This window comes from Micromonospora sp. CA-249363 (genome assembly GCF_050950185.1).
Lineage (GTDB): Bacteria > Actinomycetota > Actinomycetes > Mycobacteriales > Micromonosporaceae > Micromonospora.
This window is the reverse complement of the sequence record NZ_CP192020.1, coordinates 5980031-6036746: the sequence shown is the minus strand read 5'-3', so window position 1 is coordinate 6036746 and position 56716 is coordinate 5980031. Positions and strand designations below refer to the sequence as shown.

Sequence of the window (56716 nt, the reverse complement as noted above, 5' to 3'; positions counted from 1 at the left end):
AGAAGACCGGTGACCTACATCATCGCCGAGCCGTGCGTGGATGTGCTCGACAAGGCATGCATCGAGGAATGCCCGGTCGACTGCATTTACGAGGGCAACCGGATGCTCTACATCCACCCCGACGAGTGCGTCGACTGTGGTGCCTGTGAGCCCGTCTGCCCGGTGGAGGCGATCTTCTACGAGGACGACGTCCCGGAGCAGTGGAAGGACTACACCGGCGCGAACTACGAGTTCTTCGAGGACCTGGGCTCGCCCGGGGGCGCCTCGAAGATCGGCAAGGTGGAGAAGGACGCGACCTTCGTCGCCGCGCAGCCGCCGCGCGGCGAGGGCCACTGAACCGGCCCGCGCCGGTCTCGGCACGGCTGCCCGAGTTCACCTGGGACACCCTGGACGCCGCGGCCACCCTGGCCGCGGCGCATCCGGAGGGCCTGATCAACCTCTCCATGGGCACGCCGGTCGACCCGGTCCCGGCGGTGATCCGTCAGGCGCTGGCGGACGCGTCCGACGCGCCGGGCTACCCGCTGACCGCCGGCACCCCGGCGCTGCGCGCCGCCATCGCCGCGTGGGTGGCCCGGGCCTGTGGCGCGGGCGTCGACGGTCTCGGCGTGCTGCCGACCATCGGCTCCAAGGAGCTGGTCGCCTGGCTGCCCACCCTGCTCGGCATCGGCCCCGGCGACGTGGTGGTCGTGCCGTCGATCGCCTACCCGACGTACGAGGACGGTGCCCGGCTGGCCGGTGCCACCGTGGTCCGCGCCGACTCGCTCACCTCGGTCGGGCCGACCTCGCGGGTCCGGTTGGTCTGGATCAACTCGCCCGGTAACCCGACCGGTCGGGTGCTGCCCGTGGCGCACCTGCGCAAGGTCGTCGACTGGGCCCGGGAGCGCGGCGCGGTGGTCGCCAGCGACGAGTGTTACCTGCCGCTGGGTTGGTCGGCCGAGCCGGTATCGGTGCTGTCTCCGGAGGTCAGCGGCGGCGACCACACCGGAGTGCTCGCCGTGCACTCGCTCTCCAAGCGGTCCAACCTCGCCGGGTACCGGGCCGGCTTCGTGGCCGGCGATCCGGTCCTCGTCGCCGAGCTGCTGAAGATCCGCAAGCACGCCGGGATGATCGTGCCCGCGCCGGTGCAGGCCGCGATGGTGGCCGCCCTGCAGGACGAGGTGCACGCCGTCGAGCAGCGGGAACGCTACCGCGCCCGGCGCGCGGTGCTGAGCGCCGCGTTCACCGAGGCCGGTTTCACGATCGAGCACTCGGAGGCGGGCCTCTACCTCTGGCTCACCCGGGACGAGGACTGCTGGCAGACCGTCGACTGGCTGGCCCGGCGCGGCATCCTGGTCGCGGCCGGCGTCTTCTACGGCCCCGCCGCCCAGCGGTACGTGCGGGTGGCACTGACCGAGTCCGACGAGCACGTCGCCGCGGTCGCCGGCCGGCTGCGGGCCTGACCGGGGGCGTCCGGCGATGACCGACGGCACGACCGTCCCGACGCCGAACGCCGGGGCCGTCACGCCGGCGGGCAGCCACCGCCGAGGGGTCGGCAACCAACGCCGAGAGACCGGCGACCACCGCCACGGGGCCGCCGGGCCAGTGGCGGAGGTGGACGGCTCGGGCCGGGAGGCCGGCGGGGCGTACGCCCGGGTGCGGGTGGCGGTCGTCGGCACCGGTCTGATCGGCGGGTCGGTGCTGTTGCGGCTGCGCGACGCGGGCCTCGACGTGGCGGGCTGGGATCCCGATCCGGCCACCCGGGAGCACATGCGCTCGCGCGGTGTGTCCGCCCCGGACGCCGTCGAGGAGGCCGTCGCCGGTCGGGATCTGATCTTCCTGTGCGGCCCGCTGCCCACCCTTGCCCGGACGTTGGCGCAGGTGGCCGAGCTGACCGCGCCGGGTTGTGTGCTGACCGACGTGGGCAGCACCAAGGCCGAGGTGGCGGAGGCCGCCGACCGGCTCGGGCTCACCGACCGCTTCGTACCCGGGCATCCGATGGCGGGCGCGGAGTCCGCCGGCCTGGCGGCGGCCTCTCCGACGCTGCTCGCCGGCGCGGCCTGGGTGCTGTGCCCGGCGCCGGGCGCGGCGACGTTCGCCTTCCGCTGGCTCACCGGGCTCCTGGTGGAGCTGTTCGGCGCCCGGGTGGTGCCGATGTCCCCGGCCGCGCACGACTCGGTGGCCGCGCTCGCCTCGCACGTTCCCCACCTGCTGGCCGGCGCGCTGGCCGGTGCGACGCAGCGGTCGCCGCTGCGCGACGCGGTGTTGGCGCTGGCCGCGGGCAGTTTCTCCGACGGCACCCGGGTCGCCGGGACGCCGGCCGAGCGGACGGCAAACATGCTGCTCGGCAACCGCGCGCGGGTGCTGGACGAGTTGGCCGAGGTGCGCGTACTCCTGGATGAGCTGGCGGATGCGCTGCGGTCCGCCGACGCGACGGGGTTGACCGCCCGGTACGCGCAGGCCGGCGCGGCGCGGTCGGCGCTGCGGGATCGGCGGTTCGCCCCGGCGGACCGGGAGTTCCCGGCCGACGGCGACCATGCCGTCGAGGTGGCCTGGCTGCGCGAGCTGGGTGTCGCCGGCGGCCATCTGACGGGCTGCCGGATCGGTCCGGACGTCGTCTCCTACCCGGCGCTGCTGCCACTGCCTGACTAGGGCCGGTTTCGCAGGAGCTGGCCAGCCGCCCTCATGAAACAGGCCCTAGGCTGACAGGCATGGCGACGGACGGCCCGGTGGTGCAGGTGCGCGGCGAGGCGACCCGGGAGGTGCCGCCCGAGCTGGCCCTGTTCACGGTCACGGTGACGGCCCGCGGCCGGGACCGGGAGGCGACGCTCACCCAGTTGGCCGAGAGGGCAGCCGCCGTCCGGGTGCTGCTGGACGGCGCCGAGCCGGCGGTGGCCCGGCGGGAGACCGGCGACCTGTGGGTCCGGCCGCAGACCAAGCGCTCGGGTGAACGCGTGGTGGGCTGGCTCGGCAGCGTCACCACCACGGTGACGGTCACCGACTTCACCGCCCTCGGTGAGCTGATGCTCCGGCTCGCCGACCAGGACCAGGTCGAGGTGAACGGCCCCTGGTGGGAGCTACGACCGGACAGCCCGGCGCACCGCGAGGCGCGGCATGCCGCGATCGACGACGCGCTGCTGCGCGCCCGGGAGTACGCCGAGGCGCTGGGCGCCCGGGTCACCGCGCTCCTCGAGTTGGCTGACGCCGGTCCCGCCGACCGGCCGATGTTCGCTCGCGCGGGGTCCGCCAGGGGCGGCGCCGGCGGTGGAATTCCCGAGCTGGAGTTGGACCCGCAACCGCAGACCGTGCAGGCGGCGGTGCAGGCGCGGTTCACGATCAGCGATACGGTGCTCGGCTGATGCCCCCGGCCCGGGTGCTGGCCCTCGACGAGCTGGTGACGCGGGCGCGGTCACTGGCGCAGGCCGGCCCGCGGCAACTGCTCGGCATCACCGGGGCGCCGGGCGCGGGGAAGTCCACCCTGGCCGAGCGGATCGTCGCCGAGGTCGGGGCGAGCGCGCGACTGGTGCCCATGGACGGCTTCCACCTGGCCCAGGTGCAGCTGGAGCGGTTGGGCCGGGCCGACCGTAAGGGCGCGATCGACACCTTCGACGCCAACGGGTACGTCTCGCTGCTGCGCCGGTTGCGTCGGCTGGAACCGACCTCGGTGTACGCGCCGGAGTTCCGCCGGGAGGTGGAGGAGCCGGTGGCCGGGGCGATCGAGGTGCCACCCTCGGTCCGCCTCGTGGTGACCGAGGGCAACTACCTGCTGGTGCCGGACCCGCCCTGGGAGGAGGTCCGGACGCTGCTGCACGAGGTGTGGTTCCTCGACCTGGACGCCGAGCTGCGCCAGCGTCGGTTGACCGCGCGGCACGAGGCGTACGGGCGCTCGCCGGAGCAGGCCCGGGCCTGGGCGCTGGGCAGCGACGAGGCCAACGCGGCCCGCATCACCCCGACGGCCGAGCACGCCGACCTGGTGGTCCGCCTGCCGGAGGCGCCGGCGGCCTGACGCGGCTCATTCGAGGGCGCGGACCGGTCGGGCCGGGTTGCCGACGGCGACGACGTTGGCGGGCAGGTCCCGGGTGACCACCGCGCCCGCGCCGACCACGGTGTTCGCGCCGACCGTGACCCCGGCCAGGACGATCGCGCCGCCACCGAGCCAGGCGTTGTCGCCGATGGTGATCGGCTTGGCGGCCTCCCACTTGTCGCGCCGCGGACCGGGTTCCACCGGGTGGGTCGGGGTGAGCAGCTGCACGTTCGGTCCGACCTGGACGTCCGCCCCGAGGGTGATCGGGGCGACGTCGAGGAAGACCGCGTGGTAGTTGACGAAGCTGCGTGGCCCGATCCGGATGTTCCAGCCGTAGTCGCAGTAGAACGGCGGACGGATCCAGGTGTCGTCGGCCAGGTCGCCGAGCAGGTCGCGGAGCGCCGCGAGCCGGGCTGCGGGGTCGGCCGCTGAGCTGGTGTTGAAGCGTTCCATCAGGCGGGCGGCCCGGTCCAGGTCGGCGACGAGTTCAGGATCGTCGGCGAGGTAGGGCTCACCCGCCAGCATCCGGTCCTTCATGGAGGTCACCCGGTCGATGATGCCGGCGTGGGCCGGTGTTCCGTGGCGGGTCCGACTTATTTTGGACTTCTTTCTGCATACTCGGTATGTAATTCTGGGTTGTCAATGCGACTCCTATCAATCAGAACGCTGGACCAGGAGGAAACGTTGCACCAGGGAAGAAGAATGGCCGCTCTCGGCCTCGTGTCAGTGCTGGCGCTCTCCGCGCCGGCTCCCGCCTCGGCGGCACCCGCCGTGCCCGCCCCACCCGGCGGCGCCGACCGACAGTCCGCTCCGGCGGGGCCCGCCACCAAGCGCCCGATCACCGTCACGTTGATCACCGGTGACCGGGTAACCGTCACCGCCGCCGGCGCGTCGGCCCAACCCGGCGCCGGCCGTACCGGCGTGCAGTTCCTCGTCCAGCGCGAGGGCGGGCGTCTCTCGGTGCTGCCGACCGACGCGCTGCCGTTGCTGCGCTCGGGCCGGGTGGACCGGCGACTCTTCGACGTCACCGGCCTGATCGAAGCGGGCTACGACGACGCGCGGCGGAACACGCTGCCGCTGCTGCTGTCGTACGGCTCGGCGGGCGGCGCCCGGCGCGCCCCGGTCGCGCTGCCCGGCACCCGGGTGACGCGCGACCTGCCGGCCATTCACGGCGCCGCCCTCACCAGCGACAAGTCGTCTCTCGGCGCGGTCTGGGCGACGGTCACCACCGGCGGCAGTGCGGCCCGGCTCGGCGCGGCGGGGGGCGTCGAGCGGATCTGGTTGGACGGTCGACGACGGGTGACCCTCGACCACAGCGTGCCGCAGATCGGAGCGCCCGCCGCCTGGTCGGCCGGGTTCACCGGCAAGGGCGTGTCCGTGGCCGTGCTGGACACCGGCGTCGACGCCACCCATCCGGACCTGGCCGGCAAGGTGGCCGAGGCGCGCAACTTCACCGAGGTCGCCGACGCCCGGGACACGGTCGGCCACGGCACGCACGTGGCCTCGACCATCGCCGGTTCCGGCGCGGCGTCCGACGGCCGCTACCGGGGCGTGGCACCGGACGCCACGCTGCTGGACGGCAAGGTCTGCGAGGACCAGGGCTGCACCGATTCGGCGATCCTCGCCGGCATGCAGTGGGCCGCGGTGGACAAGAAGGCCGCCGTGGTCAACATGAGCCTCAGCGGCTGGGACACGCCGGAGGTCGACCCGCTGGAGGAGGCGGTGCAGACCTTGACCGCGGAGACCGGCACGCTGTTCGTCCTCGCCGCCGGCAACGACGGCTCGGACGGTTCGGTCGGCTCCCCGGCCAGCGCCGACGCCGGGCTCGCCGTGGGCGCGGTGGATCGCGACGACGAGTTGGCCGACTTCTCCAGCCGGGGTCCCCGGACCGGTGACGACGCGCTGAAGCCGGACATCACCGCGCCCGGCGTCGACATCGTCGCCGCGAAGTCCGCCAACGGTGTCATCGGCGATCCGGTGGGGGACCGTTACGTCACGCTCTCCGGCACCTCGATGGCCACCCCGCACGTCGCCGGATCGGCCGCGTTGCTCGCCCAGCAGCACCCGGGATGGCGGGCCGACCGGCTCAAGGCCACGCTGATGGCCGCCGCCAAGCCGCACCCGGGGCAGACCGCCTACCAGCAGGGCGCCGGGCGTGTCGACGTCGCACACGCCATCACCCAGCAGATCACCACCGACCCGGTCAGCGTCTCGTTCGGCCGTACGCTCTGGCCGCACCACGACGACACCCCGGTCACCCGTACGGTGACCTGGCGTAACGACGGGCCGGCCCCGATCACCGTGGACCTGAGTGTCGAGGGTGCCGGGCCCGGCGGTCGGGCGCTGCCGGCCGGCTTCTTCCAGTTGGGCGTCGACCACCTCACCGTGCCGGCGGGCGGTACGGCCGCCACGACCGTCACCACGGACACCCGGATCGGCGACGTGGACGGCTACTGGACCGGTCGGATCGTGGCCCGGGCGGGGTCGGCGGTCGCCGTCACGCCGCTGGCCGTGAACCGGGAGGTGGAGAGCTACACGTTGACCGTGGAACACCTGAACCGCGCCGGCGCGCGTACCGCCGACCACTGGACCCTCCTGCTCGGGATGGACACCTTCGGCGCCTGGGACCTCGTCAGTTCCGACGGGGTGGCCACCGTGCGGGTGCCCAAGGGGCACTACGGCCTCAGTGGCCTGGTCTTCGAACCCGGACCGGAGGACGAGCAGCGCGGGATGTCGCTGTTGATGCAGCCCGTGGTGACGATCGAGCGGGACACCCGGATCGTCGTGGACGCCCGCCGGGCCAGGACGGTCCGGACGACCATTCCGGACCGCGACGCCACCCCGCAACTGATCGACGTCAGCGGCAACTTCACGGCCGAGGACGGCAGCGGGTACGGCGTCGGGCTCTGGGCGGAGACCTTCACCGGTCTGACCAGCGGTGCGCTCGGCAGGACGGTCTCCGACGACCAGTTCGTCGCCACCGTCAGCAGCCAGTGGACCAGGCCGGGCACGACCGGGAGCCCGTACCTGTACGCGCTGGCCGAGGCGATCCCCGGTCGGATGCCGACGGGATTCGTCCGCGACTACCGCCGCAGCGACCTGGCCACCGTCGTGCACCGGTTCCTCGGGGCCTACGCGGGCATGGAGGCCGAGCGGACCGTTTACCCCGTGTTGGAGTACAACGTCGGGGGCTCCGCCCTGGTCCTGCCCACGAGCGTGCCCGGCCAGCGGGTCGAGTACTACAACACCCGGGGCGTGCAGTGGGAGTCGGAGATCTACTTCGGCACCCGGGGCGAGGACGGCTGGCTGAACCCGCAGGCCGTGCTCCTCTCCGTCCCCACCGCGTACCGGGCCGGGCGGACGGTCCAGGAGATCTGGAACCAGGCGCCGTTGGCACCGTCCTTCCCGGACCCGCGCTGGCCGCACCAGAGCGTCACCCGGGCCGGTGACAGCATCGTGGTCGACCTGCCGATCTTCAGCGACGCGGCCGGGCACCCGGGCGGCTCGCTGAGCGACAGCGAGTACACCAAGCTCTGGCGCAACGGCAAGCTGGTCGGTGAGAGCGGGTACGCCGGCTACGGGGAGTTCGCCGTGCCACCGGCCGCGGCGGACTACCGGCTCGTCGCGTCGTCGAAGCGGAGCTTCACCGACCTGAGCACCGAGGTGGAATCCAGCTGGACCTTCCGGTCCCGGCACGTCGCCGGTGACACGCCGGCCCGCCTGCCGCTGATGGCGGTGCGCTTCGCGCCGCCGCTGCGCGTCGACGGCAGCGCACCGGCCGGGCGGAGCTTCCTCGTACCGGTGCGGGTGCAGCGGCAGCCCGGGGCTCCGGCCGCCGGGGTCCAGGGGCTCACCGTCGACGTGTCGTACGACGGTGGGAAGACCTGGGACAGGGCGAAGCTGATCCGCACCTCGGCCGATGACTGGTCCGCACTGGTGCGGCATCCGGCCGGCCCCGGCCACGTGTCGCTGCGGGCCACCGCCCGCGACACCGCCGGCAACACGGTGACGCAGCGGATCATCCAGGCGTACCGGTTGCGCTGAGGCGTACACCCGTCGGGTCCGCGGCCGAGCGCCGCGGACCCGGCGGGTACGTCAGTCGTTGGCGTGCAGGGCGGCGTTCAGCTCGATGCCGCGACCGGTGCGCGGACGGGCCTCCAGCGCGCCCGTCACCGAGTTACGCCAGAACAGCAGGCCGTCGACGCCGGACAGCTCCCGGCCCTTGACCACGCGACCGTCCGGCAGGGTGATCTTGGAGGCGGCGGTGATGTAGCAGCCGGCCTCGACCACGCAGTCGTCGCCGAGTGAGATGCCCACGCCGGCGTTCGCGCCGATCAGGCTCCGCTCGCCGATGCTCACCTTGTCGGTGCCGCCGCCGGAGAGGGTGCCCATGATCGAGGCGCCGCCGCCGATGTCGGAGCCGTCGCCGACCAGCACCCCCTGCACGATCCGCCCCTCGACCATCGAGGTGCCCACCGTGCCGGCGTTGAAGTTGACGAAGCCCTCGTGCATCACGGTGGTGCCGGCCGCCAGGTGCGCACCGAGGCGGACCCGGTCCGCGTCGGCGATCCGCACACCCGAGGGCACCACGTAGTCGGTCATCCGCGGGAACTTGTCCACGCCGTACACCGACAGGTGCCGACCCGCCGCCCGCTCGATCACCCGCAGCTCGTCGACCCGCTCCGGCGGGCACGGCCCGGCGGACGTCCAGGCCACGTTCGCCAGCTTGCCGAAGATGCCGTCGAGGTTGAGCTGGTTGGGTCGCACCAGGCGGTGGGAGAGCAGGTGCAATCGGAGGTACGCGTCGGAGGCGTCCTTGATCGGGTCGTCCAGCGAGCCGATGACGGTGACCACCTGCACGGTACGCAGACCGGGCAGCGACCGGTCGCCCAGCGCGCCCGGCGGCAGGTCCAGCACGTCCGACTTGTCCTCGCCGGCGACCAGCGGCAGCTCGCCCAGGCCCAGCTTGCCGGTCGGGTACCAGGTGTCGAGCACCTGCCCGTCGGCGGTGACGGTGGCCAGGCCGATGCCCCACGCGGAATCTGCGGACGTCACTGTTAACCCTCTCGGTCGCGGCCACGCCGGCCTCGGCTCGCTCCTCGCGCTGACAGACCTGAAGGTACCGTGCGAACCATGGAGAACCCGCTGACCCCCGAGGTCCTCGCCGATCCGGTGCAGCTGACCCGCGTACTGGTCGACATAGAGTCCGTGTCCCTCAACGAGAAGGCGATCGCCGACTGCGTCGAGGAGGTGCTGCGGGGCGTACCGCACCTGTCCACGCACCGGCACGGCAACACGGTGATGGCGCGTACCGACCTGGGCCGCTCGCAGCGCGTCGTGCTGGCCGGTCACCTCGACACGGTGCCGCTGAACAACAACTTCCCGTCGACCATGCGCGGCGACCTGATGTACGGCTGCGGAACCTCCGACATGAAGTCCGGCGTCGCGTACGCCCTCCACCTGGCCGTGACGCTGCCCGACCCGCGCTACGACATCACGTACTTCTTCTACGAGGCCGAGGAGATCGAGTCCCGGTACAACGGGCTGAACCTGGTCGCCCAGGCGTTCCCCGAGTGGCTGGAGGCGGACTTCGCGGTGCTGCTGGAGCCGACGTACGGCATCGTCGAGGCGGGCTGTCAGGGCACCATGCGCTCGGTGGTCACCACCACCGGCGTACGCGCCCACTCGGCGCGCTCCTGGCACGGGGTCAACGCCATCCACGGCGCCGGAGAGGTGCTGCGCCGCCTCCAGACGTACGAGGCGCGCCGGGTCACCATCGACGGCTGCGACTACCGCGAGGGCATGAACGCGGTACGGATCAACGGTGGGGTCGCCGGCAACGTCATCCCGGACCTGTGCGAGGTCGAGGTCAACTACCGGTTCGCCCCCGACCGGACTCCGGCCGAGGCGGAGGCGCACCTGCGTGAGGTGTTCGCCGGTTTCGAGGTGCGGGTCACCGACTCGATCGCGGGCGCCCCGCCCGGGCTCAGCGCCGCCCCGGCGAAGGAATTCCTGGCGGCGGTCGGCGCCGCCCCGATCGGCAAGCTGGGTTGGACGGACGTGGCCCGGTTCGCGGCGATGGGGATTCCCGCGTTGAACTTCGGCCCGGGCGATCCCAACCTCGCCCACCACCCGGACGAGCACGTCGAGATCAGCAAGATTCGGGACGGCGCGGCGACCCTGCACCGCTGGCTCGCGCCCGCCTGATTCCGGTCACCCCCGTTGCCGGTGACCAAGAGGTTCGCGTCAGCCTGGCCCGTTGTCGGCGGCGCGAACCTCTTGGTCGGCTGCGGATCCCCCGGCGGCGGGCGCGACGGCGGGATCGAGAGCGCGGATGCGGCGGCGCTCGGCCACCACGTCTCGGATCCGTCGCTGCATCTGTCGACGGATCCGGATCATCTCGCTGTTGCTGATCACGCTGTCTCCTCCCCCGAAGGCGCGCGCCCGGGCATACCCGGTATGCGAATAGTAAGACGTACGGGGAAGCCAAATAGTTGCCCTTGATCGCGAACTATTTCGCGGGCTCCCCGCCCCGGACCCCGAGCATGTGCCGCTCCACTACGGTTGCTGCATGAGCCAGAACAACGGGCGGGAGGCCGGCCGCGGTCCCGGGCAGGAGCGGCACCGGGGCGCCGTCACGCTGCGTCGGGGCGCGATCCCGAACAGCACGGCCGACCAGCGGCTGCTGGACTCGCGCGGACGCGGCGACTGGAAGACCCGGGACGCCTGGCGCGCGCTGCGCATCCTCTCCGAGTTCGTCGAGGGCTTCGACACCCTCGCCGACCTGCCGCCGGCCGTCAGCGTGTTCGGCTCGGCGCGCAGCGGTCCGGACACCGTCGAGTGCCGGCTGGCCGAGGAGCTGGGCGGCGCGTTGGCCCGCGCCGGCTACGCGGTGATCACCGGCGGTGGGCCCGGCGTGATGGAGGCCGCCAACCGGGGCGCCACCGAGGCCGGCGGGCTCTCCGTCGGGCTCGGCATCGAGCTCCCGTTCGAGCAGGGCCTCAACGACTGGGTCGACCTGGCCATCGACTTCCGCTACTTCTTCGCCCGCAAGACCATGTTCGTCAAGTACGCGCAGGCGTTCGTGGTGCTGCCCGGTGGGTTCGGCACCATGGACGAGCTGTTCGAGGCGCTCACCCTGGTCCAGACCGGCAAGGTAACCCGGTTCCCGGTCGTGCTCATGGGGGTGGCCTACTGGCAGGGGCTGCTCGACTGGCTGCGCGACACGATGGCCGCCAGCGGCAAGATCGGCCCGGTGGACCTGGACCTGATCTGCCTTACCGACGACGTCAACGCGGCCGTACGCCACATCGTCGAGGCCGAGGCGGCGCTCTCGGCCGAGCAGGAGGCCGTCCGCGACGAGGCCGTGGCGCGTACCGGGGCCGACCAGCAGGCCGCCGCCGAGCAGGCCGCCGACCGACCCCGGGAGAACTGATGGCGGCCGTCTGCGTCTTCTGCGCCTCCTCCCGTACCCTCGACCAACGCTGGCTCGACCTCGCCACCGAGACCGGCGCGGAGCTGGCCCGGCGCGGGCACACGCTGGTCAGCGGTGGTGGCTGCGTCGGCATGATGGGCGCGGTGGTCGACGGCGCCCGGGCGGCCGGTGGGCGCACGGTGGGCGTCATCCCGCAGGCGCTCGTCGATTTGGAGGTCGCCGACCTGGCCTCGGACGAGCTGCTGGTGACCGCCTCGATGGCCGACCGCAAGACGCTGATGATCGATCGGTCGGACGCGTTCCTCGCCCTGCCCGGAGGCCTGGGCACGCTGGACGAGCTGTTCGAGGTCTGGACCACCGCCACGCTCGCCCTGCACGCCAAGCCGATGGTGCTGATCGACGCCGACGGCTTCTACCGGCCCCTGCTGGACTGGCTGCGCACCATCACCGACCAGCACTTCCTCAAACCGGCCGGCCTCGACCTGCTGACCGTGGTCGCCACGGTCCCCGAGGCACTGAAGGCGCTGGAGTCCCACCTACCCTGACTCGGGATGAAGGTGGCGGCAGGGCCGTCGGCGTGTCGTGCCGCCACCTTCATGTCCGACGCCGCGAGGTGAGGTGGGGTTGCTGTCGTAGGGGGGTGATGGGATTTGGTGATGCAGGCGTACCGGTTGGTGCGGCGGCCCGGAGGGCCGGCGCTGGGGGACGGGGACGCGCCGGGCGACGGTGCGGTCCACGCCGCCCCGGCCGACACGACCGGGTCGGTCGGCCCGCGCTGGCACACCGATCCCGTCCAGGCCGAGATCGTCGGGCACACCGACGGGCCGATGCTTGTCGTCGGCGGCCCCGGCACCGGCAAGACCAGCACGCTCGTCGAGGCGGTCGCCGCCCGGGTCGCCGAGGGGGTCGACCCGGAACGGGTCCTCGTGCTGACCTTCGGCCGCCGCAGCGCCACCGCGCTGCGCCAACGCATCGAGGCCCGGGTCGCGCAGGACGGCTACCGGGTGCTGCGCGAGCCGCTGGTGCGTACCTTCCCGGCGTACGCCTTCGGGCTGCTGCGCCGCGCCGCCGCCGACCGCGGCGAGCCGTCACCCCGTCTGCTGACCGGCCCCGAGCAGGATCTGATCATCCGCGAGCTGCTCGACGTGGTGGGCGAGGCACCCGAGGACGACCCGGTCGGCTGGCCCACCGACCTGCGGCCGGCACTGCGCACCCGGGCCTTCGCCGGTCAGTTGCGCGACCTGCTCATGCGCGCCGCCGAACGCGGCGTCGGCCCGGGTGACCTGGCCCGGCTGGGCGAGAGGCTCGGTCGCGCCGACTGGCCGGCCGCCGCGCGCTTCCTGCGGGAGTACGTCGAGGTGCTCGCGCTGCGCGACGTCAGCAACCGGGGTTCGATCGCGTACGACCCGGCCGAGCTGGTCCGGGCCGCCACCGGTCTGCTGCGCGACGACGAGGAGCTGCTGGCCGCCGAGCGCCACCGCCTCGCCCACGTCTACGTCGACGAGCTGGCCGACACCGATCCCGCCCAACTCGAACTGCTCTCGGTCATCGCCGGCGGTGGCAAGCCGCTCGTCGCGTTCGCCGACCCCGACTCCTCCACGTACGCCTTCCGGGGCGCCGACCCGGCCGGGGTGTCCACCTTCCGGCACCGTTTCCGGACGGCCTCCGGAGCGCCGGCCGCGCAGGTGCTGCTGAGCACGTCGTACCGGGCCGGTCCGGTCCTGCTCGACGCGATGGCCCGGCTGGGCCGCCGGCTCCGCGGTCCGACGGCGCACCGCAGGCTGCGCCCGCTGCCGGACGCCCCGGCCGGTGTGGTCGAGGTGCACACCTTCCGATCGGCGACCAGCGAGGCCGCCTGGCTGGCCCACATGCTGCGCTCGGCGCACCTGCTCGACGGAGTGCCGTGGTCGCGGATGGCGGTGCTGGTGCGGTCCACCGCCCTCCAGCTGCCGACCCTGCGACGCGCGCTGCACGCCGCCGGCGTCCCGACCGTGGTGCACGGCGAGGACCTTCCGCTGCACCTGCAACCCGCGGTGGCGCCGCTACTGCTCCTGCTGCGGTGCGCCCTCGAACCGGACCGGCTCGACGAGGAGGCCGCGGTCGCGCTGCTGCACTCGCCGCTGGGCGGCGCGGACCCGCTCGCCGAACGACGGCTGCGGCAGGGGCTGCGCGCCCTGGCGCTGGCCGGGGGCGACCGCCGCCCGTCCGGCGAGCTGATCGTCGAGGCGTTGCGCGACCCCACTGAGCTGGTCACCATCGACCGACGCTGGGCGGAGCCGGCGCAGGCGTTGGCCGGGCTGCTCGCCACTGCCCGGGACGCCGCCGCCCAACCCGGCGCCACCGCCGAGACCGTCCTCTGGGAGGTCTGGGACGCCAGTGGGTTGGCCGAGCGCTGGGCCGGCGCGATCGCCCAGGGGCGGCCGGTGGCCGGCGAGGGCGACCTGGCCCGGCGTCGGCGGGCCGAGGCGGCCGACCGCGACCTGGACGCCGTGCTGGTGCTCTTCGACGCGGCGGCGCGCTTCACCGACCGACTACCCGGCGCGCGCACCGAGGTCTTCCTCGACCACGTGCTCGCCCAGGACCTGCCCGCGGACACCATCGCGCCGACCGCCGACCGGGGCGCGGCGGTACGACTGCTCACCGCGCACGCCGCGAAGGACCTGGAGTGGGACCTGGTGGCGATCGCCGGCGTACAGGAGGGCATCTGGCCCGACCTGCGCCTGCGCGGCAGCCTGCTCGGGTCGGAACGGTTGGTCGACGTCCTCGCCGGCCGGTCCGTCGGTGGCGCCCGGGCCGCCAACGTGGTGGGCCAGACCTCGGCGCTGCTCGACGAGGAGCGTCGGCTGTTCCACGTCGCCATCAGCCGGGCCCGACACCGCCTGCTGGTCAGCGCGGTGGCGTCGGCGGCGGTCGGTGGCGACGACCACGAGGAGCAGCCCAGCCGGTTCCTGCACGAGCTGGGTCCGATCGCCCCGCCGAGCCCGCCCCCGCCGCCGACCGCCCCGCCGGGTCCACCCGGCCCGCGCACCGGCCCGCCCGACACCGCCCCGGCCGCCGACACCGCCCCGGCCGCCGACACCGCCCCGGCCGCCGGCGCGGTCACCGCCGGTGCGGCTGGCAACGGCGCGGCTGGCAGCAGCGGGGCCGGCGACGTCGTGGCCGGTGACGGTGGGGCCGTTCGGGCGACATCGCCGACGGTCGGCGTCGGTGTCTCGGAAGATGACGAGGAGCCGGACCAGCCCGGCGCGCTGCCGGTCACCCGGCCGCCACGGGCGCTCACCCTGCCGGCGCTGGTCGCCGAGCTGCGTACCGCCATCATCGACCCGGCTGCGCCGGCGGCCCGGCGGCGCGCCGCGGCGGCCGAGCTGGCGCGGCTCGCGGCCGCCGGAGTGCCCGGCGCGCACCCCGACGACTGGTGGGGGCTGCGGGCTCTCTCCGACGACCGGCCGTTGGTCGACGACGGGGATCCGGTGCGGGTCACGCCCTCGGCGATGGAGAGCGCGCTGCGGTGCAGCCTGCGCTGGCTGCTGGAACGGCACGGCGGCAGCGGCCCGACCAGCACCGCCCAGGGCGTGGGCAACCTGGTGCACGCCGCCGCGATGCTGGCCGAGGACGCCAGCGCCGACCGGGGCGCTCTGCTCGACTACGTGGCCGCCCGGTTCGACGCGATCGAGCTGGCGGCCCGGTGGATGGCCGGCCCGGAGCGGGAGCGCGCCGAGGCGATGGTCGACAAGCTGCTGCGCTGGCTGGCCACCAACCCGCGTCGGCTGCTCGCCATCGAACACGAGTTCGCGGTCCGGCTGGACGATCCGCAGCGCCCGGTCGAGTTGACCGGGCGGGTCGACCGGCTGGAGGTCGACGAGGCCGGCCGGCTGGTGGTGATCGACCTCAAGACCGGCAAGTCGACCGCGGTCACCGGCAGCGAACTGGCCGAGCACCCGCAGCTCGGCGCGTACCAGGCTGCGGTGGAGGCGGGAGCGTTCGCCGAGTTCGGCGACGAGTCCGGTGGCGCGGCGCTGGTGCAGCTCGGCACCCCCGCCAAGGACGCCCGGGAGCAGAACCAGCCCGCCGTGGGGGAGGGCCCGGCGGCCGGCTGGGCGACCGCGCTGGTCCGGCGGACCGCCGATACGATGGCAGCCGCCACGTTCGCCGCGGTGGCCAACTCGAAGTGCCGGGTCTGCCCGGTACGGACCAGCTGTCCGGTCTCCGGGCAGGGACGCCAGGTGGTCGAGCCGCCGACCGTCCGTCCCTCGGACGATCCGTGAGGGCGAGGAGTGAGCCGGTGTTGACACAGTGAGCCAGCCCACCCTGTTCGGCACGGGTCCCGCGCCGACGCCCCGGCTCGCGGACTCCGGCCCCCGGTACACGCCGGTCGAGCTGGCCAAGTTGCTGCGACTGCCGGCGCCCACCCGGGAACAGGCCGCGATCATCGCCGCCCCGGTGGAGCCGCTCCTGGTGGTCGCGGGTGCCGGGTCCGGCAAGACCGAGACGATGGCCGCGCGCGTGGTCTGGCTGGTGGCCAACTCGTACGTGCGGCCGGAGCAGATCCTGGGGCTGACCTTCACCCGCAAGGCGGCCGGTGAGCTGGCACACCGGGTCCGTACCCGGCTCGACCAGCTGATCCGCCGGGTCGGCCGGCAGGACCGCGACCCGCTCGACGACCCGCTCGCCGGTGAGCCCACCGTCTCCACCTATCACTCGTACGCCGGGCGCATCGTCACCGAACACGGTCTGCGGGCCGGCTACGAGCCGTCCACGCGGCTGCTCACCGAGGCGTCCCGCTGGCAGTTGGTCGACCTGTTGGTGCGCAACTACGACGGCGACATGTCCGAGGTGGACCGGATGCCGAGCACCATCACCGACGCGGTGCTGGCCCTCGCCGGTGAGTTGGACGAGCACCTGGTCGGCCCGGACGAGTTGGCTGCCTGGACCGGTCGGTTCTTCGCCGAGGTGCAGTCGCGTCCCGGCCGGGTCTACGCCGACGTGCGCAAGGCGCTCACCCTGCAACAGACCCGGTTGCGCCTGCTGCCGCTGGTGCGGGCGTACGCCCGGCGCAAGCTGGACTTCGAGGCGATGGACTTCGCCGACCAGCTCGCCCGGGCGGCCCGGGTGGCCCGGGATCACCCGGCGGTCGGCGAGATCGAGCGGGACCGCTTCCGGGTGGTGCTGCTCGACGAGTACCAGGACACCAGCCACGCCCAGGTGGTGCTGCTCAACGCGCTGTTCGGCGGCGGGCACCCGGTGACCGCCGTGGGTGATCCGTGCCAGTCCATCTACGGCTGGCGCGGAGCCAGCGCCGGCACCCTCGACCGGTTCCCCACCGAGTTCGCGCGGTCCGACGGCGAGCCGGCGCGGGCGTTGGGGCTGACGACCAGTTGGCGCAACCGCCCGGAGATCCTGCGGGTGGCGAACGCGCTGTCCACGCCGCTGCGCGCGGCCGGAGCGCGGGTTCCGGAGCTGCGGTCCGCGCTGACCGTCCGAGAGCCGATTCCGCACCGCAGCCCCGGTGGGGCGGCCGGGGGCACGGTGCACTGCGCGCTGCTGCACACGTACGCCGACGAGGCCGCGTGGATCGCCGACAGCGTGCTCGCCGCCTGGCGGGGCGCGGCCCGGATGCCGGGCGCGGCGCCCGAGCACATCCCGGTGGCGCAGCGTCCGACGACGGCCGTGCTGGTGCGCGTCCGCAGCCAGATTCCGGCGATCGAGTCGGCATTGCGCGAACGGGGCCTTCCGGTGGAGGTGGTCGGGCTGGGTGGCCTGCTCGACACCCCCGAGGTCCGGGACGTGGTGTGCACGCTGCGGGTGCTGGCCGACCCGACCGACGGGGCCGCGCTGCTGCGGTTGCTCACCGGCGCCCGGTGGCGGATCGGGCCGCGGGACCTGGTGGCGCTGCACCGACGGGCGCGGGGCATCGCCAAGGCCCGCCGGCAGGTGGCCGCCGACGAGGACTCGGACATCAGCCCCGACCTGCTGGACGAGGCGACTCTGGTGGAGGCGTTGGCCGATCTCGGGCCGGCGCAGGCGTACTCGGCGGAGGGGTTCGCGCGGCTGCGGGCGTACGGCACCGAGCTGGCGCTGCTGCGCTACCGGTTGGACCAGGCGCTGCCGGATCTGATCGCGGACATCGAGCGGACCATCGGCCTGGACGTGGAGGTCGCGGTCCGCGCCGGCCGTGACGGCGCGGGCGACGCCGGCCTGGCGCGGGGTCACCTGGACGCCCTGGCCGACGTGGCGGCCCGCTTCAGCGGGGAGACGCCCGGCGCGACGCTCTCCGGCTTCCTGTCCTACCTGGCCGCCGCCGAGGACGAGGAGCGCGGCCTCGCCCCGGGCGAGGTCGAGGTCGTGGAGGGCGCGGTGCAGGTGGTCACCGCACACGCCGCCAAGGGCCTGGAGTGGGACGTGGTGGCGGTGGCCGGTCTGTGCCGTGGCTCGTGGCCCGGTCCGGTCCGCAACTCCGACCACTGGCTGGGTGGTCTGGGCGTGCTGCCGTTCCCGTTGCGGGGGGACGCCGACGGGCTGCCCGAGCTGGCGCTCGACGAGGCTGCCGATCAGCGCGCCGTGGCCCGGGCGGTGGCCGACTTCACCGATGCCTGGCGGGCGCACGACGAGCGCGAAGAGCGTCGGCTCACGTACGTCGCGGTCACCCGGCCGCGCCGGCTGCTGCTGTGCTCCGGGTACTGGTGGGGGGAGGGGACGAAGCGGCCGCGGGGTCCGTCGGTCTTCCTGCGCGAGGTGTACGACGCCTGCCTGGACGGCGGCCCCGGGCACCTGGTCGACGCGTGGGCGCCGGAGCCCACCCCGGACGCCACGAACCCGACGGCCGAGGTGGTGCTGCGCGCGGAGTGGCCGGCCGACCCGCTGGGTGGCCGCCGTCCGGCGTTGGCCGAGGCGGCCGGACTGGTCCGCCGGCTGATGACCGACGGTCCGGCCTCGGCGCTACCCGGTCCGGTCGGGCCGACGCTGTCCATCGGGTCGGACGCCGAGCCGGTGGAACTGGTCGAGCCCGAGGCCGATCCGGAGGTGACGCGCTGGCGGCGCGAGGCGGACCTGCTGCTGGCCGAGCGGGCCGAGCTGACCCGACTTTCCGGCGCGGTCGAGGTGGCCCTGCCGGGGCAGCTCAGCGTCACCCAGTTGGTGGCGTTGCGGCGGGACCCGGCGGCGCTGGCCCGTACGCTGCGCCGTCCGGTGCCCACCGAGCCGAATCCGTACGCCCGTCGGGGCACCGCCTTCCACGCGTGGCTGGAGCAGCGTTTCGGCGCCGACCGGTTGCTCGACGTGGACGAGCTGCCCGGTGCGGCGGATGCGGACGCCGCGCCGGACGAGGCCCTGGTCGAGCTCCAGGAGCGCTTCCTGGCCAGCGAGTGGGCCAACCGGGTTCCGGTCGAGGTGGAGGTGCCGTTCGCCACGGTGATCGCGGGTGTGGTGGTCCGGGGGCGGATGGATGCGGTCTTCGCCCGACCGGGCGACCGGTTCGACGTGGTCGACTGGAAGACCGGAGCGCGTCCCACCGGTGCGGCGGCTCAGGTGGCGGCGGTCCAGTTGGCCGTGTACCGGCTGGCCTGGGCCGAGCTGGCCGGTGTCGACGTCGAGCGGGTGGGCGCGGCGTTCCACTATGTGCGGGACGGGGTGACCGTCCGTCCGGCCGACCTGCTGGACGTGACCGGGCTCACTGCCATGATCGCTCACCTGCCGATGGATTCCACCCAGGTTTGACCACCGCAGGGAAATCCGTGGTACGTTGACCGGGTTGCAGTTTTGGTTACCAGAGACTCTGTGTGCGCCTGGCGGGATTGTGGCCCCAGGCGCTCTTTGTTGTGTCCGGAGTTCTCCGGGCGGGGCGACCAGAAGCGACAGGCGATTCGCGCATCCCCGCGCGGAGCGCTCCTCTTCGGGCCCGCAACACGTGTGGGTCCGACGTTCCGTCAAGGAGACGAAACACATGGCTATTGGCACCGTGAAGTGGTTCAACGCTGACAAGGGCTTCGGCTTCATCACCCCGGACGGCGGCGGCGCTGACGTCTTCGCCCACTTCTCGGCGATCCAGACCTCCGGCTACCGGAGCCTGGACGAGAACCAGCGGGTCGAGTTCGAGGTGACCCAGGGCCAGAAGGGCCCGCAGGCGGAGAACATCCGCCCGCTCTGATCTTCGGATCTGTCGGTAGTACCCGTCGCACCCTCCCGGTGTGACGGTGGCGGGACCGGCCCGCCCCGCCGTCGACCTGCCTACGCGGCGGCGGCTCGGCGGCGGGCCGGCCCGTACCCAATCGGTTCGTGCTTGTGAGTCCTGGCGGCCTTTTCCGCCGGTGACAGCGCCGTCCTCGGCGCCCTCCCTCGACACGTGCCGCGTCGAGGAAGGCTTCCGCATGACCACAGTTGTGCCCTCTTTCGCCCAGACCGCTCTGGCGCCGGCGCTGCTCAGCGCCCTGACCGCGCAGGGCATCACCGAGCCGTTCCCGATCCAGTCGGCCACGCTGCCCGACTCGCTCGCCGGTCGGGACGTGCTCGGTCGGGGCCGTACCGGCTCCGGAAAGACGCTCGCCTTCGGGCTTCCCGTGCTTTCGCGTACCGCCGGCCGTAAGGCCCGGCCGGGCCGCCCGCTGGCTCTGGTCCTCGTGCCGACCCGTGAGCTGGCCCAACAGGTGACCGTCGCGCTGGCCCCGTACGCTCGCGCCGTCGGGCTGCGGTGCGCCACCGTCGTCGGCGGACTGTCGTTGCAGCGCCAGGCGGACACGCTGCGCGCCGGCGCCGAGGTGGTCGTGGCGACCCCCGGCCGTCTGCATGACCTGATCAACCGCGGTGACGTCCGGCTCGACCAGGTGGAGATCACCGTCCTGGACGAGGCCGACCAGATGGCCGACATGGGCTTCCTGCCGCAGGTGACCAAGCTGCTGGAGCAGGTCGCACCGCGCGGGCAGCGGATGCTTTTCTCGGCCACCCTGGACGGTGGAGTCGACCGGCTCGTCCGCCGGTTCCTCAGCAACCCGGTGACCCACTCGGTCGACCCGGGCACCGCCACGGTCACCGCGATGACCCACCACGTGCTGCACGTCGATGCGCTGGACAAGCCCGACGCGCTGGCCCGGATCGCGGCCCGGGAGGGTCGCACCATCCTGTTCATGGGCACCAAGCACCGCGCCGACCGGCTCGCCCGCCAGTTGCTCTCCAAGGGTGTACGCGCCGCCGCGCTGCACGGCGGCAAGTCCCAGCCGCAGCGCACCCGCATCCTGGAGCAGTTCCGCAACGGCCAGGTGACCGCCCTGGTCGCCACGGACGTGGCGGCGCGGGGCATCCACGTGGACGGCCTCGACATGGTCGTCAACGTGGACCCGCCGACCGAGGCGAAGGACTACCTGCACCGGGGCGGCCGGACGGCCCGCGCCGGCGAGTCCGGCTCGGTGGTGACGCTGGTCCTGCCCGAGCAGCGCCGCGACGTGTCCCGGCTGATGGCCACCGCCGGCATCCGGCCGCAGTCGGTCCAGGTGCGTCCGGGTGACGAGGCGTTGGCCCGGGTCACCGGTGCCCGTGAGCCCTCCGGTGTGCCGGTCACCATCGCCGCCCCGCAGGCGGCGGCCACCCGGAGTCGGGCCGCAGGTGGCTCGGCCACCGATGGCACGCCCCGCTCCGCGCACCGCGCGTCGGGCCGGTCCCGTCGTCCGCGCCGCCCGCGTACGGTCTGATCCTTTCCGCACGGCACCGACCCGTCCCGCTCCGGCGGGGCGGGTCGGTTCGTTTCCGCCGTGCTGTCTGCCGCCGGGTGACCGTTCGGCTGAATCGGTAATCAGCCTCGGTTGGGTCGGCTGGCCGACTGTGCCCTGCCCCGCGGTGGTCGAAGCTGACCAGCGGGGGAGCCGGGCGGGGGGCCCGGTACGGGGAGGAGCGGCCATGGTGGGCGAAGCCGGCTCGGGGGCGCTGCGCGAACTGATCCTGGTGGTCGCGGTCGGGCTCGCCGGGTTGCTCCTCGCCATGGTCGCGGCCTTCGGCCCCTGGCATGCCACCACGGCGGGCAACGCTCCCGCCGGTCTGGTGGAGCTGCGCAGTCCCGGCGACCCGGGCTCCGGCCCGACGGTCGAGCAGCGGGGCTGAGCAGCGACCGGCCGACCGGCGCCGGCGGAGGGGCAGGCCCGGTTGGGTTCGGTACGAGGTGTGGTCGGGCCGGCGGGGCACCGGCCCGACCACACCGCCTTCCTGTGCGCGCACCGGTCGCGCGGCACGCCACCCGCGTCGATCTTGCAGTTTCGGTGGTCGATTTGCAGTGATAAACCCCTTTTGTCGCCACAGAAAGTGCAAGATCGCGGGAGTGAGGGGCCTGGGCTCAGGGGGGGGCGGGGCTCAGGGGGCGGTTCGGGTTTGGTTACTGGCTAGCAGGTCCGACAGGGTGGTGCTGTCGACGACGGTGGCGATCGCCCCGTGCACCGCCAGCCAGACGTCGGTGAGTCCGGCGGCCACCCCGTGGTAGCCGGCCCGCTCGGCCGGCAGGCCGCGCACGGTGGTCAGCGACCCGCCGACCGCGCGCAGCACGTCCCCGACCGTGATCTCGGTGGCCGGCCTGGTCAGCGCGTACCCACCGTCGGCGCCGCGATGGCTGTGCAGCAGGCCGGCGCGACGCAGGTCGAGCAGGATGCCCTGAAGGAAACTGAGTGGGATCTCCTGCACCTCGGCCAGGCTGCCCGCCTTGACCAGCTCGCCGACACCGTCGCCGCCCGGTACGGCGGCGGCGACGGCGAGCATCGCCCGGAGCGCGTAGTCGCTGCGCGCGGAGACGTACACGTCACTGACCAGCCTGGTCCAGTACGCCCCAACGGCGGCGGATCGCCTTGTCGGCCGCGCCGAACGCCGCGTCCACGACCAGACCGAGCACCAGGATGACGATCATCGTGGAGAGCAGCCACGGCGCGTCGGACAGTTCCCGGGAGTAGGTGAGCTGCGCGCCGAGCGAGGTCTGCGAGATGCCGACCACGATCAGTTCGCCGGCCATCAAACTCCGCCAGGAGAACGCCCAGCCCTGCTTGAGGCCCGCGACGATCGCCGGCAGCGCGGCCGGCGCGATCACGTACCGGTAGAGGTTGAGCCCACGGGCGCCCAGGTTGCGGCCGGCGCGCAGGAGCAGCGGTGGCACGTAGTCCACTCCGGAGATCACGCCGTTGGCGATGGACGGCGCGGCGCCGAGCACCACCACGAAGAAGATCGCCTTCTCGCTCAGCTCGAACAGCAGGATGGCCAGGGGGAACCAGGCGATCGACGGCATGGTCTGCAACGCGGTGATCATCGAGCCGATGGCGGCGCGCAGCACCGTGGAGCGGGCCACCGCGAGACCCAGCAGCAGGCCGACCGCGACCGAGAAGACGTACCCGACGGCCGCTCGGCGCAGCGTCGTGACCAGGCCCTCCCAGAGCTGCGGGCCCTGGGCCTGGGTGAGCAGCTCGCGGCCCACGACCAGCGGGCCCGGCAGGGAGTACGGCGGCTTCCAGCCGGACCAGACCACCAGCTGCCAGGCGAGGATGGCGATGGCCAGCGCGGCGAGCTTGGGCCAGGTGGCCGCCCAGAGCCGGGTGCCGCGGGAGACCTCCTTCTCCCGGCCGGCGATCTCCAGCGCGTCCAGTCCGGTGATCTCCGCATCGCTGCGCGCCGAGCTGGTGAGGGTGTCACTGGCCATGGCGGCCCACCTCCGTACGGAGTCGTTCGGTGACCTCGGCGGCGATCGCGGCGACCTCGGGGGAGTCGATCCGGCGTGGCCTTGGGATGTCCACCTCGGCGGAGTAGATGATCCGGCCGGGGCGGCTGGAGAGCAGGATGATGCGGTCGGCCAGCCGGGCGGCCTCGCGGACGTTGTGCGTGACGAACAGGACCGAGAGCCGGCGCTCGGACCAGATGCGTTCCAGCTCGTCGTGCAGGATGTCGCGGGTCATGGCGTCCAGCGCACCGAACGGCTCGTCCATCAGCAGCACCGGAGTGTCCAGGGCCAGGGTGCGAGCCAGCGCGACCCGCTGGCGCATCCCGCCGGACAGTTCGTGCGGGCGCTTGCGGCCGAACTCGGACAGGTGCACCGTGCGCAGCAGTTCGGCCACCCGGTCGCGGCGCTCGGCCCGGGGGAGGCCGCGCAGCTTGAGCGGCACCTCAACGTTGGCCTCGACGGTCAGCCAGGGGAACAGCGCCGGCTCCTGGAACATCAGGCCCGGGTTGGCGCCTCCGGCGATGCCGATCTCGCCGCCGCTGGGCCGGTCCAGACCGGCGACCAGGTTGAGCAGCGTGCTCTTGCCGCAGCCGGACGCGCCGACGAGACAGACGAACTCGCCCGGCGCGACGTCGAGGGAGACCCCGTCCAGGGCCAGGACGGCGTTCGCCCCGCGCCCGTACACCTTGGTCACGCCGGAGAGCGCGACCGCGGTGGTCGCGCTCTGCGGCGTCGTCGTGGTCGACGTCATGGCTGGGTGACCTCGGGCTTGCCGGCCGCCTTGAGCGACTTGTTGAGGTACGTCAGGTCGTACAGGCCCTTGAGGTCGACGGGCTCGGTGAGCTTGACGTCGACGGCGTGGTCGAGTCCGGCCTTGAGCGAGGTGGCGATCGGGTCGTTGGTGAACTCCAACGTCGGCCACGCCTGCTTGATCAGCTTGAGGTCCAGCGGCTTGCCGGTGATCTTGCCGATCGCGTCGGAGATGGCCTGCTGGGCCTCGTCCGGCTTGCTGTTGACGAACTCGTTCGCGGCGACCTGGCCGTCGACCAGCTTCTGTACGACGTCCGGGTGCGCCTTGAGGAACTTGGTGCTGACCAGCAGGTTGGTGATCACGAACTTCTTGTCCGGCCACAGGTCCCGCTCGTCGACGAGCACCTTGCCGCCGGCGTTGACCAGCCGGGACACGAACGGCTCGGGTACCCAGGCGGCGTCGATCGCGCCGCTGTTGAAGGTCTCCACCGTCTGGGCGTTCTCCTGCGGCACGATCTTCACGTCGCCGCCACCCTCCTTGGTGGTGGTCAGCCCCTGCTGCTTGAGCCAGTAGCGGACGGCCACGTCCTGGGTGTTACCGAGCTGCGGGGTGGCGACCTTCTTGCCCTTGAGGTCCTGCGGGCCGTTGATGCCGGGCTTGACGACCAGGGCCACGCCTCCGGAGGCCGCGCCCGAGACGACCCGGACCGCCTCGCCCTTGGACTTGGAGAACGCGTTGACGGTGGGGTTCGGGCCGATGTAGGTCGCGTCCAGCGCGCCGGAGAAGACGGCCTCGATGGCGGCCGGGCCGGCGTTGAAGGTCTTCGGCTCCAGCTTGACGTCGGCGCCGAGCTTCTCGGCGAAGATGCCCTTCTCGACGCCGACGACTGCCGGCGCGTGGGTGATGTTGGGGAAGTAGCCGAGCCGCAGGGTCACCGGGCCGGAGCTGCCCCCCGCGCCCTCGCTGTCGTCGCCGCACGCGGCGGTGCTGCCCAGGGTCGCCGCGCCGAGGGCGGTGAGGGTGGCCAGGGTGACCAGCCGGCGCATGGGGAGGCGTCTCATCGTCCATCCAATCCGCAGTATTCCTACTTAGTTGGTAGGAAGACTGGGCCAGGGCGTGGGCAGCGTCAAGGGCGATCCACATACCGGGAAGGGGCGTCTCAGTTATTTCGGCATTTCCTACTGTCTTGCTGTGGTAAATGGTCGGCCCTCCAAGCCGGTGGCAGCGGCTGCGCGGAGGTCGCCGGTGGCGGGGGTGCCGACGCGCTAGGGTCGATCCCGTGGCGGCGCGGAGATCCAGAATTCCAGCGACGAAGTATCCGGTCGAGCGGTTCACCCTCGACAACGGCCTGCGGGTGGTCCTCACCCCCGATCGCAGCGCCCCGGTGATCGGGGTGGCGGTGGTCTACGACGTCGGCATCCGCTCCGAGCCCCAGGGGCGTACGGGTTTCGCCCACCTCTTCGAGCATCTGATGTTCCAGGGCTCGGAGAACCTGGAGAAGCTGGCCCACTTCCGGCACGTGCAGGGCGCCGGTGGCACGTTCAACGGCTCCACCCACCTGGACTACACCGACTACTTCGAGACGCTGCCCAGCAATGCCCTGGAACGCGCCCTGTTTCTCGAGGCGGACCGGATGCGCGCGCCCCGACTGACCGAGGAGAACCTGCGCAACCAGGTCGACGTCGTGAAGGAGGAGATCCGGGTCAACGTGCTCAGCCGGCCGTACGGTGGTTTCCCCTGGCTGACCCTGCCGCCGGTCATGTTCGACACCTTCCCGAACGCGCACGACGGCTACGGCTCCTTCGACGACCTGGAGTCGGCCACCGTCGCCGACGCCGCCGACTTCTTCCGCCACTACTACGCCAGCGGCAACGCCGTCCTGGCCGTCAGCGGCGACATCGACGTGGCCGAGGCGACCGAGCTGGTCACCCGGCACTTCGGTGACGTGCCGGCCCGTCCCGCGCCACGGCGACCCGACTTCACCGAGCCCGACCTGACCGCCGAGCGCCGTAGCTCGTACACCGACGCCCTGGCGCCGTTGCCGGCGGTGGCCGGCGCGTGGCGGGTCCCTGACCCGGTCGGCGACTTCGCCGGCTACCTGCCGTACGTGGTGCTGGCCGAGGTGCTCACCGACGGCGAGGCGTCCCGCCTGGTCGAACGCCTCGTGCAGCGCGACCGCACGGTGACCAGCCTGGGTGGCTACCTCGGCTTCATGGGCGACCCGTTCGACGTCCGCGACCCCACGGCGCTGCTGTTGCAGGCGCACCTGCCGCCCGGTGGTGACGTGGACAAGGTGCTGCGCACCATCGACGAGGAGCTGGACCGGTTGGCCACCGACGGGCTGACCGACGGTGAGCTGGCCCGCACCCAGGCGCGGATGGCCACGCACCTGCTCCGCGACACCGACGCCGTCCTCGGCCGGGCGCTGCGAATGGCGGTCCTCGAGCAGCAACGCGGCGAGCCGGGCCTGCTCAACGATCTGCCCCGACTGGTCGGCGACGTCACCGAGGAGCAGGTCCGGGCCGCCGCGGCCACCCTGCGCCCGGAACGTCGCGCGTCGGTCGAGGTCATCCCCGGAGGTGCCCGATGACGACCACCGCCACCGCCACCGCCGGGCCGCGTACGCTGCCCCCGCTCGGTCCCACCCGCAAGCTGAAGGTGCCCAGGGAGGCCGAGCGCACGCTGGCCAACGGGCTCACCGTCATCGCCGTACGTCGGCCCGCGGTGCCCCTGGTCGAGCTGCGGCTCTGGGTGCCGTTCGGCCGCGCCCACCTCGCGCGCGGCGCGATGCTCTCCCAGACGATGCTCTCCGGCACGGAGTCGATGACCAGCGTGCAGCTCGCCGCCGAGCTGCAGAAGGTCGGCGGCGGCCTCTCTGCGGGAGTCGACCCGGACCGGCTGATGATCTCCGGCGCGGGGCTGGTCACCGGCCTGGACCGGATGCTGGAGTTGCTGGCCGAGGTGCTGACCGGCGCGAGCTACCCGAACGACGAGGTGGCCGCCGAACGGGACCGACTCATCGACCGGATCCAGGTCGCGCAGAGCCAGCCGTCGCACCTGGCCCGCGAGGCGCTCCTGAAGAGGATCTACGGGCGGCACCCGTACGCCACGCAGACCCCGGAGCCGGCTCAGCTCCGTGCCGTACGACCGGCGGCGCTGCGCAGCCTGCACGCCGAGCGGGTGCACCCCGCCGGGGCGCAGCTGGTGGTGGTCGGTGACGTGCAGCCGGAGAGGGCCCTGGACGCGGCCGAGCGGGCGCTCGCCGGTTGGACCGGAGCCGGTCGTACGGCCACCCTGCCGGCCACCCCGCCGCTGGAACCGGGGCCGCTGCTGCTGGTCGACCGGCCCGGCTCGGTGCAGTCCTCGTTGCGCGTCGCGCTGCCCGCCGTTCCGCGTACCGACCCCGACCACGCCCCGCTGCAACTGGCCAACCTGATCTTCGGGGGCTACTTCTCGTCCCGCTGGGTGGAGAACATCCGCGAGGACAAGGGCTACACGTACGGTCCGCACTCCGTGATCGAGCACTCGGTGGCCGGATCGGTGCTGGTCGCCGGCGCCGAGGTGGCCACCGAGGTCACCGGTCCGGCGCTGCTGGAGACCACGTACGAGCTGGGTCGGCTGGCCTCGCTGCCGCCCAGGCCGGAGGAGTTGGAGCAGGCCCGCCAGTACGCCCTGGGCACCCTCCAGCTCGGCATGTCCACCCAGGCCGGTCTGGCCGCGCTGACCAGCGCGTACGCCGGCAACGGCCTGCGCCTCGACTTCCTCGCCGAGTACGCGTCCCGCCTCGCGAAGGCGACCGTCGACGACGTCGCCCAGGCCGCCGCCCGGTACCTCGCGCCCGCCCGGGCGGTGGTCGTCGTGCTCGGCGACGCCGAGCGGATCACCCCGGGACTGGCCGCGCTGACACCGGTGCACACCGAGCCGGTGCAGCCGTGAGCGGCGAGACCGCGCCACCGCTGGCGCGCTCGACGCTTGATCGGGCCGCGCACCGCCGGGGTGACGCACAGTGGTTGACCGAGGCGTGGCTGCGCGGCCGGGTGCTGCTGCTCGACTCGACCGCCGACGGACGGACGCTCGCGCGTACCGACGTGTCGCCCCCGACGCTGGTGCTGTTCGGCGCGGCCGACGCGCCGGCCGGCGCCGAGTCGACGGCGATGTTCCTCGGTGTCGAGCCGGACGGCGTGCCGGTGTTCGCGGTCGACGTCCCGTTGCCGGCGCTGCCGGGCACCCGCGCGGTCAACCTGCGGGAGGTGGGCCACCTGCTCGGTGACCGGGAGGCCGGCCTCTTCACGACCGCGCTCGCGCTGCTCAACTGGCACACCCGGCACGGGTACTCCTCGGCGACCGGCGCGCCCACCGTCATGGACGAGGCCGGCTGGTCGCGGGTGGATCGCAACGGCGGTCGGATCTGGCCGCGTACCGACCCGGCGATGATCGTGCTGGTTCACGACGGTGTCGACGGCCCCGAAGGCCGCTGCCTGCTCGGTAACAACGCCGGCTGGCCGGGCACGCCGGGCGGGCGGCGCTACTCCTGCCTGGCCGGCTACGTGGAGCCGGGGGAGTCGGCGGAGGCCGCCGTGCTGCGCGAGGTCCGCGAGGAGGTGGGCATCGCGGTCGAGCGGATCGGGTACGTCGGCAGCCAGGCCTGGCCGTTCCCGGGCTCGCTGATGTTGGGTTTCCTGGCCACCGCCGACCCGTCCGATCCGGTGCGGGTCGATCCGTCCGAGATCGCGTACGCCCGGTGGTTCACCCGGGAGGAGATCGGGGCCGCGTGCGCGGGACGGGCCGTGGACGTGGGGGACGGGGCGCAGCTGATCCTGCCGCCGCCGTCGTCGATCGCGTTGTTCCTCATCCACCGCTGGCTGGACGGCTGGGTGGACGCCGCGCGGTGAGCACGGTCCCGGCCCGTGGCCGCCGTTGCCGCGACGGTCACGGGCCGGGAACACGGGCCGCCGTGGTCGGTGGGAGCGGTATGACGCGGCGGGGGAGCCGAGCCGACCACGGCGGACGTCTGGTGGGTCAGGTGCCGGCGCGGCCGGGTCTGCGCCGGAAGGCGGGCTGCGACTCGGCGAGCGGCAGGACCTTGACCCGCTGCTTGCCGGCCCGCACCGCGCCGACGGTGGACAGGGCCCGGGCCAGCACCAGCGCGGCGTCCCGGTCATCGGCGTGCACCGTCTGCCGTCGCGGCTCGGGCGTGGTCGTCTCGTCGCGGAGGCGGTGGCCGTCCGCCCAGGCGGCGGCGATGTCCCCGTCGGCGACGGTGCGGATGTCGGTGCGAACGATCAGGAACCGCATAAGGGTCTCCGGATGAACCGCGACGGATGAGCCGGTGCGTGGAAGTTCCACGTTCTCGTGGGTCATGTTACGCCCCGTGTTCATCCCAGCAAGTGAAACGCGCCTATTGGTTTTGAGCCTCGTCCGATCGGCGGATGCCTGCTCAGCGGGGTCGTCGGTGGATACGACGACGGGGCCGCCGGCAGTGTGCCGACGGCCCCGCCCACGGTGGAGGATCAGTTCAGGTCGAACTGGCCCGTCTTCGCCCCAGCGATGAAGCCGAGCCAACCGGCCCGGTTGAACATCAGCACCGGGCCACCCCGGTCCTTGCTGTCGCGCAGCGCGACCGCCGACGGGCCGGTGCCCAGCGGCGCGACCTCCACGCAGTTGGAGGTCTGGCTACGTGTGCTGGTACGCCACGGGGCGTCCGCCAGGGAGCTGGCGGAGACGGACGGCGTGTGGATGTCGTTCATGGTTCTGCTCCTGGTGTGAACCGATCCGATGGGACGAGTGGTGCCGCACGCCCCGACGGAGGGTCCCCCGTGGATCACCGGTCCGTCAGCCGCCCCGAATCACGGCGGCGTTGGGTCGGCGCCGTTGCCGGCCCGAACGCCACTGTGGATGCGGGTGCCGCCCCGGTCAGCCGTCCCGTCGCCTCGATCAGCCAGGAGAGGGTGTCCGAAGCGTCTAGTGCCGCCGTGCATAGCCACTCGAACACCACTTTATAGCGATTTAGCGTGATTGACTCGGTCGACATGACGTCGACGAACCCCCCTTCGATGGCCAATGTCTCCGGATCGAGCGGATCGGCGAACCGATAGAGGGAGAAGGCGGTCGGCGGAAGGTACCAATCTCCCACCTGAACGTCCCGCGGAAGCACGTGCAGCGTCACGTTCGGTAGCAGTGCCAGCTCGCAGAGTTGATGCAACTGCTCGTGCAACACCTCGGGCGGCCCGGACCGACGGCCGAGGGCGGCCTCCTCCAGCACCGCCGTGTAGGTCGGGGCGTGCGGCTCGCGCGTCAGCAGCGTCTGCCGGGCCAGCCGCGCCCGGACCTCGGTCTCCAACTCGTCGGCCGGCTCCGGCTCGCCGGCCCGCTCGTTCACCCGGCGGGCCGACTGGAGTCGGACCCGCGCGTAACCGGCGGTCTGCAGCAGGCCCGGCACCAGCACCGGGTTGTACTCGGAGATCTCCGCGCAGCCGGCCTCCAACTCGGCCCAACTCCGCTGCTGCTGCGTCATCACCGGAAAGTTCTTCAGCCAGCCGCGCATGTCGCCGGCCTCGCCGGCGATCCCGAGCAACTCCTCGCGCGCGGCGGCGTCGGCGCCGTACAGGTCCAGCAGGACGCTGACGTCCTGCGGGTCCGGTCTGCTACGCCCGTTCTCGAGGCGTGACAGTTTGGACGCGGACGCCCAGCCGATCCGCTCGATGACCTGGTCGCCGGTGAGGCCTGCGATCTCGCGCAGGCTGCGCAGTTCGATGCCCAATCGCCGACGACGCATGATTGGGCTGGGTGCGGCAGGAGGCACAGTGTCCTCTTTCCCGTCGTCCGCCGCAGACGCGACGGTAACTGTATGAAATTCGCCCCCCACGGTCAGTATGGACGGCGCGACCGGTGTCGGAGGTTCCGGCGGGGGCGTGTCTTGCCAAAAATGGACCACGGGTACGCCGGACGATGACGGACCCGCGGTCCCAGCCTCGTCGACCGCGCCCAGCCGGGCACGCCACCCTGCCGGAGGGACCCATGCGCACCGTCCTGCGCCGACCCGACTTCCGCCTCCTGTTCGGCGGCCTGCTGGCCAGCATGACCGCCGAGTCGATCCTGCTGCTCGCGCTCGCCATCTGGGTCAAGGACCTGACCGGCTCCAACGGGCTGGCCGGCGGCATCATCTTCGCCGTCGTCGCCCCGATGACGATGGCGCCACTCGTCGGGTGGTTCGTCGACCGGTACCCGCGTCGGCCCTTCTTCGTGGCCGCGAACGTGGTCACCGCGGTGCTGCTCGTACCGCTGTTCACCGTCCGCGACGCGGGCGACGTCTGGGTGGTCTACCTGGTCGCCGGCCTGTACGGGCTGTCCTCCATCACGCTCGGCGCGGCGCTCAGCGGGTTGCTCCGGCAACTGGTGCCGGTGGAGCTGCTGGCCGAGGCGAACGGAGTGCTGCAGACCGTACGCCAGGGGTTGCGGTTGGTTGGTCCCCTGGTCGGCGCGGCGCTCTACGCGGCGCTCGGCGGGTGGGCGCTCGCCGGTATCGGCATGCTCGGCTTCGCGACCGCCGCCGTGGTGGTGACCGCGGTGCCGAGCCCGGCACAGCCGCCGCCCACCGTACGGCTGCGGTGGCCCGCCGAGCTGGGCGCCGGCCTGCGACACCTGACCGGTGAGCCGGCGCTGCGCCGGGCCCTCGTCGGCTACGGGCTCGGGTCGCTGGTGATGGGCTTCAGCGAATCGCTGATCTTCGCGTACGTCGACCAGGGGCTGGACCGGGATGCCGCGTTCGTGGGCGTGCTGGTGATGGTGCAGGGCGTCGGCGGACTGTGCGGCGGGATCTGCTCACCGGCCCTGGTCCGGCGACTGGGCGAGGTCGGCACCCTAGCCGCCGGGGTGGCGTTCTTCTCTCCGGCGGCGCTCGCGCTCGCGTACCCCGAGCTTCCGCTCGGGTTCGGGGCGGTGCTGCTGGCCGGCGTCTCGCTGCCGCTGACGATGGTGGGCCTGCACACGCTGATCCAGCGGCGCACGCCCACCGCACTGGTCGGACGGGTCGCAGCGGCCACTCAGGCGCTGGTCAGCGGGCCGCAGGCGCTCTCCATCGGCGCGGGCGCCCTGCTGGTCGGCGTCCTGGACTACCGTGCCCTGTTCGTGCTGGTCGGGGTGGCCACGCTCGCCGCCGGCGTCTACCTGTGGCGGGGCCGACACCTCAGCGCGCCGTCCGGCGGCACGGCGCCCCCACCGCCGACGGTTCCCGGGCCGCGCCGCCCGCTCGACCCCGACCTCGGCGGGCCGGTGGCCACGGCGATCCGGCGGTTGCCCCGGCGCTGACGGATGTCGGACACGACGAAAGGGCCGCCCGGCAGGGGCGGCCCTTTCGTCGAGAGTGCTGCGGCCGGTCAGGCGCTCAGCGTCGCCAGGTGCTGCTTGACCTGCGTGATCGACGGGTTGGTCAGGGCGCTGCCGTCGTCGAAACGCAGCGTCGGCACCGTCTGGTTGCCGCCGTTGACGCTCATCACGAACTCCGCGGCCTGCGGGTCCTGCTCGATGTCGACCACCTCATACCCGATGCCTTCCCGGTCGAGCTGCGACTTCAGCCGGTGGCAGTAGCCGCACCAGGGAGTGGAATACATCGTCAGCATGATCGGATCCTCCAACTGCTCCGGCCGCCGGCTTGCCGATCAAGCCGAGGCTGTCCGCTACAACACCCGGGGGAGCTGAGATGATTCCTGGTTGTGGGGGTTCACTCAGCGTCGGAAGGCGTACTCGCCGGGCTGGACCCGGAGCAGCGCTCCGCGGTGACCGCACCGGCCGGCCCGGTCTGCATCCTGGCCGGAGCCGGCACCGGCAAGACCCGGGCGATCACCTCCCGGATCGCCCACCGGGCGCTCTCCGGCGAGATCTCCCCCCGGCACGTGCTGGCCGTCACCTTCACCGCCCGTGCCGCCGCCGAGATGCGTCACCGACTCACGCTGCTCGGGGCCCAGGGTGTGCAGGCACGGACATTCCATGCTGCCGCGCTGCGCCAGGTGCGCTACTTCGCGCCCCGCCTGCTGGCCGGCCGCGCCATGCCCGAGCTGCTGGACAGCAAGGTACGGCTGGTCACCCTCGCCGCCGCGCGAGCGGGTCTGCGCGCCGACCGGGCCGCCGCGCGGGACCTGGCCGGCGAGATCGAGTGGGCCAAGTCGTCGCTGGTCGAGCCGGGGGACTACGTCGTGGCCGCGGCCCGCGCCCGGCGGGACACGCCGCACGAGCCGGCGAAGGTCGCCGAGGTGTTCACCGCGTACGAGCAGCTCAAGCGCTCCAACGGGGTGATCGACTTCGAGGACATGCTGCGCGCCGCGGTGTGGGGCATCGAGGAACACCCGGACGTCGCCGAACAGGTTCGCGGCCAGTACCGACACTTCGTGGTCGACGAGTACCAGGACGTCAACCCGCTCCAGCAGCGGTTGCTGGACGCCTGGCTGGGCGGCCGTACCGACCTGACGGTGGTCGGCGACGCCAGCCAGACCATCTACTCGTTCACCGGTGCGACCTCGGCGTACCTGGTCGACTTCCCGCGGCGGCACCGTGGCGCCACCGTCGTACGACTGGTTCGGGACTACCGCTCCACCCCGCAGGTCGTCGGGCTCGCCAACGCCGTGATCTCCCAGGCGCGCGGCACCGAGGCGCGGCTGCGACTGGAGTTGAGCGGCCAGCGGCCTCCGGGCCCGGAACCCGACCTGCGGATCTTCACGGACGAGCCCGCCGAGGCGAACGCGGTGGCCGCGCGCTGCCGGTCGCTGATCGACGCGGGCACCCCGGCGAAGGAGATCGCCGTCCTGTTCCGGACCAACGCGCAGTCCGAGGCGTACGAGAAGGCGCTGACCGAGGCCGCCGTGCCGTACGTGGTGCAGGGCGCCGAGCGCTTCTTCGAGCGCGCCGAGGTCCGTCAGGCCATGGTCGCCCTGCGCTCGGCCACCCGGTCCATCCCTGGGGAGACGCCGCTGCCGGCCGCCGTCGTCGAGGCGCTCGCCGCCGTCGGCTGGGCGCCGGACGCGCCCCCGGCCGGCGGGGCGGCCCGGGAACGCTGGGAGGCCCTGGCCGCGCTGGTCCAGCTCGCCGAGGAGTACGCGGCCACGCCCGAGTTGGTGCCGATCGGCGAGGCCGCCTCGGTGGAGCGTCCGGTCACCCTCACCGACTTCACCGAGGAGCTGGCCCGCCGGGCCGCCCAGCAGCACGTGCCGACGGTGGACGGGGTCACGTTGGCGTCCCTGCACTCGGCCAAGGGGTTGGAGTGGGACGCCGTCTTCCTGGTCGGCCTCGCCGAGGGCACCCTGCCCACCACGTACGCCAAGACCGTCGAGCAGGTGGAGGAGGAGCGCCGGCTGCTGTACGTCGGGATCACCCGGGCTCGGCAGTGGCTCTGGCTGTCGTACGCCGCCGCGCGCTCACCGGGCGGGCGGGCCCGGCGGCCCTCGCGGTTCCTGCCCCAGCTGGACCGCTCCGGCGGCACCGAGCGGGCGGGCGCCTCCACGGGCGGGGTTCGGCGACCCGAGCGGCGTCGGACGCAGATCGTGTCCTGTCGGATCTGCGGCGCAACCCTGCTCGCCGGCCCGGACCGGAAGCTGGGCCGCTGTCCCACCTGTCCGTCCGACATCGACGATGAACTGCACGAACGGCTCCGCGAGTGGCGGCAGCGGGTGGCCGGCGCGCAGAAGGTCCCGGCGTACGTGGTGTTCACCGACGCCACGTTGACGGCGTTGGCCGAGCGGCGGCCCGGCCGGCCGGAGGAGTTGATCGCGATCGCCGGCATCGGCCCCCGCAAACTGGGCCTCTACGGCGAGTCGGTACTGGCGCTCGTGGGGGGCGCGGGGGTGGACGACGTCTGCCCTGAGAAAACTTTCGAAATCTCGTCGTAAATTCGTTTGCCCTCGCGCCCAGGCGAGGAATAGCCTCAGGACACACCACGCGAGCGGCGCCATTCCGGCTGCTCACGGGGGTTGGTCCAGTCGATCCGAGGAACGTGAGGGAGGTGGCACCCGTGAAGATCTTCACCTATGAGCGTCTGATGGCGATGCCGTCTGTCTGCGCTCCGCTGTCGGCTGTCCGGGTGGCCCTTGCGGCCGCACGACCGTCGGTTCCGCAGGTGCACCAGGTTCAGACCGAGCTGACCCTGACCGTCGCGCCGAATGCCGGAGTCGAGGGGACCAGTGGCATCACGGGCATGGGCATCGATGGCGCCAAGAAGCGCACGGATGTCCGCGGCGTTCCACCTCGAGGTAGACCGGTCTGAATCTCAGACACCGGCTCACCTCGAGGCCGCGGAACCCGCTACCGGGATCCGCGGCCTCAGTTTTTTGCCCCGCCGTAAGTACGTCGGAATGCGATCCACGAGATCGAAGTGAGAGAGAGGTGACCGGGAGATGAGTCTGGCGTTGGCCCCCCTCGATGTGAGCGTCGAGCTGGAGGCGAACCTGCCCTGCCGGAAGTTCGACCCCGACCTGTGGTTCTCCGACTCGCCTGCCGAGCTCGAGCTGGCCAAGTCGCTCTGCGGGGACTGCCCGCTGCGCGTCGAGTGCCTGGCCGGAGCGGTGGAGCGAGCGGAGCCCTGGGGCGTCTGGGGCGGCGAGATCTTCGAGCGTGGCGCGGTCGTTCCGCGCAAGCGGCCCCGTGGCCGTCCGCGCAAGGAGGACGTCGCTCGTGACGCCGCGCTCCGGGTCGAGGCCGAGGCGCGCCTGGCGGCCAGTGGGCTGTCCGAGGTGCGTGGCGCGGTCCGGCTGGCAGCCTGACATGTTCCCGACCCGTTCCAACGACGCCGGTGTCACACCGGCAGTGAGTGAGAAGACGATGTTGAACATTCCGAGTGGTGCCTTCGAGATGCAACTACTCCACGAAGCGTTGACCAGGGCTCGAATGCGCCGGCCTCAGGCCGGTCGTACCACCACGAGCACTGAGGCAACCCGATCCGCCCGTACCGTCGCCATGAACAGCCGCCTCCAGTCGGCGCGCGACCTGGGCGTTCTCTAGTACCACCTCATGCGAGGGCGGGTGCCGACCGGCACCCGCCCTCTCGCACGTCCTCAGGCGACCGGCGCGAAGCCGGGCAGCCAGCGTTCCAGGATGCTCCGGTACGGGGCCTTGGCCTCCAACTGGCAGAGCACCCCGATCGACCCGAGCGTCACCCGGTGGATGAGCAGGTACGACGGTGGCAGGTTGAGCTGCCGGCTCAACTGGTACGTGGGGGATCGAGGGCTGGCCAGTCGGGCCGCCTCGGCGCGTAGCCAGGCCCGGGTGAACCGGAACCCGTCGGCGGCGATGGGCTCCAGCATCGGGCGGAGGAAGTCGAGGACCCCCTCGGCATCGATCTCGTCGGTGGCGCCGATGAACCCCTCGTCCCGCAATCCCGCCACCACGCCGTCCGCGTCCCCGCGCAACGCCCGCGCGGCGATCCGGCCGATCGGCTCCGGCGTGCCCTCCGGCATCCGGGCCACCGCGCCGAAGTCGATCACGCCGAGCCGGCCGTCGGGCAGGAGCCGGAAGTTGCCGGGGTGCGGGTCGGCGTGCAGCAGACCCGCCCGCTGAGGGGCGGACAGGTGCAGCGTCGCCATCAGCCGGCCGGCCTCGTCCCGCTGCTCCTCGCTGCCGTCGCGGATGATGTCGGCCAGCGGTGTGCCCGTCACCCACTCGGTGACCAGCACCCGGGGCGACGCGGAGACGACCTCCGGGATGTAGATCTCGTCGTCGTCCGCGTACGCGGCGGCGAAGGTGCGCTGCGACTCCGCCTCCAGCTCGTAGTCCAGCTCCTCGGTGATCCGCTCCCGAAGCTCGACGAGGAGCGGCTTGACGTCGAGGCCCGGTTGGATGGCCCGGAACATCCCGCCGAGGCGGGAGAGCTGCTTGAGGTCGGCGAGGAGCGCGTCACCGGCCCCCGGGTACTGGATCTTGACCGCCACGTCGCGGCTGTTCGGCTCGCCGGAGGGGCCGTACCCCGGCTCCCGCCACCGCGCCCGGTGCACCTGCCCGATGCTCGCCGCGGCGGCCGGGGTGTCGTTGAACTCGACGAACCGGTCGCGCCAGTTCGGGCCGAGCTGCTCGGCCAGCACCTTGTGCACGCTCGCGGCAGGCAGCGGCGGCGCGGCCTCCTGGAGTTTGGTCAGCGCCTGCCGGTAGGGCGCGGCGATCTCCTCCGGCAGGGCCGCCTCGAAGACCGACAACGCCTGGCCGAACTTCATCGCCCCGCCCTTGAGCTGCCCCAACACGCTGAACAACTGTTCGGCGGTGCGCTGCTGGATCTCCGCGGAGATGACGTCGGAGGCGAGCCCGGTGACACGCTTACCCATGCCGAGGACGGTCCGACCGGCGAAGCCGAGCGGCAGAGCGGCGAGCTTGGCGGTCCGGGACACGGCCCGGCGCGGGATGTCGGTCACTTCGCCATTGTTACCGACCGGAGGGCCCCGCTGCTGCCGTGCGGCCGGGCTGGTGCGTACGCCCCGCTCCGCGAACAGGCGCACGCCGGGTGCGGCGGCCAGCCCCGCCGACGGAACCGGCCCGCGCCGGAGATCTCCACAGCGCCACCCAGCGTCTCGGGCTGGCCGCCGTCGAGGTGCGCCAGGGCCTCTGCCACCGCGTATCCGATCGCCGCGAACAGTGTGCCGGTCGCTCCGGCGGCCACCGGCCGCGCCGCGGCCAGTTGGGCGGCGAGCCCGGGCCAGGCCGGGTCGCGGTCGGCGCGGTGCAGCTCCACGCAGCGCAGACACGGCCCGGCGGGCGGGCGGACCAGCGGCCCGATCACGGGTACGCCCTCGCGGACGGTCACCAGAAGGTGCGGCTGACGTCGCTGGGCGAGACCGGCGGCGAGCAGCGCGGGCGGACGGTCGGCGCCGAACTGGATCACCAGATCCACCCGGGCGGCCCGGACCGGGTGGGTGCCGGTGCCCGGCGCGACACGCTCGACGGCCGCGCGGATCGCCGGGGCCAGCGGCCGGCCCAACTCGGTGGCGGGAATGCCCGTCCCGATCAGGTCGATCGGTCGTACGGGGCCGCTGAGGTGCGGGATCACCTGTCCGACGCCGGCCTGGGCCAGCGCCATGGCCAGCGGCCCGCCGAGGGCCCCGCCGCCGGTGAGCAGCACCCGGGCCGCCCGCCGGCGGCGTAGGACCTGCGCCGGGGTGCCGGGTAGACGGGCGGCCACCAGCGCCAACGCTCCGGCCTCGGCGGCCAGCCGATCCCGGACCGGCCCGGCCAGGTCGCGGGGGAGCAGGGTGTGCGCCGGCACCAGCAGGCCCGCCGCGCGCAGGGCGTCCAGCAGCGTACGGGCGTCGTCCGGGGCGACCTGGGCGGCGCCGGCCTCGGCCAGTACGTCCCGCTCGCTGCGGGTGCCGTCCAGCAGATCGAGCAGGTGAGCGGTGCGTGGGTTGGGCAGCTCCACCAGCGCGGCGGGACCGGGGCCGAGGCCGATCTGCAGGGTGTGCCGATCCCGCCAGAGCCGGCTGAGGCCGGGAAGCAGCGTGGGGCGAGGAAGCGGCGTACGACTCATGGTGACGAATCGTGACCGCATCCCTGCGCTGGGTCGATCGTTGTCCACAGGCGGCCGAGGCCGTATCCAGCCTTGTCCACAGGATCCGCCGGGTTATCCACAGGCCACTGCGCGTGCTGTCGGCCACCCGACAGGCTGGCTCTTCCGGAACGGCAACGGGGGCGGGACGGCCGTGTGGCCGTCCCGCCCCCGCAGATCCGTACGGGTCAGACCTTCGCCTTGCCGAGAATCCGGTTCACTGTTGTGCCGCATACCGGACACTTGCCCTTGGCCATGTTCATGCCGGTCTTCGAGACCTCCACGTGCCCCTCGAAGTCCCGCTTCTCCTTGCACTTCACGCAGTAACCGTTGTAGGTCTGGGCCTGGTCGGCCACGGTGCCCTCCTCGTCTCGTCCGCCGGTCAATACGGTTCCGGCGGAATGCCCGGCGGCGGACCTCACGGGGCGCCGGCGCTGGGTCTTACTCCACGGCCACCTTCGTGACCGCTGGTTCGCGGACCCTACCCAGGTCTGGGCAGTTCCATGTCAGCTGTGCATCGTCACTGTGAGCAAGTCGACGTCGAGAGTGTGCATGGCGAATTAGGTCGGATAAGTCAGTTTGGCGGGGACACGCCGACCAAACCCTCACAGCCACCCCTGCGGGTGCCCCCGCGGCAGCGTCCGGCGCGGTGATCACCTACGGTGGAGGAGAGGACCGTGCGGTGCCGCCGTCGGCGTACACGGTGGGTGACGAGACGGCGCGATGGCACTTCGGCGGTGGTCCGGTCAAGAAATTTTCGGGACGCCGGGCGACCAATCACCATTTTTTGGGCGCGTGTCGCGCGGTTGACTCTTGCGGACCCCTGGTCAGTACGCATTAGCTTTCCCTCGTGACACGTAGCCGAGGCTGCGCGGCCCAGTGATGGCAGGGACGCGGAAGCCGGTCGTCGAGGTACGGCGCAGCCAGCGTCGGCGACGCACGGTGTCTGCGTACCGTGACGGTGAGCGGGTGGTCGTCCTCATCCCGGACCAGTTCTCCCGGGCCGAGGAGAGCGAGTGGGTCGACCGCATGTTGGCGCGGCTCGCCGCCCGCGAGGGACGGCTGGCCCGCTCCGACGACGAACTCGTCGCCCGGGCCAACCGGCTGATCGAGCTGTACCTCGGCGGCTACGGCGAGAGGGCCGTGCCGGCCAGTGTGCGTTGGGTCACCAACCAGAACGGCCGCTGGGGCTCGTGCACCCCCGCCGACCGCAGCATCCGCATCTCACACCGCGTCCAGGACATGCCCGACTGGGTGATCGACTACGTGCTGCTCCACGAGTTGACCCACCTCATCGTGCCCAGCCACAACGCCCGCTTCTGGGCGCTCGTCGGCCGGTACCCCAAGTCGGAGCGTGCGCGCGGTTACCTGGAGGGCGTCGCCGCCGCATCCTGCGCCCCCGTCCCCACCTGACCCACCCCTTGATCCGGGTCGGCCCTGCTCGGCTCGGCGTTGTCGGGCCTGGCTCGGCGTTGTCGGGCTTGGCTCGGCCTTGTCGGGCCTGGCTCGGCCTTGTCGGGCTTGGCTCGGCCTTGTCGGGCCTGGCTCGGCCTTGTCCGGCTCGGCTCGGCCTTGTCGGGCTTGGCTCGGCCTTGTCGGGCCTGGCTCGGCCTTGTCGGGCTCGGCTCGGCCTTGTCTGGCCTTGATCGACTCCAGGTCGGCGATGTTGCGGTGTCCTGGCGGCGGGATGCCCCGACATCGCCGATGTCGAGTCGATCATCGGCCCCGCCGGCTGGGGCCGTCGGCTGGCCCGCTGGCTGGGGCCGTCGGCGGAGGTCGTCGGCGGAGGTCGTCGGCTGGCGGGCTCGGCGGGTCGGGCGCGTTGGGCTTGGCGGGGTGGGTGAGGCCCTGGTCCGGGGCGCTAGGGTCGGGGCATGGCGCGGCGGGTGGTGGTGGTGATGCTCGGGCCGGTGCGATGGTCGCCCCCGGGGATCGACCGGGAACAGTGGCGGGCGGCGCTCGCCGAGGACGTCATCGACCTGGCGGCGACCCTCAACGAGGTGGACGTCGCCGTCGCGGTGACCCCGGCCGACCGTCCGCTGGCCGACGCGCTGGTCTGGCCCGGTACCGCCGTCCACGAGGTGCCCGAGCCGACGCCGAACGCGGTGTTCGCCGCGCTGGACGGCTACGACCAGGCGGCGGTGCTCGCCGGTGACGTGCCCGACCTGCCCGCGCTGACGGTCGGCAAGCTGCTGCGCCCGCTCACCACCCGGTCGGTGGCCGTGGCCCCGGTGGAGGGCGGCGGTCCGGGTCTGCTCGGCGTGGCCGTACGGCTGCCCGTGCCGCAGTGGTTGCCACCGCTCGACCTTGACACGGCAATGCCGGCCGACGCCCGGGTCGGCGCCCCCCAGCCGGGGGACGTCGCCGTGACGGCTGGCTGGCGACGGCAGCGTGGCCCGGCCGACCTCGCCGCGCTGGACCCGGCCTTCGAGGGCTGGGAGGCGACCCGCTCGCTGCTGTCGGGCTCAGGCCGCCGCGCCTGATCGGCGCGCCCTCGGCGCGCCCGGCCGCCGCGCCTGATCGCCTCGGGGCGTGGCGGCTGCGCCTGATCGGCGCGCCCTCGGCGCGCCCGGCCGCCGCGCCTGATCGCCTCGGGGCGTGGCGGCTGCGCCTGATCGGCACGCCCTCGGCGCGCCCGGGCCGCTGCGCCCGCCCGCTGCGTCCGCTGCGCCCGCCCGCTGCGCCCGCCGCGCCCGGCCGCCTCGCCCGCCGCGCCCTCGGGGCGTGACGGCTGCGCCTGATCGCCGCGTCCGGCCGCCGCGCCTGATCGCCGCGTCCGGCCGCCGCGCCTGATCGCCGCGTCCGGCCGGCCCGCCCGCCGCGCCCTCGGGGCGTGACGGCTGCGTCTGATCGGCACGCCCTCGGCGCGCCGGCCCGCTGCGCCTGATCGCCGCATCGTCGGCGCGGCGCGACGCCCCTCGGGTCGTCGCCAACGCGCCGCGACGCCCCTTCGGGTCGTCATCCGGCGTGATCCACTCGGGTTCCTGCAAACCGCGGCGTCCGGGCCGCGTAGACAGCCCGCCTTGCAGGAAGCCGAGTGGATCACCGAGCCGGGCGCGTGCCGGACGCCCGCCACGGTCGGCGCGGGCGCCCGGGCCTGGCCGCGTCAGCTCCTGGTGCCGCCGTCCGTGCCGCTGTCGTCGTTCTTGTCGTCGTCGTCGTTGTCGTCGGACTCGCCCGGCGACTTCTCGTGCGCGCCGCCCGGGGCGGTGAAGTCGAAGCTGTCGAGCTCGCTCATGTCCCAGTCGTTCATCGCGAACGCGACCGGGTCGGCGAAGTCGTCGTCCGACGGGAGCAGGTCCGGGTGGCCCCAGACGGCGTCCCGGCCCTCGATGCCCCGGTGCTGGGTGAGCGCCGCCCACAGGGCCGCCGCCTCGCGCAGCCGGCGCGGGCGCAGCTCCAGGCCGACGAGGGCCGCGAAGGTCTGCTCGGCCGGGCCGCCGGCGGCACGGCGGCGGCGGAACGCCTCGCCCAGCCGTACGACGTTGGGCAGCCGGTCGCTGGCGGCGCTGTCCACCACGTGGCACACCCAGCCCTCGACCAGGGCCAACGCGGTCTCCAGGCGGGCCAGCGAGGCCTTCTGCGCCGGGCTGTCCTCGGGAGTGAAGATGCCTTCCAGGGCGATCGCCTGCATCGACTCCGGGTCGGTCGGGTCGACCCGGCCCATCGCCTCCTCGATCGCCTCACGGTTGACCCGGATGCCCGCGGCGTACATCTCCACGGCGCTGAGCACGTGCCCGCGCAGCCACGGAACGTGCTGGAACAGCCGCTGGTGGGCGGCCTCGCGCAGCGCCACGTAGAGGCGTACCTCGTCCTCGGGAAGTTCCAGGCCCTCGCCGTACGCGCGGATGTTTGCCGGAATCAGCGCGGCCGTGCCGGCCGGGCCGAGCGGCAGCCCGATGTCGCCGGCGGAGAGCACCTCCGCGGCGAGCGAGCCGAGGGCCTGCCCGAGCTGGCCGCCGAAGAGCGCGCCACCGAGGGTGGCCACCATCGACTGCATCGGGCCGAGCTGGGCGCGCGCCTCCGGCGGCACCAGGTCGCCCATCGCGCCGACCATCCGGCTGGCCACCGGGTCGCAGAGCTTGCGCCACACGTCGAGCGTCTTGAAGATCCACTCGTTGCGGTTCCAGGCGACCGGGGACTGGATGCCGGACGGCCACGACGTGGCGGGCTCCAACCACAGGTCGGCCAGGCGCAACGCCTCCTCGACGGCGTTGCGCTCGTACGGCGACACGGCCGGATCACCGGCGGCGGCCAGCTGGCTGGCCGCTACCTGCCGGGCCAGGTCCCAGTTGACCGGCCCGCTGCCCGGCGCCGAGAGCAGGTGCTGCAACTGCGACATGAACTGCTGCATCTGCGCGGGATCGTTGGGGTCTGGTGGTTGCCCACCCGGGAGCGCGAAACCGAACGGAATATCAGGCACGACCTCTACGGTACGCGGGCCGCGCCCCAGGTAGTCGCCGCTGGCGTTGCGCTGAGGGCGAAGTCGCGTGGCGCATCCGTCGGACCGACCGGTGGCGGTCGGTACGCTCTGGCGCATGAGACGTCGTGGCCTGACGGTCCTGCTCGGTGCCCTGTTCACCGCCCTGCTGAGCATCGGGGTGCTGCGGGTGCCGATCCCGTACGTGGTGCTCGGCCCGGGCCCGACCGTCAACACCCTCGGCACGGCCGACGGTAAGGAGGTCATCCAGGTCAGCGGCCGGGAGACCTCCACGTCGGCGGGTCAGCTCCGGCTGACGACGGTGGGGGTGCAGCCGACGGTGCGGCTCCGCTCGGCGATCGCCGGCTGGTTCTCGGACGACGAGGCGGTGGTGCCGCGCGAGCTGGTCTACCCGCCGGGCGAGTCGACCGAGCAGGTCGAGCAGCGCAACGCCGAGGACTTCAAGGTGTCCCAGACCAGCGCCGAGACCGCCGCGCTGCGGGAGTTGGGCTTCCCCGTGCAGGTGGTGATCAAGACGGTGGCGGCGGATGGCCCGTCCGCCGGAGCGCTCAAGGTCGGTGACGTGGTCACCTCGGTCGACGGTAAGCCGGTGCCGGTGGCCGCCAAGGTCACCGAGCTGATCAAGGCCAAGCCGGCGGGTACGGCCCTGACCATCGGTTACACGCGCGACGGCACGCCGGCCACCGCGACGGTGACCAGCCGGGAGCAGGACGGCCGGCCACGGATCGGGGTCGAGATCGACCAGCAGCAGCCGCACCCGTTCACTCTCGACATCGACCTGGAGGACATCGGCGGACCGAGCGCCGGTCTGATGTTCGCCCTGGGCATCGTGGACAAGCTGACCCCGGCCGACCTCACCGGTGGGAAGGTCATCGCCGGCACCGGCACCATCGACGACGAGGGCACCGTCGGCCCGATCGGCGGGATCGCCCAGAAGCTGGTCGGCGCGAAGCGGGCGGGGGCCAAGGTCTTCCTGGTGCCGGCCGACAACTGCGCCGAGGCGGTCCGTAACCCGCAGCCCGACCTGCCGTTGCTGAAGGTGGGCTCGCTGGACGAGGCGCTGACCGCGTTGGAGACACTGCGCGCGGGTGGTCAGCCGACCCGCTGCTGACCCGTGTGACCGTGCCCCGACACGCTCAGGAACACCCCGTACTCTGGGTGCCTGATCGGAGCCGATCACATCGAGCGTGCGGAGCCAACAGTGGTAATGCGTAGCAGCAGCCCTCTGCCGAGGATGAGCCGGCGCGGCCGGGTCACCATCGCCGTCCTGGTCGGGGTTTTCGTGCTCTTCACCCTGCTCGGCTGGGGTGTTCAGGCGTGGACCGACTGGCTCTGGTTCGACGAGGTGAGCTACACCGAGGTCTTCACCGGTGTGCTCGTCACCCGACTGCTCCTCTTCCTCGTCATCGGTCTCGGCATGGCGGTGGTCGTCGGCGGCAACCTGTGGCTGGCGTACCGGCTGCGGCCGCGGCTGCGTCCGCACTCGGTGGAGCAGGCCACGCTGGAGCGCTACCGGACGGTGCTCACCCCGCGCCTCGGCACGTGGATCGCGTTGGCCGCCGCCGTGATCGGCCTCTTCGCCGGCCTGTCCGCGCAGAGCCGGTGGGGCCAGTGGCTGCTGTTCCGCAACGGTGGCGACTTCGGCGTCAAGGACCCGGAGTTCGGGGTCGACATCGGCTTCTACGTCTTCCAGCTTCCGTTCTGGCGCTACCTGCTCGGCGTCGGTTTCACCGCCGTCGTGCTCGCGCTGATCGGCGCGCTGGCGGTGCACTACCTCTTCGGCGGGGTCCGCCTGCAGGGCGTCGGGGACCGGATGAGCAACGCGGCACGGGCACACCTGAGCAGCCTCGTCGCGGTGTTCGTCCTGCTCAAGGCCCTCGCGTACGTGCTGGACCGGCGGGCGATGCTGCTGGAGTACAACGAGGGCGCCAAGCTGTACGGCGCCGGCTACGCGGACGTCAACGCGCTGCTGCCGGCGAAGGAGATCCTGGCGTACATCTCGGTCGTCGTGGCCATCGCGATCATCGTGTTCTCCAACGCCTGGATGCGGAACCTGGTCTGGCCGGGCATCTCGCTCGCCCTGTTGGGTGTCTCCGCGGTGGCGATCGGCGGCATCTACCCCTGGGCGGTGCAGACCTTCGAGGTGAAGCCGAGCGCCAAGGACAAGGAGGCGCCGTACATCCAGCGCAGCATCGACGCGACGCGGGCGGCGTTCGGGTTGGGCAGCACCGAGACAACCCCGTACGCGGCGAGCAACCTCACCCCACCGGCGAACCTGGCGACCGACACGTCCGTCGTGTCCAACGTGCGGCTGCTCGACCCGCAGTTGGTCAGCGAGACGTACACCCAGCTCCAGCAGGTCCGGGGCTTCTACGACTTCGGTCCCAAGCTGGACATCGACCGGTACGGGGTCAACGGCAAGACGTCCGACTACGTCGTCGGCGTCCGCGAGATCAACTACGGCGAGCTGACCGACCAGCAGAACACCTGGATCAACCGGCACACCGTCTACACCCACGGGTACGGCCTGGTGGCCGCCCCGGCGAACCAGGTGGTGTGCGGCGGGCAGCCGTTCTTCGTCTCGGGCTTCCTCGGCGAGCGGACCCAGGAGGCTTGCTCCTCGCAGACCGAGCAGATCCCCGCCAAGCAGCCGCGCATCTACTACGGCGAGCGGATGGCCGCCGACGACTACGCAATCGTCGGGCAGTCCGACCCGAACAAGAAGGCCGAGTTCGACAGGCCGGTCGGTGAGGGTGGCGGCGAGTCCTACACCTACACCGGCGAGGGCGGCGTCAAGATCGGTTCCTTCACCCGGCGGCTGCTCTACGCCATCAAGGAGCAGGAGTCGAACTTCCTGCTCTCCGAGGCGGTCAACAAGGACTCCAAGCTGCTGTACGTCCGCAACCCGCGGGACCGGGTCGAGAAGGTCGCGCCGTTCCTCACCCTGGACGGTGACCCGTACCCGGCGGTGGTCGACGGTCGGGTGCAGTGGATCGTCGACGGCTACACGACGGCCGCCACCTTCCCGTACGCCGAGCGCGTCAACCTCCAGGTCGAGACGACCGACGAGCTGACCAACCGGGGCACGTTCCAGCTGGCCCGGGAGAACGTCAACTACATGCGCAACTCGGTCAAGGCCACCGTCGACGCGTACGACGGCACCGTGACGCTGTACGAGTACGACGACACCGACCCGGTGCTCAAGGCCTGGAACAAGGCGTTCGGCGGTGACCTGGTCAAGCCGAAGGCGGACATCCCGGTCGAGTTGAACGAGCACTTCCGCTACCCGGCGGACATGTTCAAGGTGCAGCGCAACCTGCTCACCAAGTTCCACGTGACGAATCCGGGCGACTTCTACTCCGCGCAGGACTTCTGGCAGGTGCCGAACGTGCCGGACGCGCCGGACAGCGGCCAGAAGCAGCCTCCGTACTACCTGTTCACCCAGTTCCCGGGGCAGGAGAGCCCGCGCTTCCAGCTCACTTCTGCGGTCACCCCGAACGGTCGGCAGAACCTGGCCGCGTTGATCTCCGGGTCGTACGTCGACGGGAAACCCCGACTCGAGGTGCTGGAGTTGCCGGACCAGACCCGGATCTCCGGGCCGGTGCAGGTGCACCAGCAGATGACCAACAACGCGAACATCCGCCAGCAGCTCAACCTGCTCTCCAGCAACCAGGCGCAGGTGCAGTACGGCAACCTGCTGTCGCTGCCCTTCGCCGACGGGATGCTCTACGTCGAGCCGGTCTACGTGAAGAGCAACCAGCAGGACGCGTACCCGCTGTTGCAGAAGGTGCTCCTGTCCTACGGTGACGGCGGCTCGTTCGTGGCGCTCGCCGACAACATCAACGACGGCATCAAGCAGCTCGTCGAGCAGGGCAAGAAGGCCGGGCCGGGCACCTCGCCGCCGCCGACCACGGGAGGCAACCCGACCAATCCGTCGCCGAGCGCGACGCCGACGCCGGGCGGCACCACCCCGCCGCCGGGCAACGCGACTCCGCCGCCGGCCGGCGAGCTGGCCGCCGCCGCGGACCGGGTGCAGTCCGCCATCACGGAGGTCCGCGCCGCGCAGACCTCCGGGGACTTCGAGCGGTACGGCCGCGCGTTGAAGGCTCTGGACGAGGCGCTGACCGCGTTCCAGCAGGCGCAGCAGGCGGCGAACCCGGGCGGCGGCGCGCCCCCGTCGTCGTCCGCCACCCCGAGCGCGGGGACGGGCGGCTGACCAGCCGCTAGAGGAGCACATCGGAGCCCTCGACGTCGGACCCCGCCGGGTCCGGGCGTCGAGGGCTCCGTCGCATCCGTACGGTATGCCGGCCTGTCGCCTCTCCGACACGCTTTGTCCGGCCGACCCGCAACCCCGGCCGACTCCCCGCCGTCAGTGATGCATCGGGGGCGCGGACAAGGGGGCAGTCGTGAGGGACGCACAGAGCTTCGACGATTTCTACCGTGGCACCGTCCGCCGGATGATCCGGTACGGCTACGCGGTGACCGGTGACCACACCGAGGCGCAGGACGTCGTACAGGAGGCGTTCGCGCGGGCCTGGCGGCAGTGGGGGCGGCTCGCCGAGCATCCGGCGCCCGAGGCGTGGCTGCGGCTGGTGGTGTCCCGGTTGGCGAACGACCGTTGGCGGCACCTCCACCGTCGGCGGGTCCTGTTGAGCCGCGCTGGTCCGCCGCAGACCGCGCCCCCACCGGGCGAGGACGGGGTGCTGCTCGTGGGCGCGCTCCGCCAACTGCCGGCCGCGCAGCGACAGGCGCTGGCGCTGCACTACCTCTTCGACATGTCGGTCGAGGAGATCGCCCGGGAGGCCGACGTGCCGGTCGGCACGGTCAAGTCCTGGTTGTCCCGCGGTCGGTGCCGACTGGCCGTCCTGCTGCCCGACGTCCACATCGACGAACTGGAGGCGAACGATGTCCGCTGAACTTCCCGACCTGTACCGGTCGCTCACCGTCGCCGCGGACGACGTGACGGTGGCACATCCCGAGGTGGTCCGGCGGCACGCCGACCGGCGGGCCCGCGTCCGAGCGGCCGGTAGCGCGCTGGCGGTGGCGGTGCTGCTCGGTGGAATCACCGTCGGCGGACGACTGGTGTTTCCCGTGGACGGGTCCGCGCCGCTGCCGCCACCGGCCGCCACGCCGGCCGCGCCGCCGACCGGCGCGACCCCCGCGCCCGTCCCGTCGGCGTCCGCGACGCCCATGCCGTCCACGGCGGCGCGCTCGTCCTCCCCGCCGCTGCGAGCCACACCAGGGGGTACGCCCCCGACGACGCCGACCGTCGCCCCGCCCACTTCGATCCCGGACCGGGCCTTCTTCGTCCTGGCGGCCGCCAACCGGACCGGGCTGGAATCGACCGCCGCGGGGCCGGTCCTGCCGACGCTGTGCGGCGATCGCCACGCCAGCGAGTCGGCGGTGGTGCAGCGCCGCGCCCGGTCGATCGCCTACAAGCGGCCGGAGACCCGGGCGGGCAGTGTGCCGGACGGCAGTTACCGGCACAGCATCACCATCTACCGGCCCGGACACGCCGACGACGCGCTGCGCGAGCTGCGGCAGGCCGTCCGCGCGTGCCCCGAGCAGAAGATGCCCGACGACACCAGGGTCTGGCGGCAGCGACTCCTGGACCCGGGGGCGTACGGCGACGAGTCGGTGCTGTTCGAGCTGCGCGCCCCGTACCCGCAGGGCATCGGCGACCCGGGCGCGGACGAGGTGCGGTTGGTCCGGGCGATCCGGGTCGGCGACGTGGTGACGGTGCTCTGGGAGCAGGGCTGGGAGTACACCGCCGCCGAGCGCGCGCAGGTCGACGCCGACAGCCGACGGGCGGTGGCGGCGATCGAGAACTGGCTCCGTTGACGCGGTATCGGAGTCGCTTTGCGGTGCCCCGGGTCGGTGCGCTACGGTTAGCGAGCCGACGCGGGGTGGAGCAGCTCGGTAGCTCGCTGGGCTCATAACCCAGAGGTCGCAGGTTCAAATCCTGTCCCCGCTACGAGTTGAAAAGCCCGTCTCCGATCTTTCGGAGGCGGGCTTTTCGCATCGTCGGATCCTCGCGCGGACGGATTCCGTGCTGGCCCGCCGGTGACCCCCGCTGATCATCGCCGGGGCGAATGGGTTAAGCTTGAACAGCCGACGCGGGGTGGAGCAGCTCGGTAGCTCGCTGGGCTCATAACCCAGAGGTCGCAGGTTCAAATCCTGTCCCCGCTACCACGAGTACGACGGAACCCGGTCCCCTGATGGGGGCCGGGTTCCGTCGTTCCGGTCGACGTCGCCGCCGACGCGGCGGGGGCCGGCGTGAACCGGCCCCCGCACGCAGGTCACCGCAGGCCGAAGGCCCGCATGACGGTCTGGGTCACACCGCCGCCGTTACGCTGCGCGGCGGTGACCCGGATCGACACGTACTCGGCCCGGCCCGGTGCGTTCAGGGCCGCCGTCCAGGCGCCCTTGCGCTCCTTGAGGCTCTGCCGCTGCCAGGTGCGTCCGTCGTCGTACGACACCTCGAGGCCGAGCGAGGAGAGCCCGTCCTTCGCGGCCGTGCTGCCCACTACCACCGGGGTGATGGTGAGGTCGCTGCGGCGCGGCGCACGACCGGCGAGGTCCACGTCGACGGTGTAGTCCAACTGGGCCAGCGGTATCGCCTGCACGTCCGGGCCGGCAGCGGAGAAGAAGGTCCAGTCCGTACGCGTGGTCGAGGAGTACGGGCTGTACTCCGGCTTGGTCTCCGTCTCGACGGTCAGCCGGTACGGCGACTTCTCGGCCGGCAGGTCACCGGCGAACAACTCCGGCCAGTTCTCGAACTGCGTCAGTTGCCTGTCGCCCTGGTAGAGCGAGATCCGTTGCAGCATCGGGGCCCCGCCGCTGTGTGCGGTCCCGGCGTCGCCGAACCCCTGGATGTAGGCGCTCATCCCGAACTCGCCGCGGAACGGAATGTCGTAGCTCAGCAGGCGCGGTCGGGTGATGGGGCCGAACCAGCGGTCCTTCTGGACGCTGCCCGGCCGGTAGGCGATCTCATCCGTGTTCGACCGACCCCACCAGATGACGTCCGCGTACTGCTTCCACCGGATGCCGTCGCCGGTGGACACCCAGTCGGTGCGCGGCCCGGGGGCCACCGGCTGGAACCGGAACGAGGGAGCGGCCGCGTACAGGTACGGCGGGAAGTCGGTCCGCGACTCGGCGGCCGGCTTGCCGGGCGGCGGAGCGAACACGAGGTCGATCCGGGCGAGGTGCCTGGGGTCCGTCCGGGGGGACGGGTCGGCGGGTATGCCGCCCCGGTGGTAGTCGACCAGGTCGTACAGGTATCTCGACGAGGGGTGCGCGGTGACCTGGAGGCGTACCCCGCTGCGGCCGGCGGCGGTGACCTTGGCGATCAGGTCCTCGCCCTCGCCCGCGACCAGCGACGCGACCGGGAGCGGCCCGTCGGTCTCCCCGTCCGAATTTCCGTACCACTCGCTGGCCCGGCCCAGGCCGTCGTTGACGACCAGGAGCAACGCCGCGCCGGCGGCGGTCGCCGCCCGCACCCGTTCCGACGGGGGTACGTCGTCGTCCCGCCGGATGACGACGGCCTTGCCCCGGGCCGACACGCCGGTGTAGTCCGCCGTCGAGCCGGTGCCGGCGAAGACGGCGTCCAGGCGCGAGGTGCCGTCGGCCAGCGGGCGGGAACCCGGCTGCGCGAGTGGGTCACCGGTGCGTCGGCCGTTGCGGATGATCTCCAGGGGCGTCTGCTCGGCCCGGATCCGGGTGCTGAAGAGGAAGCTGCCCTGTCGTACCGTGGCCCTGGTCGGCAGCGCCCACAGGCTGTCGTAGGTGGGTCCGGGCCAGAACGTGCGCAGGGCGCCGGTGTCGCCGGGGACCGGCTCGGGGGACGTGAACGAGCGGTAGATGTCGATACGACTGTTGGTGATGGTGGTCGGCTGAGGTGTCGCTACCTTCACCTGACGGGCCTTCGAGGCGTCGAGTTCGACGACCCGGTCGGCCGTCAGCTCCAACTCCGGCACGGTCAGCATCGCGAGTCCGAGCGAGCCGTCGCCGTGCAGCCCCTTGACGTCGACGGCGCCGATCAGGGCGTAGGTGCCGGGGGCCCAGCGGCTGACGAGCTTTCCGTCCTTCACCCACATGAAGGTGGAGGCGCCGTCGGCGCCGACGATCTCGATCTCACCACTCGCCGGTCGGCCGGTGCGGTCCTTCAGGTGGATCGTGAGGTCGTACCTCTTGGACTCCACGCTGACCCCGACAGCCGTGTGCACGACGCCGGCCGCGTGGCGTGCGGTGATCCGGGCGGAGTAGCGGCCGGGGGCGAGACCCTTCGGATCCACCACGACGTCGACCGTCGAGGTGCCCCGCGCCGGCACCGTCACCCGGGCGGCACCGGCCGTGAACGTCGTGGCGGGGGCATCGGCGCCGTCGACGGAGAGCGTCAACGCGATGGCGCTGTCGGTGGTGTTGGTGTAGGTGATCTTCCGGGTGATCCGTTGCGGTTGCGTGCCGGGCGACCACCGGACAAGACCGCCGTCGACCGACCCGGTCGCGATGATCTGGTCCTGGTGGTAGGCGGCGGCCACGTTCAGCCGCCCGCTACCGGCCCGGTAGGCGCTGTAGTCGGGCGTGGGCACGCTGGTGCCCATCAGGGCGTCCTTGATCTGCCGGGCGCTCCAGGTCGGGTGCTTCTGCGCCAGCAGGGCGGCGGCCCCGGCGACGTGCGGTGCCGCCATCGAGGTGCCGCTGTCCAGCCGGTAGAAGCCCTCGCCCCACTCCATGTGCTGCGAGCGCGCCGCCAGCACGTCCACGCCGGGGGCGGTCAGGTCGGGCTTCAGGCCCTCGTCGACCATCCGGGGCCCGGCGCTGGAGAAGTCGGCCAGGTGGTCGGCGCCGTCCACCGCGCCGATGGTGAGCGCGGCGTCCGCGGTCCCCGGCGCTCCCAGGGTGTACGGGTCGGGACCGCTGTTGCCGGCGGAGACGACGAAGAGCGCTCCGGTCTCGGCGGTCAGCTGGGTGAGGGACTGGCTCAGCGGATCGTCCTGGCTGTGCCAGGCGCTGACGCCCAGGCTCATGTTGATCACCTTGGCGTGTTCGGTCCGCGCCGCCCACTCCATGCCGGCGATGATCCCCGAGATGGATCCGCCTCCGAAGTCGTCGAGCACCTTGCCGATCACCAGGTCGGCGTCGGGAGCGACGCCCTTCTCCCGGCCATCCGAGGCAGCGCCCGTACCGGCGATGGTGGAGGCGGTGTGGGTGCCGTGCCCGCCGCGGTCGATGACGTCCTGACCGGGGATGAAACTCCGGGACGCCACGATCCGGTCCGCGAGGTCCGGGTGGGTCGTGTCCACTCCGGTGTCCAGCACGGCCACCCGTACGCCGGCGCCCGTTCCTCCGGCGGCCCAGGCCGCCGGCGCGCCGACCTGCGCGGTGGTGTCGGCGAGGGCCGCCTTCGCCCGGCCGTCCAGCCACACCTTGTCTACGCCGGCCGTGAAGGAGGGCGTCGAAGGGTCGGAGGAGCGGGCCGTCGACCCCGCTGCGCCGGGCCGGTTGCCACCGGTGAGGGCGGACCAGAAGTCGGCGGCCTGCGGGCGGCGGGCGCGGATCGCCTCGCCACGGACCGACGGCAGGTCCAGGGTGGTCTCCGCGCCCGGCAGGTCGGTACGGGTGCGCAGCGCCGCCGAGCCCGCGGTGCGGGTGACGATCAGGGGGAGCGCGCCGGCCCTCGCGTCGTCGAAGCCCTGCGCGATCAGTTGGGTGACGTCGAAGAGCTGCTTGTCGAGGCGACCGGTGGCCAGGTACGGCAACGCCTCGTCCGGATACACGTAGGTGTCGCCGTCCTCGGTGGCGACGCGTACGGAGCCGGTGGCGCCCGACGGGCGGGCAACGTCCACCGTGGGCGGCGTGCCGTCGCGCCCGGGGGTGACGGTCACCCGGTCGCCGGTGATGATCGTGACCGTCACGGGTGCGCCGTGGGCGTCCGCGGCCCGGGCCGTCGGTGCCGTCGGCGGTGGGGACGCCGGAGCGCCGTGGGCTGTCGTCGGGGTGACGAGAGCGGTGACGAGGGTGACGCCCACCGCTGCTGCCGCAGATCTTCGGGTGAGAGAGAGCCGCACAGTGCCTCCAGAGATGACCAGTTGCCGAATCCGATCATCTGAATGCATTCATGTAAAGATCATCACGTTTACCGTGAGGTTGCGGGGGGATTGCGCGGGCGGCCGTGCCCGGTCCCGTGAATTCGGCGTGGACCACCGTGCCGAGGTTGCGTCCTTCGGCGAGGATGGGCGCATGTCTTCATTCGGCAAGTGGTGGGGCCGGCTCAGCGCGGTCCTCGGTGCGGTGGTCCTGGCGGTCTTCGTGCCGGTCGCGGCGTGGGCGTCCACGGGGACCGGCGAGTTGGTGGTGGAGGCGGCGCGGCGACGCCGTGGCGGCGGCTTCGGTTTCCTCGGTCTGCTGTGCTGCCTCGTGGTGGTGGCGATCATCGTGTTCCTGGTGCTGCGTTTCACGCGCAACCGTCGCGGCGGCCCGCCGCGCTGATCGGTCGGAGCTCGGGCCGCCGCGCCGATCCGTCGAGGCTCGCCCGCCGCGCTGCCGACCCCGGCTCAGCCCGCCAGGGCGCCGATGGCCTGGGACAGGAAGCGGGCGGTGGCCTCGCGGGTGCCGTCCCGCCGGACCCGGACACGCTCGGCGGCGGTGACCAGCAGGGTGCGTACCTTGGCGTGGCCCTTGGGCGGCGGCGACGGCGCCGGCCCGAGCTGGTCGGCCAGGCTGTCGCCGAGAGCGGCGGCGCGCTGCTGAGCCGGGTCGGTGATGCTGCCCTGGGTGTACCGGCGGACGGCGAGACTGGGGTTGAGGCCCCGCTCATGGCCGAGGACCGTGCCGGCCTCGCCGTTGGTGGTCAAGAAGTTGATCACGTCGGCCACGGTGTCCGGGTGCCGGGTGCCGTGGAAGCCGGCCCAGTACATCGACGCGCGGGCCCACTGCGCGCCCGACGGCCCGGGAAAGCCCACCACGCCCAGCTCGGAGTCCGTGAGTCGTTGCAGCTCCGGCAGTTGGTGGGACCAGGCGAAGGACGCGGCCGTGAGGCCGGTGACCACCGGCTGCCGGGACGGTTCCCCGCTGTCGGCCTGCTCGACGAGGGCCGCGCCCGGTGTGGCCCGGCCGGCCCGCGCGCGCTGCCACAGCTCGAACCAGGCGATCAGTTCGTCGGCGCCGAAGCCCAGCTCCCGACCCCGGTAGAACTCGCCGCCCTGGGAACGGAGCCACAGCCAGAGCGCGCGGTAGTCGCCGGACGCGTCCATCGTGCCGGCCACCTGATCGTCACTGGCCTCGGTGACCAGCTGCGCCCACGCGATGTAGTCCGCCCAGGACATCCCGCTGCGCGGCTCGGGCACCTGTAGCTCGCGCAGCAGGTCCCGGTTGAAGACCACGGCCGCGAGTGTCTGCCCGGCGGCGATACCGGTCGTCCGCCCATCCACCGTGCCGTACCGGACCAGACCCTCCGGCAGGCCACGCAGGTCCAGGCGGTGAGCGGCGATCGGCTCGGTCAGGTCGAGCGTGATCTGGCGCTGGGTGTACTCGGCCAGCATCGAGTCGTCGAGCTGGATCAGGTCCGGGACGTTGCCCCCGGCCGCCTGGGTGGCCAGCCGCTCGTAGTAGCCGTCGGCGCCCTGCCAGGTCACCCGGAAGGTGACCCCGGGGTTGCGCTCCGAGTACAGCCGGAGGACCTTCTCGGTCAGCTCGGCCCGCTTCGCCCCGCCCCACCAGAAGACCGACAGCTCGACCGGCCCGTTTCCGGTCGAGGTCTCCGCGCCGTCGCTGCACCCGGCCAGTCCGGCGGTTGCCAGTAGGGGAGCGCCGAACAGCGCGGAGAGCACCCGGCGTCGGCCCGGGTCGGCGTCAAACCGGTCGATCGGGGGACGAACAGCGGGCACGGGGTCTCCTGGCACCGACGGACGGGGTCGGACCATTCACGCAGGCAGCGCAGGAGGGTGTCAACGTCCGTCCGGTCACCCCGGCCGGCCCGTGGGCCCAGGGGTGGCCGGAACGGACCCGGCGGCGTCACGTGGTGTACTAGGGCACGTGGAACTTCTGCACTCGGGCAAGGTCCGGGACGTGTACGCCGACGGCGACGACCTGATCCTGGTCGCGTCGGACCGCATCTCGATCTACGACGTGCCGTTGCCGACACCGATCCCGGACAAGGGTCGACTGCTCACCGCGCTCTCGCTGTGGTGGTTCGAGCAGCTCGCCGACCTGGTGCCGAACCACGTCATCTCGGCCACCGACGTGCCGGCCGAGTTCGCCGGCCGGGCCATCCGCTGCCAGCGGCTCGACATGGTCCCCGTGGAGTGCGTCGCCCGCGGCTACCTCACCGGCGGTGGCCTGCGCGAGTACGAGAGCACCGGCACGGTCTCCGGCGTACCGCTGCCCCGAGGGCTCGGCGAGGCGTCGATCCTGCCCGAGCCGATCTTCACCCCATCGAGCAAGGCGCCGGCCGGCGAGCACGACGAGCCGATCACGTACGACGACGTGGTGGCCAAGGTGGGCCAGGAGACCGCCGAGCGGCTGCGGCAGATCACCCTCGACGTCTACCGGCGCGGGGCCGAACTGGCCGCCGACCGGGGCATCCTGATCGCCGACACCAAGATCGAATTGGGCTGGGCGCCGGACGGCACCCTGGTGCTCGCCGATGAGTTGCTGACCTCCGACTCGTCGCGGTTCTGGCCGGCCGAGTCGTACCAGCCGGGCCGTGTGCAGTTCTCCTACGACAAGCAGTACGTGCGGGACTGGGCCACCGGCAGCGGCTGGAACAAGCTACCGCCCGCGCCGGACGTACCCGCCGAAGTCGTCGAGGCGACCCGCGCCCGCTACGTCGAGGTGTACGAGAAGCTGACCGGCAACCGCTGGGAGTGAATGCGGCCCCGGGCTCTCAGTGGTTCCAGGCGTCGCCTTCGAACAGCCGGGCCCACAGGTTGTCGACCACGCCCGAGGTGCCCCAGACGGTGTCCCCGTCGCCGTCCGTACCGGCCGGCGCGACCTGGGTGCCGCCGCCGTAGACGAGGTAGCCAGGCCCGGTCGGGGAACCGACCGCGTGCCGGGCGCCGCTGTGGATGCCGTAGCCCACGAAGTCGCGCTCCCACTTGGACAGGAACCCGGCGGCCACGTTGTCGAGCCCGTCGACGCTGGCCTGGACCAGATCCTTGAGCACATCGGTGTCGCCGCTGCCCAGGTGGGCGCCGACGTCGAACGCGGCCGCGCCCGCGATGGCCGCCGCCCCGCCGGTGGCGACCGCCTCGGCCATCGTCTCGATCCCCTTCAGGAAGCTGAGCGCCGACGCGGCGAACGAATTCGCCGTCGCCAGGGCGGATGCCGCGGCCGGTGCGCCGACCACCGTCGCCGAGGCCGCCGCGATGAAGGCCGCGAAGACCGCCAGGATGGTGGACACCACCGCGTACGCCACGACGAGGCAGAGCAGGGCGGCGCCGACGCAGAGCATGGTGACGCCCACGGTGACCGTGAGGACCTGGGTGCCGACGACCTGCGCGCCGTACGCGTTGATGTGCACCCCGAACGCGTCGCGGTCCTTGCCGCTCCACTGCGCCGCTGTGAGGGTCGCGATGGCGTCGTCGAGGTTGCCGTGGGCGGTGCCGAGCTGGTCGTACATGGCCAACCAGTCGCCGCCCTTGCGCATGATCGTCTCGGGGTCGCACTGGTTGAAGTAGACGATCTGGGCGATCGGCCAGGCGGCGGGGATGACCGCGGCGGCCAGGCTGATCTCCGCCATCGCGATCTTCGCGGCGGCGGCGGGGTAGGTGGGGTCTGCCATGTCGGTCTCCGGCGTCGTCAGCGGGGAGCGATGGTGCTGGCGGTCTCGGCGGCTTCCCAGTTGTCCGCCGTACGGCCCAACCGGGACCGGACCTCGGCGAGGTGCTCGCGCTTGGTGCGCAAC

The 56716-nt window shown here is 72.7% G+C and carries 48 protein-coding genes and 2 tRNA genes (1 of these 50 only partly in view); 31 read left to right on the top strand and 19 right to left on the bottom strand.

All coding sequences use genetic code 11. The features are described 5' to 3' along the window. Window positions 1-9: 9 nt before the first annotated feature. Genes fdxA through ACQPZK_RS26890 form a run of 5 tightly spaced genes read left to right on the top strand, consistent with a single transcriptional unit; the run spans window position 10 to window position 3982 of the window. Entirely contained in the window at window positions 10-336 is a 327-nt protein-coding gene (fdxA, locus tag ACQPZK_RS26910) for a ferredoxin (protein WP_007464872.1), read from the top strand. Beyond that, the gene (gene dapC, locus ACQPZK_RS26905) at window positions 333-1439 is read left to right on the top strand and encodes a succinyldiaminopimelate transaminase (RefSeq protein WP_433539330.1); all 1107 of its coding nucleotides are present in this window, start codon (window positions 333-335) and stop codon (window positions 1437-1439) included. Before fdxA ends, dapC begins: the two co-directional genes overlap by 4 nt. A gap of 16 nt (window positions 1440-1455) precedes the next feature. After that, window positions 1456-2628 carry a prephenate dehydrogenase gene (locus ACQPZK_RS26900; RefSeq protein ID WP_433535606.1) on the top strand — a complete coding sequence of 391 codons (1173 nt, stop codon included), beginning with the start codon at window positions 1456-1458 and terminating at the stop codon, window positions 2626-2628. A gap of 59 nt (window positions 2629-2687) precedes the next feature. Next, window positions 2688-3335, top strand: coding sequence for an SIMPL domain-containing protein (locus tag ACQPZK_RS26895; protein ID WP_433535605.1), 648 nt, complete (start codon window positions 2688-2690; stop codon window positions 3333-3335). Continuing rightward, entirely contained in the window at window positions 3335-3982 is a 648-nt protein-coding gene (locus ACQPZK_RS26890; protein WP_433535604.1) for a nucleoside/nucleotide kinase family protein, read from the top strand. Before ACQPZK_RS26895 ends, ACQPZK_RS26890 begins: the two co-directional genes overlap by 1 nt. A 6-nt stretch (window positions 3983-3988) precedes the next feature. Here ACQPZK_RS26890 and ACQPZK_RS26885 read toward each other — a convergent pair whose 3' ends face one another. Continuing rightward, on the bottom strand, window positions 3989-4546 hold the full coding sequence (locus tag ACQPZK_RS26885) for a sugar O-acetyltransferase (protein ID WP_433535603.1): 558 nt from the start codon (window positions 4544-4546) through the stop codon (window positions 3989-3991). A 156-nt stretch (window positions 4547-4702) separates the two neighbouring features. On the opposite strand from ACQPZK_RS26885, the gene ACQPZK_RS26880 reads away from it, so the two are divergent. Further along, entirely contained in the window at window positions 4703-8044 is a 3342-nt protein-coding gene (locus ACQPZK_RS26880) for a S8 family serine peptidase (protein ID WP_433535602.1), read from the top strand. A 51-nt stretch (window positions 8045-8095) separates the two neighbouring features. On the opposite strand, the gene dapD is transcribed toward ACQPZK_RS26880, so the two are convergent. Further along, window positions 8096-9055 carry a 2,3,4,5-tetrahydropyridine-2,6-dicarboxylate N-succinyltransferase gene (gene dapD, locus ACQPZK_RS26875; protein ID WP_433535601.1) on the bottom strand — a complete coding sequence of 320 codons (960 nt, stop codon included), beginning with the start codon at window positions 9053-9055 and terminating at the stop codon, window positions 8096-8098. A 78-nt stretch (window positions 9056-9133) separates the two neighbouring features. Between dapD and dapE the strand changes: the two genes are divergently transcribed. Further along, window positions 9134-10207 carry a succinyl-diaminopimelate desuccinylase gene (dapE, locus tag ACQPZK_RS26870; RefSeq protein ID WP_433535600.1) on the top strand — a complete coding sequence of 358 codons (1074 nt, stop codon included), beginning with the start codon at window positions 9134-9136 and terminating at the stop codon, window positions 10205-10207. Window positions 10208-10246: 39 nt separating this feature from the next. On the opposite strand, the gene ACQPZK_RS26865 is transcribed toward dapE, so the two are convergent. Further along, on the bottom strand, window positions 10247-10417 hold the full coding sequence (locus ACQPZK_RS26865; RefSeq protein WP_433535599.1) for a hypothetical protein: 171 nt from the start codon (window positions 10415-10417) through the stop codon (window positions 10247-10249). A 154-nt stretch (window positions 10418-10571) separates the two neighbouring features. Between ACQPZK_RS26865 and ACQPZK_RS26860 the strand changes: the two genes are divergently transcribed. The 7 genes from ACQPZK_RS26860 (at window position 10572) to ACQPZK_RS26830 (ending at window position 21518) form a co-directional block, all read left to right on the top strand. Next, window positions 10572-11435 carry a TIGR00730 family Rossman fold protein gene (locus ACQPZK_RS26860; RefSeq protein ID WP_433535598.1) on the top strand — a complete coding sequence of 288 codons (864 nt, stop codon included), beginning with the start codon at window positions 10572-10574 and terminating at the stop codon, window positions 11433-11435. Continuing rightward, complete coding sequence (locus ACQPZK_RS26855) at window positions 11435-11980, top strand: TIGR00730 family Rossman fold protein (RefSeq protein ID WP_433535597.1); 546 nt, start codon at window positions 11435-11437, stop codon at window positions 11978-11980. The genes ACQPZK_RS26860 and ACQPZK_RS26855 overlap by 1 nt, the downstream gene beginning before the upstream one ends. A 111-nt stretch (window positions 11981-12091) precedes the next feature. Further along, the gene (locus ACQPZK_RS26850) at window positions 12092-15700 is read left to right on the top strand and encodes an ATP-dependent helicase (RefSeq protein ID WP_433535596.1); all 3609 of its coding nucleotides are present in this window, start codon (window positions 12092-12094) and stop codon (window positions 15698-15700) included. A 28-nt stretch (window positions 15701-15728) separates the two neighbouring features. Next, on the top strand, window positions 15729-19148 hold the full coding sequence (locus ACQPZK_RS26845) for a UvrD-helicase domain-containing protein (RefSeq protein ID WP_433535595.1): 3420 nt from the start codon (window positions 15729-15731) through the stop codon (window positions 19146-19148). A 226-nt stretch (window positions 19149-19374) separates the two neighbouring features. Beyond that, window positions 19375-19578 (top strand): cold-shock protein, encoded by a 204-nt coding sequence (locus ACQPZK_RS26840; protein WP_067374184.1) that lies wholly within the window; start codon window positions 19375-19377, stop codon window positions 19576-19578. Window positions 19579-19798: 220 nt separating this feature from the next. Continuing rightward, window positions 19799-21112: a DEAD/DEAH box helicase gene (locus tag ACQPZK_RS26835; RefSeq protein WP_433535594.1), complete on the top strand. Its 1314-nt coding sequence runs from the start codon at window positions 19799-19801 to the stop codon at window positions 21110-21112. A 205-nt stretch (window positions 21113-21317) separates the two neighbouring features. Continuing rightward, window positions 21318-21518, top strand: a complete 201-nt coding sequence (locus ACQPZK_RS26830; RefSeq protein WP_433535593.1) for a hypothetical protein — start codon at window positions 21318-21320, stop codon at window positions 21516-21518. Between the two features lie 246 nt (window positions 21519-21764). Here ACQPZK_RS26830 and ACQPZK_RS26825 read toward each other — a convergent pair whose 3' ends face one another. Genes ACQPZK_RS26825 through ACQPZK_RS26810 form a run of 4 tightly spaced genes read right to left on the bottom strand, consistent with a single transcriptional unit; the run spans window position 21765 to window position 24918 of the window. Then, entirely contained in the window at window positions 21765-22202 is a 438-nt protein-coding gene (locus ACQPZK_RS26825; protein ID WP_433535592.1) for an RrF2 family transcriptional regulator, read from the bottom strand. 1 nt (window position 22203) lies between these two features. Beyond that, a complete protein-coding gene (locus ACQPZK_RS26820) occupies window positions 22204-23088 on the bottom strand; it encodes an ABC transporter permease (RefSeq protein ID WP_433535591.1) in 885 nt (294 codons plus the stop codon). Further along, entirely contained in the window at window positions 23078-23857 is a 780-nt protein-coding gene (locus ACQPZK_RS26815; RefSeq protein WP_433535590.1) for an ABC transporter ATP-binding protein, read from the bottom strand. Before ACQPZK_RS26815 ends, ACQPZK_RS26820 begins: the two co-directional genes overlap by 11 nt. Beyond that, window positions 23854-24918 carry an ABC transporter substrate-binding protein gene (locus tag ACQPZK_RS26810; protein WP_433535589.1) on the bottom strand — a complete coding sequence of 355 codons (1065 nt, stop codon included), beginning with the start codon at window positions 24916-24918 and terminating at the stop codon, window positions 23854-23856. The genes ACQPZK_RS26815 and ACQPZK_RS26810 overlap by 4 nt, the downstream gene beginning before the upstream one ends. A 218-nt stretch (window positions 24919-25136) precedes the next feature. Here ACQPZK_RS26810 and ACQPZK_RS26805 point away from each other — a divergent pair, with 218 nt between their 5' ends. From ACQPZK_RS26805 to nudC, 3 genes are read left to right on the top strand one after another with little or no spacing between them, the layout of a single operon-like run. Further along, complete coding sequence (locus ACQPZK_RS26805; protein WP_433535588.1) at window positions 25137-26447, top strand: M16 family metallopeptidase; 1311 nt, start codon at window positions 25137-25139, stop codon at window positions 26445-26447. Further along, the gene (locus ACQPZK_RS26800; protein ID WP_433535587.1) at window positions 26444-27793 is read left to right on the top strand and encodes a M16 family metallopeptidase; all 1350 of its coding nucleotides are present in this window, start codon (window positions 26444-26446) and stop codon (window positions 27791-27793) included. Before ACQPZK_RS26805 ends, ACQPZK_RS26800 begins: the two co-directional genes overlap by 4 nt. Continuing rightward, on the top strand, window positions 27790-28749 hold the full coding sequence (gene nudC, locus ACQPZK_RS26795; protein ID WP_433535586.1) for an NAD(+) diphosphatase: 960 nt from the start codon (window positions 27790-27792) through the stop codon (window positions 28747-28749). The genes ACQPZK_RS26800 and nudC overlap by 4 nt, the downstream gene beginning before the upstream one ends. A 127-nt stretch (window positions 28750-28876) precedes the next feature. Here the strand turns inward: nudC and ACQPZK_RS26790 are convergent, their stop codons facing one another. The 3 genes from ACQPZK_RS26790 to ACQPZK_RS26780 form a co-directional block, all read right to left on the bottom strand. Further along, window positions 28877-29152 (bottom strand): hypothetical protein, encoded by a 276-nt coding sequence (locus tag ACQPZK_RS26790; RefSeq protein ID WP_433535585.1) that lies wholly within the window; start codon window positions 29150-29152, stop codon window positions 28877-28879. A gap of 215 nt (window positions 29153-29367) precedes the next feature. Next, window positions 29368-29604 carry a DUF397 domain-containing protein gene (locus tag ACQPZK_RS26785; protein WP_433535584.1) on the bottom strand — a complete coding sequence of 79 codons (237 nt, stop codon included), beginning with the start codon at window positions 29602-29604 and terminating at the stop codon, window positions 29368-29370. A 74-nt stretch (window positions 29605-29678) separates the two neighbouring features. Continuing rightward, window positions 29679-30659, bottom strand: a complete 981-nt coding sequence (locus ACQPZK_RS26780) for a helix-turn-helix domain-containing protein (RefSeq protein WP_433535583.1) — start codon at window positions 30657-30659, stop codon at window positions 29679-29681. A 215-nt stretch (window positions 30660-30874) separates the two neighbouring features. Between ACQPZK_RS26780 and ACQPZK_RS26775 the strand changes: the two genes are divergently transcribed. Then, window positions 30875-32164, top strand: a complete 1290-nt coding sequence (locus ACQPZK_RS26775) for an MFS transporter (RefSeq protein WP_433535582.1) — start codon at window positions 30875-30877, stop codon at window positions 32162-32164. 68 nt (window positions 32165-32232) lie between these two features. Here the strand turns inward: ACQPZK_RS26775 and ACQPZK_RS26770 are convergent, their stop codons facing one another. Next, window positions 32233-32475 (bottom strand): mycoredoxin, encoded by a 243-nt coding sequence (locus ACQPZK_RS26770; protein WP_433535581.1) that lies wholly within the window; start codon window positions 32473-32475, stop codon window positions 32233-32235. Window positions 32476-32568: 93 nt separating this feature from the next. On the opposite strand from ACQPZK_RS26770, the gene ACQPZK_RS26765 reads away from it, so the two are divergent. The 3 genes from ACQPZK_RS26765 (at window position 32569) to ACQPZK_RS26755 (ending at window position 35604) form a co-directional block, all read left to right on the top strand. Continuing rightward, window positions 32569-34734, top strand: a complete 2166-nt coding sequence (locus ACQPZK_RS26765; RefSeq protein WP_433535580.1) for an ATP-dependent DNA helicase UvrD2 — start codon at window positions 32569-32571, stop codon at window positions 34732-34734. A gap of 122 nt (window positions 34735-34856) precedes the next feature. Beyond that, window positions 34857-35108 (top strand): hypothetical protein, encoded by a 252-nt coding sequence (locus ACQPZK_RS26760; RefSeq protein WP_433535579.1) that lies wholly within the window; start codon window positions 34857-34859, stop codon window positions 35106-35108. A 130-nt stretch (window positions 35109-35238) separates the two neighbouring features. Beyond that, window positions 35239-35604 (top strand): WhiB family transcriptional regulator, encoded by a 366-nt coding sequence (locus ACQPZK_RS26755; protein ID WP_139582271.1) that lies wholly within the window; start codon window positions 35239-35241, stop codon window positions 35602-35604. A 291-nt stretch (window positions 35605-35895) separates the two neighbouring features. Here ACQPZK_RS26755 and ACQPZK_RS26750 read toward each other — a convergent pair whose 3' ends face one another. From ACQPZK_RS26750 to ACQPZK_RS26740, 3 genes are all read right to left on the bottom strand, one after another. Further along, a complete protein-coding gene (locus ACQPZK_RS26750) occupies window positions 35896-37242 on the bottom strand; it encodes an ABC1 kinase family protein (RefSeq protein WP_433535578.1) in 1347 nt (448 codons plus the stop codon). Next, the gene (locus ACQPZK_RS26745) at window positions 37239-38351 is read right to left on the bottom strand and encodes a TOMM precursor leader peptide-binding protein (RefSeq protein ID WP_433535577.1); all 1113 of its coding nucleotides are present in this window, start codon (window positions 38349-38351) and stop codon (window positions 37239-37241) included. The genes ACQPZK_RS26750 and ACQPZK_RS26745 overlap by 4 nt, the downstream gene beginning before the upstream one ends. A 206-nt stretch (window positions 38352-38557) precedes the next feature. Next, window positions 38558-38725, bottom strand: a complete 168-nt coding sequence (locus ACQPZK_RS26740) for a DUF5679 domain-containing protein (RefSeq protein ID WP_007464795.1) — start codon at window positions 38723-38725, stop codon at window positions 38558-38560. Between the two features lie 526 nt (window positions 38726-39251). Here ACQPZK_RS26740 and ACQPZK_RS26735 point away from each other — a divergent pair. Beyond that, on the top strand, window positions 39252-39782 hold the full coding sequence (locus tag ACQPZK_RS26735; protein ID WP_433535576.1) for a M48 metallopeptidase family protein: 531 nt from the start codon (window positions 39252-39254) through the stop codon (window positions 39780-39782). 461 nt (window positions 39783-40243) lie between these two features. After that, on the top strand, window positions 40244-40852 hold the full coding sequence (locus ACQPZK_RS26730; protein ID WP_433535575.1) for a hypothetical protein: 609 nt from the start codon (window positions 40244-40246) through the stop codon (window positions 40850-40852). Window positions 40853-41475: 623 nt separating this feature from the next. On the opposite strand, the gene ACQPZK_RS26725 is transcribed toward ACQPZK_RS26730, so the two are convergent. Further along, window positions 41476-42792, bottom strand: a complete 1317-nt coding sequence (locus ACQPZK_RS26725; RefSeq protein ID WP_433535574.1) for a zinc-dependent metalloprotease — start codon at window positions 42790-42792, stop codon at window positions 41476-41478. Between the two features lie 115 nt (window positions 42793-42907). Between ACQPZK_RS26725 and ACQPZK_RS26720 the strand changes: the two genes are divergently transcribed. From ACQPZK_RS26720 to ACQPZK_RS26695, 6 genes are all read left to right on the top strand, one after another. Then, window positions 42908-43921 (top strand): YlbL family protein, encoded by a 1014-nt coding sequence (locus ACQPZK_RS26720; RefSeq protein WP_433535573.1) that lies wholly within the window; start codon window positions 42908-42910, stop codon window positions 43919-43921. A gap of 96 nt (window positions 43922-44017) precedes the next feature. Continuing rightward, window positions 44018-47026: a UPF0182 family membrane protein gene (locus tag ACQPZK_RS26715; protein ID WP_433535572.1), complete on the top strand. Its 3009-nt coding sequence runs from the start codon at window positions 44018-44020 to the stop codon at window positions 47024-47026. A gap of 190 nt (window positions 47027-47216) precedes the next feature. Beyond that, entirely contained in the window at window positions 47217-47726 is a 510-nt protein-coding gene (locus ACQPZK_RS26710; protein ID WP_433535571.1) for a SigE family RNA polymerase sigma factor, read from the top strand. Then, window positions 47716-48651, top strand: a complete 936-nt coding sequence (locus tag ACQPZK_RS26705) for a hypothetical protein (RefSeq protein WP_433535570.1) — start codon at window positions 47716-47718, stop codon at window positions 48649-48651. Before ACQPZK_RS26710 ends, ACQPZK_RS26705 begins: the two co-directional genes overlap by 11 nt. A gap of 59 nt (window positions 48652-48710) precedes the next feature. Beyond that, a tRNA-Met gene (locus ACQPZK_RS26700) sits at window positions 48711-48784 on the top strand. A 141-nt stretch (window positions 48785-48925) separates the two neighbouring features. Further along, window positions 48926-49002, top strand: a tRNA-Met gene (locus tag ACQPZK_RS26695). A gap of 107 nt (window positions 49003-49109) precedes the next feature. Here ACQPZK_RS26695 and ACQPZK_RS26690 read toward each other — a convergent pair. Continuing rightward, window positions 49110-52841 (bottom strand): S8 family serine peptidase, encoded by a 3732-nt coding sequence (locus ACQPZK_RS26690; RefSeq protein WP_433535569.1) that lies wholly within the window; start codon window positions 52839-52841, stop codon window positions 49110-49112. A 211-nt stretch (window positions 52842-53052) separates the two neighbouring features. Between ACQPZK_RS26690 and ACQPZK_RS26685 the strand changes: the two genes are divergently transcribed. Continuing rightward, a complete protein-coding gene (locus tag ACQPZK_RS26685; protein ID WP_433535568.1) occupies window positions 53053-53301 on the top strand; it encodes a hypothetical protein in 249 nt (82 codons plus the stop codon). A 65-nt stretch (window positions 53302-53366) separates the two neighbouring features. Here the strand turns inward: ACQPZK_RS26685 and ACQPZK_RS26680 are convergent, their stop codons facing one another. Beyond that, window positions 53367-54698 carry an ABC transporter substrate-binding protein gene (locus tag ACQPZK_RS26680; protein WP_433535567.1) on the bottom strand — a complete coding sequence of 444 codons (1332 nt, stop codon included), beginning with the start codon at window positions 54696-54698 and terminating at the stop codon, window positions 53367-53369. Between the two features lie 148 nt (window positions 54699-54846). Here ACQPZK_RS26680 and ACQPZK_RS26675 point away from each other — a divergent pair, with 148 nt between their 5' ends. Further along, complete coding sequence (locus ACQPZK_RS26675) at window positions 54847-55680, top strand: phosphoribosylaminoimidazolesuccinocarboxamide synthase (RefSeq protein ID WP_433535566.1); 834 nt, start codon at window positions 54847-54849, stop codon at window positions 55678-55680. 16 nt (window positions 55681-55696) lie between these two features. Here the strand turns inward: ACQPZK_RS26675 and ACQPZK_RS26670 are convergent, their stop codons facing one another. Both ACQPZK_RS26670 and ACQPZK_RS26665 read right to left on the bottom strand, forming a co-directional pair. Continuing rightward, the gene (locus ACQPZK_RS26670) at window positions 55697-56593 is read right to left on the bottom strand and encodes a hypothetical protein (RefSeq protein ID WP_433535565.1); all 897 of its coding nucleotides are present in this window, start codon (window positions 56591-56593) and stop codon (window positions 55697-55699) included. A 17-nt stretch (window positions 56594-56610) separates the two neighbouring features. Beyond that, window positions 56611-56716, bottom strand: the end of a protein-coding gene (locus tag ACQPZK_RS26665) for a hypothetical protein (RefSeq protein ID WP_433535564.1). 188 nt of this gene lie beyond the right edge of the window; the window shows 106 of its 294 coding nt (coding positions 189-294); its start codon lies off the right edge, out of view — the gene reads right to left on this strand; it ends in the stop codon at window positions 56611-56613.

Excerpts from the sequence above, each read along its gene's own strand:
- ACQPZK_RS26900 (WP_433535606.1), top strand. The coding sequence starts at position 1,456 with ATGACCGACGGCACGACCGTCCCGACGCCGAACGCCGGGGCCGTCACG.
- ACQPZK_RS26895 (WP_433535605.1), top strand. The coding sequence starts at position 2,688 with ATGGCGACGGACGGCCCGGTGGTGCAGGTGCGCGGCGAGGCGACCCGG.
- ACQPZK_RS26890 (WP_433535604.1), top strand. The coding sequence starts at position 3,335 with ATGCCCCCGGCCCGGGTGCTGGCCCTCGACGAGCTGGTGACGCGGGCG.
- ACQPZK_RS26880 (WP_433535602.1), top strand. The coding sequence starts at position 4,703 with ATGGCCGCTCTCGGCCTCGTGTCAGTGCTGGCGCTCTCCGCGCCGGCT.
- dapE (WP_433535600.1), top strand. The coding sequence starts at position 9,134 with ATGGAGAACCCGCTGACCCCCGAGGTCCTCGCCGATCCGGTGCAGCTG.
- ACQPZK_RS26860 (WP_433535598.1), top strand. The coding sequence starts at position 10,572 with ATGAGCCAGAACAACGGGCGGGAGGCCGGCCGCGGTCCCGGGCAGGAG.
- ACQPZK_RS26855 (WP_433535597.1), top strand. The coding sequence starts at position 11,435 with ATGGCGGCCGTCTGCGTCTTCTGCGCCTCCTCCCGTACCCTCGACCAA.
- ACQPZK_RS26850 (WP_433535596.1), top strand. The coding sequence starts at position 12,092 with ATGCAGGCGTACCGGTTGGTGCGGCGGCCCGGAGGGCCGGCGCTGGGG.
- ACQPZK_RS26840 (WP_067374184.1), top strand. The coding sequence starts at position 19,375 with ATGGCTATTGGCACCGTGAAGTGGTTCAACGCTGACAAGGGCTTCGGC.
- ACQPZK_RS26835 (WP_433535594.1), top strand. The coding sequence starts at position 19,799 with ATGACCACAGTTGTGCCCTCTTTCGCCCAGACCGCTCTGGCGCCGGCG.
- ACQPZK_RS26830 (WP_433535593.1), top strand. The coding sequence starts at position 21,318 with ATGGTGGGCGAAGCCGGCTCGGGGGCGCTGCGCGAACTGATCCTGGTG.
- ACQPZK_RS26820 (WP_433535591.1), bottom strand. The coding sequence starts at position 23,088 with ATGGCCAGTGACACCCTCACCAGCTCGGCGCGCAGCGATGCGGAGATC.
- ACQPZK_RS26815 (WP_433535590.1), bottom strand. The coding sequence starts at position 23,857 with ATGACGTCGACCACGACGACGCCGCAGAGCGCGACCACCGCGGTCGCG.
- ACQPZK_RS26810 (WP_433535589.1), bottom strand. The coding sequence starts at position 24,918 with ATGAGACGCCTCCCCATGCGCCGGCTGGTCACCCTGGCCACCCTCACC.
- ACQPZK_RS26800 (WP_433535587.1), top strand. The coding sequence starts at position 26,444 with ATGACGACCACCGCCACCGCCACCGCCGGGCCGCGTACGCTGCCCCCG.
- ACQPZK_RS26790 (WP_433535585.1), bottom strand. The coding sequence starts at position 29,152 with ATGCGGTTCCTGATCGTTCGCACCGACATCCGCACCGTCGCCGACGGG.
- ACQPZK_RS26785 (WP_433535584.1), bottom strand. The coding sequence starts at position 29,604 with ATGAACGACATCCACACGCCGTCCGTCTCCGCCAGCTCCCTGGCGGAC.
- ACQPZK_RS26775 (WP_433535582.1), top strand. The coding sequence starts at position 30,875 with ATGCGCACCGTCCTGCGCCGACCCGACTTCCGCCTCCTGTTCGGCGGC.
- ACQPZK_RS26770 (WP_433535581.1), bottom strand. The coding sequence starts at position 32,475 with ATGCTGACGATGTATTCCACTCCCTGGTGCGGCTACTGCCACCGGCTG.
- ACQPZK_RS26755 (WP_139582271.1), top strand. The coding sequence starts at position 35,239 with ATGAGTCTGGCGTTGGCCCCCCTCGATGTGAGCGTCGAGCTGGAGGCG.
- ACQPZK_RS26745 (WP_433535577.1), bottom strand. The coding sequence starts at position 38,351 with ATGAGTCGTACGCCGCTTCCTCGCCCCACGCTGCTTCCCGGCCTCAGC.
- ACQPZK_RS26735 (WP_433535576.1), top strand. The coding sequence starts at position 39,252 with ATGGCAGGGACGCGGAAGCCGGTCGTCGAGGTACGGCGCAGCCAGCGT.
- ACQPZK_RS26730 (WP_433535575.1), top strand. The coding sequence starts at position 40,244 with ATGGCGCGGCGGGTGGTGGTGGTGATGCTCGGGCCGGTGCGATGGTCG.
- ACQPZK_RS26720 (WP_433535573.1), top strand. The coding sequence starts at position 42,908 with ATGAGACGTCGTGGCCTGACGGTCCTGCTCGGTGCCCTGTTCACCGCC.
- ACQPZK_RS26715 (WP_433535572.1), top strand. The coding sequence starts at position 44,018 with ATGCGTAGCAGCAGCCCTCTGCCGAGGATGAGCCGGCGCGGCCGGGTC.
- ACQPZK_RS26705 (WP_433535570.1), top strand. The coding sequence starts at position 47,716 with ATGTCCGCTGAACTTCCCGACCTGTACCGGTCGCTCACCGTCGCCGCG.
- ACQPZK_RS26685 (WP_433535568.1), top strand. The coding sequence starts at position 53,053 with ATGTCTTCATTCGGCAAGTGGTGGGGCCGGCTCAGCGCGGTCCTCGGT.
- ACQPZK_RS26670 (WP_433535565.1), bottom strand. The coding sequence starts at position 56,593 with ATGGCAGACCCCACCTACCCCGCCGCCGCCGCGAAGATCGCGATGGCG.